Annotated in this window: 51 protein-coding genes (2 of these 51 running past the window's edge); 32 read left to right on the forward strand and 19 right to left on the reverse strand. The window is 73.0% G+C overall.

The features are described 5' to 3' along the window. Positions 1–833: the 5' end (the start) of an isoleucine--tRNA ligase gene (gene ileS / locus ACZ3KJ_RS04655; RefSeq protein ID WP_467524545.1), read on the reverse strand. The gene continues 2,299 nt to the left of window position 1, outside the view; 833 of the gene's 3,132 nt are visible here — the first part of the coding sequence; its start codon is at positions 831–833; its stop codon lies beyond the left edge, outside the window. 601 nt (positions 834–1,434) lie between these two features. Between ileS and ACZ3KJ_RS04660 the strand changes: the two genes are divergently transcribed. The 5 genes from ACZ3KJ_RS04660 (at position 1,435) to ACZ3KJ_RS04680 (ending at position 6,879) form a co-directional block, all read left to right on the forward strand. Continuing rightward, on the forward strand, positions 1,435–2,829 hold the full coding sequence (locus ACZ3KJ_RS04660) for a TraR/DksA family transcriptional regulator (RefSeq protein ID WP_467524547.1): 1,395 nt from the start codon (positions 1,435–1,437) through the stop codon (positions 2,827–2,829). Positions 2,830–2,896: 67 nt separating this feature from the next. Further along, positions 2,897–3,556, forward strand: a complete 660-nt coding sequence (lspA, locus tag ACZ3KJ_RS04665; RefSeq protein WP_467524549.1) for a signal peptidase II — start codon at positions 2,897–2,899, stop codon at positions 3,554–3,556. Positions 3,557–3,710: 154 nt separating this feature from the next. Further along, positions 3,711–4,655, forward strand: a complete 945-nt coding sequence (locus ACZ3KJ_RS04670) for an RluA family pseudouridine synthase (RefSeq protein ID WP_467524551.1) — start codon at positions 3,711–3,713, stop codon at positions 4,653–4,655. After that, positions 4,652–5,128: a GNAT family N-acetyltransferase gene (locus ACZ3KJ_RS04675; RefSeq protein WP_467524553.1), complete on the forward strand. Its 477-nt coding sequence runs from the start codon at positions 4,652–4,654 to the stop codon at positions 5,126–5,128. Before ACZ3KJ_RS04670 ends, ACZ3KJ_RS04675 begins: the two co-directional genes overlap by 4 nt. Before the next feature lie 164 nt (positions 5,129–5,292). Beyond that, positions 5,293–6,879: a Na+/H+ antiporter gene (locus tag ACZ3KJ_RS04680; protein WP_467524555.1), complete on the forward strand. Its 1,587-nt coding sequence runs from the start codon at positions 5,293–5,295 to the stop codon at positions 6,877–6,879. A 114-nt stretch (positions 6,880–6,993) separates the two neighbouring features. Here ACZ3KJ_RS04680 and ACZ3KJ_RS04685 read toward each other — a convergent pair whose 3' ends face one another. Further along, complete coding sequence (locus tag ACZ3KJ_RS04685) at positions 6,994–8,115, reverse strand: mechanosensitive ion channel family protein (protein ID WP_467524556.1); 1,122 nt, start codon at positions 8,113–8,115, stop codon at positions 6,994–6,996. Between the two features lie 122 nt (positions 8,116–8,237). Here ACZ3KJ_RS04685 and ACZ3KJ_RS04690 point away from each other — a divergent pair, with 122 nt between their 5' ends. Then, positions 8,238–8,807, forward strand: a complete 570-nt coding sequence (locus tag ACZ3KJ_RS04690; protein ID WP_467524558.1) for a dienelactone hydrolase family protein — start codon at positions 8,238–8,240, stop codon at positions 8,805–8,807. A gap of 7 nt (positions 8,808–8,814) precedes the next feature. Here ACZ3KJ_RS04690 and ACZ3KJ_RS04695 read toward each other — a convergent pair whose 3' ends face one another. From ACZ3KJ_RS04695 to ACZ3KJ_RS04710, 4 genes are all read right to left on the reverse strand, one after another. Continuing rightward, positions 8,815–10,494 carry an alkaline phosphatase D family protein gene (locus ACZ3KJ_RS04695; protein WP_467524560.1) on the reverse strand — a complete coding sequence of 560 codons (1,680 nt, stop codon included), beginning with the start codon at positions 10,492–10,494 and terminating at the stop codon, positions 8,815–8,817. Positions 10,495–10,575: 81 nt separating this feature from the next. Then, entirely contained in the window at positions 10,576–11,388 is an 813-nt protein-coding gene (locus ACZ3KJ_RS04700) for a thioredoxin domain-containing protein (RefSeq protein WP_467524561.1), read from the reverse strand. 110 nt (positions 11,389–11,498) lie between these two features. Then, positions 11,499–12,191, reverse strand: coding sequence for a hypothetical protein (locus ACZ3KJ_RS04705; RefSeq protein ID WP_467524563.1), 693 nt, complete (start codon positions 12,189–12,191; stop codon positions 11,499–11,501). A gap of 68 nt (positions 12,192–12,259) precedes the next feature. Beyond that, positions 12,260–13,585: a DUF2252 domain-containing protein gene (locus ACZ3KJ_RS04710; protein WP_389511563.1), complete on the reverse strand. Its 1,326-nt coding sequence runs from the start codon at positions 13,583–13,585 to the stop codon at positions 12,260–12,262. 202 nt (positions 13,586–13,787) lie between these two features. Here ACZ3KJ_RS04710 and dnaE point away from each other — a divergent pair, with 202 nt between their 5' ends. Further along, positions 13,788–17,327 carry a DNA polymerase III subunit alpha gene (dnaE, locus tag ACZ3KJ_RS04715; protein ID WP_467524564.1) on the forward strand — a complete coding sequence of 1,180 codons (3,540 nt, stop codon included), beginning with the start codon at positions 13,788–13,790 and terminating at the stop codon, positions 17,325–17,327. Positions 17,328–17,411: 84 nt separating this feature from the next. On the opposite strand, the gene ACZ3KJ_RS04720 is transcribed toward dnaE, so the two are convergent. Next, positions 17,412–17,579, reverse strand: a complete 168-nt coding sequence (locus ACZ3KJ_RS04720; protein ID WP_389511561.1) for a hypothetical protein — start codon at positions 17,577–17,579, stop codon at positions 17,412–17,414. 224 nt (positions 17,580–17,803) lie between these two features. Between ACZ3KJ_RS04720 and ACZ3KJ_RS04725 the strand changes: the two genes are divergently transcribed. The 4 genes from ACZ3KJ_RS04725 to ACZ3KJ_RS04740 all read left to right on the forward strand — a co-directional run bounded on the left by ACZ3KJ_RS04725 (position 17,804) and on the right by ACZ3KJ_RS04740 (position 21,714). Then, positions 17,804–19,018 (forward strand): NYN domain-containing protein, encoded by a 1,215-nt coding sequence (locus ACZ3KJ_RS04725; RefSeq protein WP_467524566.1) that lies wholly within the window; start codon positions 17,804–17,806, stop codon positions 19,016–19,018. A gap of 108 nt (positions 19,019–19,126) precedes the next feature. Further along, on the forward strand, positions 19,127–20,101 hold the full coding sequence (locus ACZ3KJ_RS04730) for an ABC transporter ATP-binding protein (protein ID WP_467524812.1): 975 nt from the start codon (positions 19,127–19,129) through the stop codon (positions 20,099–20,101). A 73-nt stretch (positions 20,102–20,174) separates the two neighbouring features. Next, the gene (locus tag ACZ3KJ_RS04735; protein WP_467524567.1) at positions 20,175–20,999 is read left to right on the forward strand and encodes an ABC transporter permease; all 825 of its coding nucleotides are present in this window, start codon (positions 20,175–20,177) and stop codon (positions 20,997–20,999) included. A 34-nt stretch (positions 21,000–21,033) separates the two neighbouring features. Then, on the forward strand, positions 21,034–21,714 hold the full coding sequence (locus ACZ3KJ_RS04740) for an AAA family ATPase (RefSeq protein ID WP_467524568.1): 681 nt from the start codon (positions 21,034–21,036) through the stop codon (positions 21,712–21,714). Positions 21,715–22,574: 860 nt separating this feature from the next. Here ACZ3KJ_RS04740 and ybaK read toward each other — a convergent pair. The 4 genes from ybaK to ACZ3KJ_RS04760 form a co-directional block, all read right to left on the reverse strand. Continuing rightward, positions 22,575–23,078, reverse strand: coding sequence for a Cys-tRNA(Pro) deacylase (gene ybaK, locus ACZ3KJ_RS04745; protein ID WP_389511557.1), 504 nt, complete (start codon positions 23,076–23,078; stop codon positions 22,575–22,577). Between the two features lie 21 nt (positions 23,079–23,099). Next, positions 23,100–23,840 carry an LON peptidase substrate-binding domain-containing protein gene (locus ACZ3KJ_RS04750; RefSeq protein WP_467524570.1) on the reverse strand — a complete coding sequence of 247 codons (741 nt, stop codon included), beginning with the start codon at positions 23,838–23,840 and terminating at the stop codon, positions 23,100–23,102. 11 nt (positions 23,841–23,851) lie between these two features. Beyond that, entirely contained in the window at positions 23,852–24,889 is a 1,038-nt protein-coding gene (locus ACZ3KJ_RS04755; protein WP_467524571.1) for a hypothetical protein, read from the reverse strand. A gap of 360 nt (positions 24,890–25,249) precedes the next feature. After that, on the reverse strand, positions 25,250–26,827 hold the full coding sequence (locus ACZ3KJ_RS04760; RefSeq protein ID WP_467524573.1) for an oxidoreductase: 1,578 nt from the start codon (positions 26,825–26,827) through the stop codon (positions 25,250–25,252). Positions 26,828–27,003: 176 nt separating this feature from the next. Here ACZ3KJ_RS04760 and hisD point away from each other — a divergent pair, with 176 nt between their 5' ends. Genes hisD through hisF form a run of 8 tightly spaced genes read left to right on the forward strand, consistent with a single transcriptional unit; the run spans position 27,004 to position 32,792 of the window. Continuing rightward, positions 27,004–28,329 (forward strand): histidinol dehydrogenase, encoded by a 1,326-nt coding sequence (gene hisD, locus ACZ3KJ_RS04765; RefSeq protein ID WP_467524575.1) that lies wholly within the window; start codon positions 27,004–27,006, stop codon positions 28,327–28,329. 44 nt (positions 28,330–28,373) lie between these two features. Beyond that, complete coding sequence (locus ACZ3KJ_RS04770) at positions 28,374–29,513, forward strand: histidinol-phosphate transaminase (RefSeq protein WP_467524576.1); 1,140 nt, start codon at positions 28,374–28,376, stop codon at positions 29,511–29,513. Beyond that, on the forward strand, positions 29,510–30,103 hold the full coding sequence (hisB, locus tag ACZ3KJ_RS04775) for an imidazoleglycerol-phosphate dehydratase HisB (protein ID WP_389511552.1): 594 nt from the start codon (positions 29,510–29,512) through the stop codon (positions 30,101–30,103). The genes ACZ3KJ_RS04770 and hisB overlap by 4 nt, the downstream gene beginning before the upstream one ends. Beyond that, on the forward strand, positions 30,100–30,264 hold the full coding sequence (locus ACZ3KJ_RS04780) for a hypothetical protein (RefSeq protein WP_467524578.1): 165 nt from the start codon (positions 30,100–30,102) through the stop codon (positions 30,262–30,264). The genes hisB and ACZ3KJ_RS04780 overlap by 4 nt, the downstream gene beginning before the upstream one ends. Beyond that, the gene (gene hisH / locus ACZ3KJ_RS04785) at positions 30,261–30,905 is read left to right on the forward strand and encodes an imidazole glycerol phosphate synthase subunit HisH (RefSeq protein WP_467524580.1); all 645 of its coding nucleotides are present in this window, start codon (positions 30,261–30,263) and stop codon (positions 30,903–30,905) included. The genes ACZ3KJ_RS04780 and hisH overlap by 4 nt, the downstream gene beginning before the upstream one ends. Further along, the gene (priA, locus tag ACZ3KJ_RS04790; RefSeq protein ID WP_467524581.1) at positions 30,902–31,627 is read left to right on the forward strand and encodes a bifunctional 1-(5-phosphoribosyl)-5-((5-phosphoribosylamino)methylideneamino)imidazole-4-carboxamide isomerase/phosphoribosylanthranilate isomerase PriA; all 726 of its coding nucleotides are present in this window, start codon (positions 30,902–30,904) and stop codon (positions 31,625–31,627) included. The genes hisH and priA overlap by 4 nt, the downstream gene beginning before the upstream one ends. Further along, positions 31,624–32,040, forward strand: coding sequence for a RidA family protein (locus tag ACZ3KJ_RS04795; protein ID WP_389511548.1), 417 nt, complete (start codon positions 31,624–31,626; stop codon positions 32,038–32,040). Before priA ends, ACZ3KJ_RS04795 begins: the two co-directional genes overlap by 4 nt. After that, positions 32,037–32,792, forward strand: a complete 756-nt coding sequence (gene hisF / locus ACZ3KJ_RS04800) for an imidazole glycerol phosphate synthase subunit HisF (protein WP_467524583.1) — start codon at positions 32,037–32,039, stop codon at positions 32,790–32,792. Before ACZ3KJ_RS04795 ends, hisF begins: the two co-directional genes overlap by 4 nt. A 119-nt stretch (positions 32,793–32,911) precedes the next feature. Here hisF and ACZ3KJ_RS04805 read toward each other — a convergent pair whose 3' ends face one another. Next, on the reverse strand, positions 32,912–33,547 hold the full coding sequence (locus ACZ3KJ_RS04805) for a TIGR03085 family metal-binding protein (RefSeq protein WP_467524585.1): 636 nt from the start codon (positions 33,545–33,547) through the stop codon (positions 32,912–32,914). 83 nt (positions 33,548–33,630) lie between these two features. Between ACZ3KJ_RS04805 and hisI the strand changes: the two genes are divergently transcribed. The 11 genes from hisI (at position 33,631) to lgt (ending at position 42,697) form a co-directional block, all read left to right on the forward strand. Further along, positions 33,631–34,080, forward strand: coding sequence for a phosphoribosyl-AMP cyclohydrolase (hisI, locus tag ACZ3KJ_RS04810; protein WP_467524586.1), 450 nt, complete (start codon positions 33,631–33,633; stop codon positions 34,078–34,080). A gap of 11 nt (positions 34,081–34,091) precedes the next feature. After that, positions 34,092–35,630 carry an anthranilate synthase component I gene (locus tag ACZ3KJ_RS04815; protein ID WP_467524587.1) on the forward strand — a complete coding sequence of 513 codons (1,539 nt, stop codon included), beginning with the start codon at positions 34,092–34,094 and terminating at the stop codon, positions 35,628–35,630. A gap of 36 nt (positions 35,631–35,666) precedes the next feature. Beyond that, positions 35,667–36,317 (forward strand): TIGR02234 family membrane protein, encoded by a 651-nt coding sequence (locus ACZ3KJ_RS04820; protein WP_467524588.1) that lies wholly within the window; start codon positions 35,667–35,669, stop codon positions 36,315–36,317. Positions 36,318–36,557: 240 nt separating this feature from the next. After that, positions 36,558–36,809 (forward strand): HGxxPAAW family protein, encoded by a 252-nt coding sequence (locus ACZ3KJ_RS04825; protein WP_467524590.1) that lies wholly within the window; start codon positions 36,558–36,560, stop codon positions 36,807–36,809. Positions 36,810–36,904: 95 nt separating this feature from the next. Continuing rightward, entirely contained in the window at positions 36,905–37,351 is a 447-nt protein-coding gene (locus ACZ3KJ_RS04830) for a DUF2752 domain-containing protein (RefSeq protein WP_389511541.1), read from the forward strand. 138 nt (positions 37,352–37,489) lie between these two features. Beyond that, a complete protein-coding gene (gene trpC, locus ACZ3KJ_RS04835) occupies positions 37,490–38,299 on the forward strand; it encodes an indole-3-glycerol phosphate synthase TrpC (RefSeq protein WP_467524591.1) in 810 nt (269 codons plus the stop codon). 21 nt (positions 38,300–38,320) lie between these two features. Continuing rightward, complete coding sequence (trpM, locus tag ACZ3KJ_RS04840) at positions 38,321–38,542, forward strand: tryptophan biosynthesis modulator TrpM (RefSeq protein WP_467524593.1); 222 nt, start codon at positions 38,321–38,323, stop codon at positions 38,540–38,542. Between the two features lie 57 nt (positions 38,543–38,599). Further along, positions 38,600–39,883, forward strand: coding sequence for a tryptophan synthase subunit beta (gene trpB / locus ACZ3KJ_RS04845; protein WP_467524595.1), 1,284 nt, complete (start codon positions 38,600–38,602; stop codon positions 39,881–39,883). Further along, positions 39,880–40,698 carry a tryptophan synthase subunit alpha gene (gene trpA, locus ACZ3KJ_RS04850; protein ID WP_467524596.1) on the forward strand — a complete coding sequence of 273 codons (819 nt, stop codon included), beginning with the start codon at positions 39,880–39,882 and terminating at the stop codon, positions 40,696–40,698. Before trpB ends, trpA begins: the two co-directional genes overlap by 4 nt. A 108-nt stretch (positions 40,699–40,806) precedes the next feature. Next, on the forward strand, positions 40,807–41,583 hold the full coding sequence (locus ACZ3KJ_RS04855) for a DsbA family protein (RefSeq protein ID WP_467524598.1): 777 nt from the start codon (positions 40,807–40,809) through the stop codon (positions 41,581–41,583). Between the two features lie 82 nt (positions 41,584–41,665). After that, entirely contained in the window at positions 41,666–42,697 is a 1,032-nt protein-coding gene (lgt, locus tag ACZ3KJ_RS04860; RefSeq protein ID WP_467524600.1) for a prolipoprotein diacylglyceryl transferase, read from the forward strand. Positions 42,698–42,835: 138 nt separating this feature from the next. Here the strand turns inward: lgt and ACZ3KJ_RS04865 are convergent, their stop codons facing one another. The 7 genes from ACZ3KJ_RS04865 to ACZ3KJ_RS04895 form a co-directional block, all read right to left on the reverse strand. After that, positions 42,836–43,645 carry an HpcH/HpaI aldolase/citrate lyase family protein gene (locus tag ACZ3KJ_RS04865; protein WP_467524602.1) on the reverse strand — a complete coding sequence of 270 codons (810 nt, stop codon included), beginning with the start codon at positions 43,643–43,645 and terminating at the stop codon, positions 42,836–42,838. Continuing rightward, complete coding sequence (locus tag ACZ3KJ_RS04870) at positions 43,642–44,865, reverse strand: CaiB/BaiF CoA transferase family protein (RefSeq protein WP_467524604.1); 1,224 nt, start codon at positions 44,863–44,865, stop codon at positions 43,642–43,644. Before ACZ3KJ_RS04870 ends, ACZ3KJ_RS04865 begins: the two co-directional genes overlap by 4 nt. Further along, on the reverse strand, positions 44,862–45,755 hold the full coding sequence (gene rbsK, locus ACZ3KJ_RS04875) for a ribokinase (protein WP_467524606.1): 894 nt from the start codon (positions 45,753–45,755) through the stop codon (positions 44,862–44,864). The genes ACZ3KJ_RS04870 and rbsK overlap by 4 nt, the downstream gene beginning before the upstream one ends. After that, positions 45,752–47,116 carry an ADP-ribosylglycohydrolase family protein gene (locus tag ACZ3KJ_RS04880; protein ID WP_467524608.1) on the reverse strand — a complete coding sequence of 455 codons (1,365 nt, stop codon included), beginning with the start codon at positions 47,114–47,116 and terminating at the stop codon, positions 45,752–45,754. Before ACZ3KJ_RS04880 ends, rbsK begins: the two co-directional genes overlap by 4 nt. Next, positions 47,104–48,288: an ADP-ribosylglycohydrolase family protein gene (locus tag ACZ3KJ_RS04885; RefSeq protein WP_467524610.1), complete on the reverse strand. Its 1,185-nt coding sequence runs from the start codon at positions 48,286–48,288 to the stop codon at positions 47,104–47,106. The genes ACZ3KJ_RS04880 and ACZ3KJ_RS04885 overlap by 13 nt, the downstream gene beginning before the upstream one ends. 8 nt (positions 48,289–48,296) lie before the next feature. After that, the gene (locus ACZ3KJ_RS04890; protein WP_467524814.1) at positions 48,297–49,559 is read right to left on the reverse strand and encodes an ADP-ribosylglycohydrolase family protein; all 1,263 of its coding nucleotides are present in this window, start codon (positions 49,557–49,559) and stop codon (positions 48,297–48,299) included. A gap of 488 nt (positions 49,560–50,047) precedes the next feature. Then, entirely contained in the window at positions 50,048–51,136 is a 1,089-nt protein-coding gene (locus ACZ3KJ_RS04895) for an ADP-ribosylglycohydrolase family protein (RefSeq protein ID WP_467524612.1), read from the reverse strand. Positions 51,137–51,405: 269 nt separating this feature from the next. Between ACZ3KJ_RS04895 and ACZ3KJ_RS04900 the strand changes: the two genes are divergently transcribed. Both ACZ3KJ_RS04900 and gltB read left to right on the forward strand, forming a co-directional pair. Then, positions 51,406–52,137, forward strand: a complete 732-nt coding sequence (locus ACZ3KJ_RS04900) for a VIT1/CCC1 transporter family protein (RefSeq protein ID WP_467524614.1) — start codon at positions 51,406–51,408, stop codon at positions 52,135–52,137. A gap of 379 nt (positions 52,138–52,516) precedes the next feature. Next, positions 52,517–56,970, forward strand: partial view of a glutamate synthase large subunit gene (gene gltB, locus ACZ3KJ_RS04905; RefSeq protein WP_467524616.1) — the 5' portion only. 148 nt of this gene lie beyond the right edge of the window; 4,454 of the gene's 4,602 nt are visible here — the first part of the coding sequence; the start codon lies at positions 52,517–52,519; its stop codon lies off the right edge, out of view.

Consider the following 56,970-nt stretch of genomic DNA (forward strand, 5'->3'; position numbering starts at 1 on the left):
CCGGTGGTCTCCCAGCCCTCGCCGAGCGCCTTGGCGACGAGCGGCTCGGCGACGACGAGCCGCTCCTCGCCGTCGGTGGCGACGACGTAGGTGACCTCGGGGTGGGCGGCGACGGCCGTGTTGGAGACGAGCGTCCAGGGGGTCGTCGTCCACACCAGGAGCGCGGCCCGGCCGGCGAGCGGACCGGAGGTGAGCGGGAAGCGGACGTACACGGACGGGTCGACGACCGTCTCGTAGCCCTGGGCCAGCTCGTGGTCGGAGAGGCCGGTGCCGCAGCGCGGGCACCAGGGGGCGACCCGGTGGTCCTGGACCAGCAGGCCCTTGGCGAAGATCTCCTTCAGCGACCACCAGACCGAGTCCACGTACTCCGGGTCCATGGTCCGGTAGGCGTCGTCGAGGTCGACCCAGTAGCCCATGCGGGTCGTCAGCTCGGTGAAGGCGTCGGTGTGGCGGGTCACGGACTCGCGGCACTTGGCGTTGAACTCGGCGATGCCGTACGCCTCGATGTCCTGCTTGCCGCTGAAGCCGAGCTCCTTCTCGACCGCCAGCTCCACCGGCAGGCCGTGGCAGTCCCAGCCCGCCTTGCGGGCCACGTGGTAGCCGCGCATGGTGCGGAAGCGGGGGAAGACGTCCTTGAAGACGCGCGCCTCGATGTGGTGGGCGCCCGGCATGCCGTTGGCGGTGGGCGGGCCCTCGTAGAACACCCACTCGGGGCGGCCCTCGGACTGCTCCAGGCTCTTGGCAAAGATCTTCTGCTCGCGCCAGAAGTCGAGCACCGCGTGCTCGAGGGCGGGCAGGTCGACCTGGGCGGGCACCTGGCGGTACGTCGTCATCGATCTTCCTCCGGCGGACTTTCTGCCTTCCGTCGGAGGGACGAGAGCGTTCTTTCCTGTCTACGCCGTCTGCGGCGCGCTCCCGCGGTACCACCCTCCTTGGCCCTCCGGTGCGCCGTACGCTCCGGTGAGCCCCCTCATTGGGGTCGCGATGCCGGGTCTACTCGCCTCTGCCTCTCGGCCGGGGCTTTCTTCCGGCGGCTCCGGGGTGATCTTCACGTCGCGCTCGCCCCCGGGCTTCCACCGTCCCCGGGTCGCTCTGGGCTGCGTACGCCGCTACTCGTCCCCATCCACGCTTCTCGCTCCGCCCAGTGTACGGCGCCGCGACGACAGCGGCCGACCGGTTTTCGGGGTGGACGGGCGCGGGGCGCGGGCGGATCAGGGGTGACCCGAACGGTGAGGTGCGCGGGCCCCGGGTTCCGGGACGGCCGGCTCGGCGGATTACCCGCCGGGGAGCTGGGCACAACGGTTGCAGGCTTGCCGCGCGGCGTGCGCGAGGCGGGCGAATCGGGCGGTGTGCCCCGTTGCCGCGGGACCCAAGTCGATTTATCGTCCCAGCACGATTTGCGCGCAAAGCACAATATGTGAAGGGGCCGCGGCCATGGTGGCGAAGAAGACCGCCGTACAGCAGTCGGCGTCCGGCAGGCCCACGGGTGCCCCTGGCGGTGCGGCGAGGCGTGTCGGCCAGAGCCCCGGCGAGGACCTCGGCAAGGACGGCAAGGAGATCGCCGGCAAGGACGCCGGCAAGGCGGTGGGGGCGGCTGTCGGCGAGGGGGCTCCGAAGTCGGGGATTGGCCGGGCGCCGGTGGGGAAGAAGTCGGTCGCCGAGGAGGGGGAGGGGAAGAGGGCGCCGGCCAGGAAGACCACCGCCAGGAGGACGGCCGGTGGGAAGGCCGCCACGCCGAAGGAGTCCGGAACGCGGGCGTCCGGCAAGCAGACGCCCGGCAAGCAGACGCCCGGCGGGCAGGCGCCCGGCGGGCGGGGCGCGGCTGCTTCGGAGAAGGCGGCGGGGCGTGCGGAGAAGAAGGTGCCCGCCAAGAAGGTGTCCGCCAAGAAGGCGCCTGGGAGGAAGGCGTCCTCCAGGAAGGAAGCCGTGAGGACGGCACCCGCCGGGCACGCGGCGGTCGAGGACACCGCGGAGGTGGAGAACACCGCAGCGCCGGAGGAGACCGCCGGACCGACCAGGAAGGCGGCCGGACCGGTGAGGAAGGCCGCCGGCCGGACCGGCAAGGCGGCCGGTCCGGGCGGGAGGACGGTCGCGGGGGCGGGCGGCCGGGAGGAGGCGGGCGCCGGGAGGAGGACGGGGGCGAGGAAGGCCGTGGCCCCGGAGGAGGCCGCGGTGGCGGAGAGCGTCGGCAGCGAGGTGACCGCCGGTTCGGAGGGGGCCGGCGGCAAGGGCGGTGCGGTGGCCGGAGAGTCCTCGGAGGGCGGGGGCACGGCCGGGAAGCGCACCGCCGGGAAGAGCACGGCCAAGAAGGTGGGCGCGGCCTCGGCCGCGGAGCAGACGGGAGCCACGACGGTGGTTGCGAAGAAGACTCCTGGCACGGCCACGGCGGCGAAGTCGGCCGTTCCCAAGGCGCGGTTCGCCGCCGCGGAGCCGGGCGAGCTGGCGGTGCGCCCCGGTGAGGAACCCTGGACCCCGGAGGAGGCCGACGAGGCCCGCACCGAGCTTCAGTCCGAGAAGGAACGGCTGCGCAGGGAGCTCGCCGCGTCCGAGGCGGCCCTGGCGGGTCTGATGCGCGACTCGGGGGACGGCGCCGGAGACGACCAGGCGGACACCGGGACCAAGAACATCACGCGGGAGCACGAACTGGCCCTCGCCGCCAACGCGCGCGAGATGCTGATCCAGACGGAACACGCCCTGGAGCGGCTGGACGCCGGCACCTACGGCCTGTGCGAGAACTGCGGCAACCCCATCGGCAAGGCGCGCATGCAGGCCTTCCCCCGGGCCACGCTGTGCGTCGAGTGCAAGCAGAAGCAGGAGCGCCGGTACTGATCACCCGGCCGCCGGGGGGTGTGCCGTACCCTCGTCCTCAGTCAGGTACCTAGGTTGAGGGACTCACGTGGCAGAGGCGGAGCGCATCATCGGTACGCCGGACACCCCCGAGGCGGCGGGAGCCGCGCCGGAGCCGTCCGACGGGACCGCCGGGAAGGCGGCGCCGGACGGTTCGTCCGCAGCGCACGAGCCGGCGGCGGGAGCCGAGGACGGGGCCGACGACGGAGCCGGGCGGCCGCGCGGCAAGCGCCGGGTCGCCGTGCTCTTCGCGGTCGCCGCGTTCGCGTACGCCCTCGACCTGGTCAGCAAGATGATCGTGGTCGAGAAGCTGGAGCACCAGCCGCCGATCGAGATCGTCGGCGACTGGCTGAGGTTCGAGGCGATCCGCAACGCGGGCGCCGCCTTCGGTTTCGGCGAGGCCTTCACGGTGATCTTCACGGTCATCGCGGCGGCGGTGATCGTGGTGATCGCCCGCCTCGCGCGCAAGCTGCGCAGCCTGCCCTGGGCGATCGCGCTCGGTCTGCTGCTCGGTGGCGCGCTCGGCAACCTCACCGACCGGATCTTCCGCTCGCCGGGCGTCTTCGAGGGCGCGGTGGTCGACTTCATCGCGCCGAAGCACTTCGCGGTCTTCAACCTCGCCGACTCGGCCATCGTGTGCGGCGGCATCCTGATCGTGCTGCTGTCGTTCAAGGGACTCGACCCGGACGGCACCGTCCACCGGGACTGACTCCGCGAGCGAGGACCGGGCCCGGGGGGCCCGGTGTCCCCGGTGCCGGGGCCCGCGGGCGGAGGGCCTGCGGGCGGTGGACCCGCGAGCGGTGGTCCACGGTCGTCCACAGGCTCCGTACGGGCCTGTCGCACCCGTCCGGCATACTCGACGGGTGAGCACCCTTCCCGAGATCCGTACCCTGCCCGTGCCCGACGGCCTGGAGGGCGAGCGCGTCGACGCCGCCATCTCCCGCATGTTCGGCTTCTCCCGCACCAAGGCGGCCGAACTCGCCGCCGCGGGGAAGGTCGCGGTCGACGGCTCGGTCGTCGGGAAGTCCGAGCGGGTGCGCGGCGGCGCCTGGCTCGAGGTCGAGATGCCGCAGGCGCCCGCACCGGTGCAGGTGGTGGCCGAACCGGTCGAGGGCATGGAGATCGTCCACGACGACGACGACGTGGTCGTCATCGTCAAGCCGGTCGGGGTGGCCGCCCACCCGTCGCCCGGCTGGACCGGTCCGACCGTCATCGGCGGTCTCGCCGCCGCCGGCTACCGCATCTCCACCTCCGGCGCCGCCGAGCGCCAGGGCATCGTGCACCGGCTCGACGTGGGCACCTCCGGCCTGATGGTGGTCGCCAAGTCCGAGTACGCGTACACGTCGCTGAAGCGCCAGTTCAAGGAGCGCACCGTCGACAAGCGCTACCACACGCTCGTCCAGGGCCACCCCGACCCGACCAGCGGCACCATCGACGCCCCCATCGGACGGCACCCGCAGCACGACTACAAGTGGGCGGTCACCGCCGACGGCAAGCCGTCCGTCACCCACTACGACCTCATCGAGGCGTTCCGCGCGGCCTCGCTCCTCGACGTCAAGCTGGAGACCGGCCGCACGCACCAGATCCGCGTCCACATGTCCGCCCACCGCCACCCCTGCGTCGGCGACCTGACGTACGGCGCCGACCCGACGCTCGCCAAGCGGCTGCGCCTGACCCGGCAGTGGCTGCACGCGGTGCGGCTGGGCTTCGAGCACCCCGGCGACGGCCGGTGGGCCGAGTTCGCCTGCGACTACCCGGACGACTTGCAGAACGCCCTGGACCAGGTCCGTGAGGAGACCTACGGATGAGCACGCGCGCGTACGGGGTGCGTGTCGTGGAGGACCTCGCCGACCGCGAGGCCTGCTTCGCGCTCCGCAAGGAGGTCTTCGTCGGCGAGCAGGGAGTCCCCGAGGACATCGAGTACGACGCCTACGACGCCGGCGCGGTGCACGTGCTGGCGGTCCGCGAGGACGGCGTACCCCTGGGCACCGGGCGGCTGCTGTACGGCGGGGCGGCCGCGGCGAAGACCGGCGGCGATCCCTCGGTCGGGTCGCTGGGCAGGCTCGCCGTCGCGAAGGAGGCGCGCGGGCTGGGCGTCGGGGCCGCGCTCGTGCGCGCCCTGGAGGAGGCGGCACGCGCGCGGGGGCTGGCCGCCGTCGACCTGCACGCGCAGACCCACGCGCTGGGCTTCTACGAACGGCTGGGATACGCGGCCTACGGGCCGGAGTTCCCGGACGCCGGCATTCCGCACCGGGCGATGCGGCGGGCGCTGCGGCCGTAGGGCCCGGCGGCGGACACCCGCCCGCCCGGCGACAGGACGCGGCGCACGGGCGCCGCACGGGGGCCGCGGTACCGTGCCCCCGGTGCCGAACGGGCAGGTGACGGGCGTGGCGTGGCAGGCTGGAAGACAGCCCTGTGACGTCGCGACCCCCCGGAGCACTGACCGTGGATCAGTTGGCCCTGCTGTTCGTCCTGTTGCTCGGGGCCGTGGTGAGCGTCCCGCTCGGGGACCGGTGGGGACTGCCCGCACCGGTCCTGATGACGCTGCTGGGGATCGTGCTCGCGCTCGCGGACTTCGTGCCCGACGTCGACGTCCCGCCCGACCTGATCCTGCCGCTGCTGCTGCCGCCCCTGCTGTACGCGGCGGTCCGGCGGACCTCCTGGCGGCAGTTCGCGGCCAACAAACGGCCGATCTTCCTGCTGGCCGTGGCGCTGGTGTTCGTCACGACGATGTGCGTGGCCGCCGTCGCCCACTCGATCGTGCCGGGGCTGCCGATCGCCGCGGCCGTCGCGCTCGGGGCGCTCGTCGCGCCGCCCGACCCGGTCGCCGCCACCGCCGTGGCCGGGCAGCTCGGGCTGCCCCGCAGGCTGGTGTCCATCCTGGAGGGCGAGGGGCTGTTCAACGACGTCACGGCCATCGTCCTGTACCACGTGGCGATCACCGCCGCCGTGAGCGGCACCTTCTCGCCGTGGCGGGCCGGGCTGGACCTGGTGCTGTCCGCGGTGGTGGCGGTGGCGGTCGGACTCGCGCTCGGGTGGGGCGCCAACAAACTCATGGACCTGCTCGGGGACGCGACGCTCCAGATCGGGCTGACGCTGCTGGTGCCGTACGCGTCGTACGTGCTGGCGGAGGAGTTCCACGGGTCCGGGGTGCTCGCCGTGCTCACCACCGCGCTGTTCCTCGCCGAGTACGCCACCGATCCCGACGACGTGATGACCCGGCTCGCCGGGCACACCTTCTGGGACATCGTCGACACGCTGGTCACCGGCGTCGCGTTCGGGCTGATCGGGCTGGAGCTGCACAACGCCGTGCGGACCGCGTCCGGACGGTGGGGGGAGATGCTCGGCTGGGCGGGCGCGGTGGTCGGGGTCGTGGTGCTGGTACGGCTGCTGTGGCTGCTGCCGGCCACCTGGCTCACCCAGCGCCTGCACCGCCGGCGGGACCGCGACGAGGAGATCCCGATGAGCTGGCGGGAGACCGTCGTCATGTGGTGGGCGGGGATGCGCGGGGTGGCCTCGGTGGCGCTGGCGCTCGCCGTCCCGTTGCAGACCGAGGCGGGGGAGGCCTTCCCCGACCGGGACGAGATCGTGTTCATCGCGTTCGGGGTGATCATGGGCACGCTGGTGTTGCAGGGGCTGACCCTGCCGTGGCTGGTGAAACGGCTCGGGGTGCGGGCGGACACCGACCGGGAGAAGGAGTTCGAGAGGGAACTGGCCGTGCGGGCGGCACGGGCGGCCAAGCGCAGGCTGAAGGAGATCGAGGCCGAGGAGGAACTGCCGGAGGAGCTGTCCGAGCAGATGGTGCGGCGCGCCTTCGACATCGGCCTGCGGATCAGCCCGGACCTGGGGGAGGACGAGCGGCGGGAGGCGCACCAGCAGCGGGCGCGCCGGCTGAAACGGGTACGGCGCATCCAGGGGGAGATGCTGAGCGCCGCGCGGCACGAGGTGGTGGCGGCGCGGAGCGAGCCGGGCGCGGACCCGGAGATCGTGGACCGGGTGCTGCGCCACCTCGACGTGCGCAGTCTGCGGTGAGGGGGCGTCTGCGGTGAGGGGCGGGGGCGGCCTCCCGGTGCCCACCTCCCCACCCGCCCGTTCCGGAACTTCCGGAGGAGCGGGCGGGCGGGGCGGGCAGGGAGGCCGCGCCGGTCAGCGGTCCACGCGCGGCGACTCGTGGACCCGGCGCTGGCGTGGTGCGGTCGCGCCGTCGGGGAACGCCAGCCCGTTCGTACGGCCCGGCGGCAGCGTCGCGTCCGCGGTGTTGACGCGGGGCAGCGCGTAGGGGTGCTCCTCGCACAGCCAGCGGATCATCCGCTCCCGGACGGTGACCCGCACCGTCCAGACGTCGTCGGCGTCCTTGGCCGTCACCAGGGCCCTGACCTGCAAGGTGTTCGGGGTGGTGTCCGTGACGTCGAGGCCGTAGGCGCGGCCGTCCCAGGCCGGGCACTCGCGCAGCACGTCCCGCAGCTTCTCCCGCATGGCGTCCAGCGGGGCCGAGTGGTCGACGTGCCAGTACACGGTGCCGGTCATCTGGGGAGTGCCCCGCGACCAGTTCTCGAACGGCTTGGACGTGAAGTACGAGACGGGCATCGTGATCCGGCGCTCGTCCCAGGTCCGCACGGTCAGGAAGGTCAGGGTGATCTCCTCGACCGTGCCCCACTCCCCGTCGACGACGACCGTGTCGCCGATGCGCACCATGTCGCCGAAGGCGATCTGGAATCCGGCGAACATGTTGCTCAGCGTCGACTGGGCGGCGACACCGGCGACGATGCCGACGATGCCGGCGGAGGCCAGCAGCGAGGCGCCCGCGGCGCGGAACGCCGGGAACGTCAGCAGCATCGCCGCCACCGCCACCACGCCGACGACCGCCGAGACGACCCGCATGATCAGCGACACCTGGGTGCGGACGCGCCGTACCCGGGCCGCGTCGCGGTGGACGCGCGCGTAACGGCTGTACGACGTCTCCACGACCGCGGCGGACATACGGATCGCCAGCCACGCGGCGGCCCCGATCAGGACCAGGGTGAGCGTCCGGCCGACCGCGACCCGGTGCTCCTGGAGCAGCTCGGCCTCGTCGTAGGACCCTCTCAACAGCGCGGCGCACAGCACGAGCTGGTACGGGATGCGGCCCCGGCGCAGCAGCCCCCACAGGGGCGTCTCGGGATGGCGTCGGTCGGCCTTGGACAGCAGCAGGTCGGTGGCCCAGCCGATGAACAGCGTCACCAGGACCGAACCGCCGACCACGATCAGTGGGCGGAGCAGGTTCTCCATGCCTTCGAACGTAACCGGCAGGGCGGGGTCGTGAACATGCGGTTCGTGTGAAGAGGCCCACGGACCGTGTGACGGCACGCGGCCCGTGCGGTGCTGTCGGTGCCGGCTGGCACCATGGCCTCATGAACATCATGCTCTTCCATTCGACCTATGGACTGCGTCCCGCGGTGCGGGCGGCGGCGGACCGGCTGCGCGCCGCCGGCCACGAGGTGTGGACGCCGGACCTCTTCGCGGGCCGCACGTTCGACACGGTCGAGAAGGGCATGGCCCACAAGGAGGAGACCGGCAAGGACGAGCTGCTGCGGAGAGCCGTCCTGGCCGCGGCGCCCTACTCGGAGCGGGGGCTGGTCTACGCCGGATTCTCGCTGGGCGCGTCGGTCGCCCAGACCCTCGCCCTCGGTGACGACAAGGCCCGCGGACTGCTCCTCCTGCACGGCACGTCCGACCTCGCGCCGAACGTCTCGGTGGACGAGCTGCCGGTCCAGCTGCACGTGGCCGAACCGGACCCGTTCGAGACGGACGACTGGCTGAGCGCCTGGTACCTCCAGATGCGCAGAGCGGGCGCCGACGTGGAGGTCTACCGGTACGCCGGGGCCGGCCACCTGTACACCGACCCCGGCCTGCCCGACTACGACGAGGAGGCGGCCGAGGCCACCTGGCGGGTGGCCCTCGGCTTCCTCGACAGCCTGTAGCCGGCGGCTACACCGGGTCGTACGTCCGCTCGACCTGCTGCGTGCCGCTGAGGGTGCGGTAGGAGCGGGCCCAGGACGAGCCGGCGTCCGCCCGCGTGCGGCCGGCGACCACGTAGTAGTCCATCTGGGCGCGCTCGGCGGTGACGTCCAGGACGCCGTAGCCGTGCCGGTCGGTGTCGACCCAGTGGACGTGGCGGTTGGCGGCCTCGATGACCGGCGCGGCGATCGCGGAGACGGTGCCCTCGGGGACGTCCACCAGGTCGTCGAGGTTGTCGGAGGTCACCGAGGTGACGACGAACTCGGTGGCGGCCGACGCGGACAGCGGGTAGGTCCCGGCGTCCACGGGCACGTCGTTGGCCCACGCCATGTGGATGTCGCCGGTCAGGAAGACGGTGTTGCGGACGGCGTTCGCGCGCAGGTGGGCGAGGAGCTCCCGGCGGTCGTCGGTGTAGCCGTCCCACTGGTCGGTGTTGAGGGCCAGGCCCTCCCGGGGCAGGCCGAGCAGCTCGGCGAGCGGCGCGAGCAGGTCCGCGGAGAGCGAGCCGACGGCGAACGGCGAGATCATCACCGAGTTGCCGACCAGCCGCCAGGTGGTGTCGGAGGCCGCCAGCCCGGCCTTGAGCCAGTCCAGTTGGGCGCGGCCGGTGAGCGTGCGGTCCGGGTCGTCGACGCCGCCGTCGCCGGCGGAGACCTGCTGGGAGCGGAAGGAGCGCAGGTCCAGCAGGGACAGGTCGGCGAGCCTGCCGAAGCGCAGGCGGCGGTAGGTGGTGCCCGCCAGCGCCGGGCGGACCGGCATCCACTCGAAGTAGGCCTGCTTGGCGGCCGCCTGACGGGCCGCCCAGGTGCCCTCGGTGCCCTCGGTGTGGTTCTCGGCGCCGCCCGACCAGGCGTCGTCGGCGATCTCGTGGTCGTCCCAGATCGCCACGACGGGGGCCGTGGCGTGCAGGGCCTGGAGGTCCGGGTCGGTCTTGTACCTGCCGTGCCGGATCCGGTAGTCGGCGAGGGTGAGGATCTCGTGCGCCGGCGCGTGCTGCCGTACGACCGTGCCGCGCGTGCCGTACTCGCCGGTGCCGTACTCGTAGATGTAGTCGCCGAGGTGCAGCCAGGCGTCGAGGTCGCCGCGGGCGGCGAGGTGGCGGTAGGGGGAGAAGTAGCCGGCCTCCCAGTTGGCGCAGGAGACCACGCCGAAGCGGAGACCCGCCACGGACGCGTCCGCCGCCGGCGCGGTGCGGGTGCGCGCCACCGGGGAGTCGGTCCCGCCGGCCGAGAAGCGGAACCAGTAGTCGGTGGCCGGTTCCAGGCCGCGTACGTCGGCCTTGACGGTGTGGTCGGAGGCGGCGGTCGCGGTGACGGAGCCCTTCGCCACGACGGTGGTCAGCGCCTTGTCCCGGGCGACGAGCCACTCGACCTCGGTGTCCGGGCCGAGCCCGGAGCCGGGTATCGCCTCCGCGGTGGGCGTCACCCGCGTCCACAGCAGGACGCCGTCGGGCAGCGGGTCGCCGGAGGCGAGGCCGTGCAGGAAGACGGGGGCCTCGGCGGCGCGGGCCGGCGGCGCGGCGGCGAACGGGGCGGCCAGGGCCGCGCCGGCGGCGGCGGCCTTGACGACCGAACGGCGGCGCGGCGCGGGCGGGCCGGCGCGTCCGGGCAGTGCCTCGGGGCCCTCTGTCGATCTGTGTCGTCTGGTCACGGGCGATGAGATTACTGACCAGTACGACGGAAGAGCGGGCGAACCGGCAAGAGTTCGCCCGCTCTTCGGCCGCGCGTCGGATCAGGCCTTGAGGGCCGCCTCGATCGCGGTGTTGAAGTCGGCCACCGTCATCGGCGCGTTCTGGCCGTCGGAGCCGGTCAGCGTCTTGCCGTCCATCTTCAGCGTGGGAGTGCCCGACACGCCGCTGTCGTCGAACGTCGCGGACATCTCCAGGGCCCACTTGTCGTAGGTGCCGTTCTTCACGGCGTTCTGGAACTTGGTGTTGCCCTTCAGCGCGGAGACCGTGTTCGCCACCTTGATCAGGTAGCTGTCGTCCTTGAACTTGTCGTCGGTCTCCTCGGGGTGGTACTTCGCCGAGTACAGCGCGGTCTTGTACTCCAGGAACGCCTCGGGGCTGACGTTCAGCGCGGCGCCCAGGGCGCTCAGCGCGTTCTTGGAGCCCTCGCCGGTCAGGCTGTTGTCGAGGAAGGTGGCCCCGACGTACTGGATCTTGTACTTGCCGGCGTCGTAGTCCGACTTCACCGTCGCGCCGACGGTCTGCTCGAACTGGGCGCAGATCGGGCAGCGCGGGTCCTCGTACATCGTGAGCGTCTTCTCGGCGGTGCTCTTGCCGATGACGACCGTGGTGCCGTTCTTGCCGCTGGTGTTGGCCGGCTTGACCAGCTTGTCGTTCTTGGCCTCTTCCCAGTAGGTGGGCTTGTTGGCCTGGACGACGGCGTAACCTATGCCGCCGGCGATCGCCAGCACGCCGACGACCGAGCAGGCCACGACGATCTGCCGCTTGACCTTGGCCCGCTTGGCCTGGCGCTCGCGTTCGAGGCGCAGCCGCTCGCGGGCCGCCGTCTTCGCCGCCTGGGTGTTCCGCTTGCTCATGTGGGTGTTCTCCCTGTGGGACGCGCACGGGAGGTGCGCGGGAAACGTGTGAGGGGACTGTCGTGCTCGGCTGCCGCGGCCGCGGGCGTGGCGGCGGGCAGCGGGGTCGTTCAGACGAACGCGACCGAGCGCGGCGGTCCGCGCCGTCCCAGGGAGTGCACGAGGATCCGGGCGCGGGAGGTGGCCGTACGGGGCGTGGGCCGCGGCAGACGGCGGGCCGCCGGGGCACGCCGTACGGTCACGGCGGAGACGGCCAGCAGCAGCGGACGGAACGTGGTGGCCGCCGCCGCCTCCAGCAGCCGGCCCAGCGCCCGCTCGCCCCGGCGCAGCCAGGCGGCCGCGCTCAGGCCGATGGCGATGTGCGCGGCGAGCAGCAGCCAGGCGGTGGCGGGGTCGGCGTGCGCGAGCACCCCGACCAGCCGGTCCGGGTCGGTGCCGGTGACCTGCGCCAGCGGGGTCCCGACCCCGGTGCCGTCACCGCACAGCACGTCCCAGCCGACCGACGCCAGCGGCCCGGCGACCGGGCCGCCCGCACGGCCGTAGCAGACGTGCTGCCCGGTGGTGAAGACGGTGTCGGCGGCCAGTTCCAGCGGGACCAGCAGGCCGGCGATCCGCCCGAAGCCGCGCTCGCGGCCCGCGAGGGCGTACGCGAGCACGAACACGGCGGCCGCGACGGCGGCCACCGTGTTGAGCGGCAGCGGGGCTCGGGACAGCAGGACGTGCGACGCGGTGCTGAGCGTCACGACGAAGGCCGTGAACAGCGCCGCGCGTACGGCTCTGAGTCGGGTCCCGGATATGTCCATGGCGGAGGAGAGTGTGTCACGCGCTCCTGTAAGGGACCGCTAAAGGGTCCCTGTGAGAGCCCTTTCCGTCACAGACCCGGAATCCGGCCGTTGCGGAACAGGTCGACGAAGATCTGGTGGTCCGCGCGGGCACGTGCGCCGTAGGAGTGCGCGAAGTCCACCAGCAGGGGCGCGAAGCCGTCCTCGTCGGCGGCGATGGCCGCGTCGATGGCCCGCTCGGTGGAGAACGGCACCAGGGACTCGCCGGAGGTGTCGTCGGCCGCCGCGTGCATCGCGGCCGTGGCCCGGCCCAGGTCGGCGACGACCGCCGCGATCTCCTCGGGGTCGTCGATGTCGCCCCAGTCCAGGTCGACGGCGTACGGCGAGACCTCGGCGACCAGCTGGCCCGCGCCGTCCAGCTCGGTCCAGCCCAGCCACGGGTCGGCGTGCGCCTGGAGGGCGCGCTGGGAGATCACCGTGCGGTGGCCCTCGTGCCGGAAGTAGTCGCGGATCGCCGGATCGGTGACGTGCCGGGAGACGGCCGGGGTCTGGGCCTGCTTGATGTAGATCACCACGTCGTTCTCCAGGGCGTCGCTGTGGCCCTCCAGGAGGATGTTGTACGACGGCAGGCCGGCCGAGCCGATGCCGATGCCGCGGCGCCCGACGACGTCCTTCACCCGGTAGGAGTCCGGGCGGGCCAGCGATGTCTCCGGCAGCGTCTCCAGGTAGCCGTCGAAGGCGGCCAGGACCTTGTAGCGCGTGGCCGCGTCCAGCTCGATGGAGCCGCCCCCGGGCGCGAAGCGGCGCTCGAAGTCGCGGATCTCGGTCATGGAGTCCAGCAGCCCGAAGCGGGTCAGGGAGCGGGCGTCGCGCAGGGCGTCCAGCAGCGGGCCCTGGGCGGTGTCCAGGGTGAACGGCGGCACCTCGTCGTCCTTGGCGCCGGTGGCCAGCGCGCGGATCCGCTCGCGGTACGCGCCCGCGTACACCTCCACCAGGTCGGTGATCTGGTCGTCGCCGAGCGCCTTGGCGTACCCGATGAGGGCGATCGAGGCGGCGAAGCGCTTCAGGTCCCAGGTGAAGGGGCCGACGTACGCCTCGTCGAAGTCGTTGACGTTGAAGATCAGGCGGCCGGTGGCGTCCATGTAGGTGCCGAAGTTCTCCGCGTGCAGGTCGCCGTGGATCCACACGCGCGAGGTGCGCTCGTCGAGGTACGGTCCGCCCCTCTTCTCCTCGTCGAGGTCGTGGTAGAACAGCGCCGCCGTACCCCGGTAGAACGCGAACGCCGAGGCCGCCATCTTCCGGAACTTCACGCGGAACGCGGCCGGGTCGGCGGCCAGGAGCGCGCCGAAGGCGGTGTCGAAGACGGCGAGGATCTCCTCGCCGCGAGGCTCGTCGTTGAGCTGCGGGACCGACATCGCGGGGTGCCTCCTGGTGCATGACATGTACGACAGCGTTTCTGTCGTATCCAACGGGCCGGGGTGTGTGAAAGTGCCCACGGCCCTCGCTGAAGGTACGCGGGGGAACCCTCGGGGTGTCAGTGGCGAGGCATAGACTTCGACGCTGACCCCCGGACTGTCCGCCGGTCCGTCGTCGTCTGTTTCCCTGGGAGGCCCCGCCGTGTCGAAGCCGCCGTTCACGCACCTGCACGTCCACACCCAGTACTCGCTGCTGGACGGTGCCGCGCGGCTGAAGGACATGTTCAACGCGTGCAACGAGATGGGCATGACCCACATCGCCATGTCCGACCACGGCAACCTCCACGGGGCGTACGACTTCTTCCACTCCGCGAAGAAGGCCGGCGTCACCCCGATCATCGGCATCGAGGCGTACGTCGCGCCCGAGTCGCGGCGGAACAAGCGCAAGATCCAGTGGGGCCAGCCGCACCAGAAGCGGGACGACGTCTCCGGTTCGGGCGGCTACACCCACAAGACGATCTGGGCGGCGAACGCCACCGGTCTGCACAACCTCTTCCGGCTCTCCTCCGACGCCTACGCCGAGGGCTGGCTCCAGAAGTGGCCCCGGATGGACAAGGAGACCATCTCCCAGTGGTCCGAGGGGCTCATCGCCTCCACCGGCTGCCCCTCCGGCGAGCTCCAGACCCGGCTGCGGCTCGGCCAGTACGACGAGGCCCTGAAGGCGGCCGCCGACTACCAGGACATCTTCGGCAAGGACCGCTACTTCCTGGAGCTGATGGACCACGGCATCGAGATCGAGCACCGGGTCCGCGACGGTCTGCTGGAGATCGGCAAGAAGCTCGGCATCCCGCCGCTGGTGACCAACGACTCGCACTACACCTACGCGCACGAGGCGACCGCCCACGACGCGCTGCTGTGCATCCAGACCGGCAAGAACCTCTCCGACCCCGACCGCTTCAAGTTCGACGGCACCGGCTACTACCTGAAGTCCACGGACGAGATGTACGCCATCGACTCCTCGGACGCCTGGCAGGAGGGCTGCCGCAACACCCTCCTGGTGGCCGAGCAGATCGACACCACCGGCATGTTCGAGGCGAAGAACCTCATGCCGAAGTTCGACATCCCCGAGGGCTACACCGAGGTCACCTGGTTCAAGGAGGAGGTCCGCCGGGGCATGGAGCGCCGCTTCCCGGGCGGCATCCCCGAGGACCGGCAGAAGCAGGTCGAGTACGAGATGGACGTCATCATCCAGATGGGGTTCCCGGGGTACTTCCTCGTCGTCGCCGACTTCATCATGTGGGCCAAGAACAACGGCATCGCGGTCGGCCCCGGCCGGGGCTCCGCGGCCGGCTCGATCGTCGCCTACGCCATGGGCATCACCGACCTCGACCCGATCCCGCACGGCCTGATCTTCGAGCGGTTCCTCAACCCCGAGCGCGTCTCCATGCCCGACGTCGACATCGACTTCGACGAGCGCAGGCGCGTCGAGGTGATCAGGTACGTGACGGAGAAGTACGGCGCCGACAAGGTCGCCATGATCGGCACCTACGGCAAGATCAAGGCCAAGAACGCGATCAAGGACTCCGCGCGCGTGCTGGGCTACCCGTACGCGATGGGCGACCGCATCACCAAGGCCATGCCCGCCGACGTCCTCGGCAAGGGCATCGACCTCAACGGCATCACGGACCCGTCCCACCCCCGCTACTCGGAGGCGGGCGAGGTCCGGGCGATGTACGAGAACGAACCGGACGTGAAGAAGGTCATCGACACCGCCAAGGGCGTCGAGGGCCTGGTCCGGCAGATGGGTGTGCACGCCGCCGGTGTGATCATGTCCAGCGAGACCATCACCGAGCACGTGCCCGTGTGGGTGAGGCACACCGACGGCGTGACCATCACCCAGTGGGACTATCCGAGCTGTGAGTCGCTCGGCCTGCTGAAGATGGACTTCCTCGGCCTGCGCAACCTCACGATCATGGACGACGCCGTCAAGATGGTGAAGTCCAACAAGGGCATCGACATCGATCTGCTGAGCCTGCCGCTCGACGATCCGACGACCTTCGAACTGCTCCAGCGCGGCGACACCCTCGGCGTCTTCCAGTTCGACGGCGGTCCCATGCGCTCGCTGCTGCGCCTGATGAAGCCCGACAACTTCGAGGACATCTCCGCCGTCTCCGCGCTCTACCGTCCCGGCCCGATGGGCATGGACTCGCACACCAACTACGCGCTCCGCAAGAACAAGCTCCAGGAGATCACCCCGATCCACAAGGAGCTGGAGGAACCCCTCGAAGAGGTCCTGGCCGTCACCTACGGCCTGATCGTCTACCAGGAGCAGGTGCAGAAGGCCGCCCAGATCATCGCCGGCTACTCGCTCGGCGAGGCCGACATCCTCCGCCGCGTGATGGGCAAGAAGAAGCCCGACGAACTGGCGAAGAACTTCACCATCTTCCAGGCCGGCGCCAAGAAGAACGGCTACAGCGACGAAGCGATCCAGGCCCTGTGGGACGTGCTGGTGCCGTTCGCCGGCTACGCCTTCAACAAGGCGCACTCGGCCGCGTACGGCCTGGTCTCGTACTGGACCGCGTACCTCAAGGCGAACCACCCCGCCGAGTACATGGCCGCGCTGCTCACCTCGGTCAAGGACGACAAGGACAAGTCGGCCGTCTACCTCAACGAGTGCCGCCGCATGGGCATCAAGGTGCTCCCGCCGAACGTCAACGAGTCGGTGCACAACTTCGCCGCGCAGGGCGACGACGTGATCCTCTTCGGCCTCGAAGCCGTGCGCAACGTCGGCACCAACGTGGTCGAGTCGATCATCAAGAGCCGCAAGGCCAAGGGCAAGTACGCCTCCTTCCCCGACTACCTCGACAAGGTGGAGGCGGTCGCCTGCAACAAGCGCACCACGGAGTCGCTGATCAAGGCGGGGGCGTTCGACACCCTGGGGCACACCCGCAAGGGGCTCACCGCGCACTTCGAGCCGATGATCGACAACGTGGTGGCCGTCAAGCGCAAGGAGGCCGAGGGCCAGTTCGACCTCTTCGGCGGCATGGGCGAGGAGGAGAGCAGCGAGCCCGGCTTCGGCCTCGACGTCGAGTTCACCACCGAGGAGTGGGAGAAGACGTACCTCCTCGCGCAGGAGCGCGAGATGCTCGGCCTGTACGTCTCCGACCACCCGCTGTTCGGCCTGGAGCACGTGCTGTCCGACAAGGCCGACGCGGGCATCGCCCAGCTCACCGGGGGCGAGCACGCCGACGGCGCGGTCGTCACCATCGGCGGCATCATCTCCGGCCTCCAGCGCAAGATGACCAAGCAGGGCAACGCCTGGGCGATCGCCACCGTCGAGGACCTCGCCGGCTCCATCGAGTGCATGTTCTTCCCGGCGACCTACCAGCTGGTGTCCACCCAACTCGTCGAGGACGCCGTGGTGTTCGTCAAGGGCCGCCTCGACAAGCGCGAGGACGTGCCGCGCCTCGTCGCGATGGAGCTGATGGTCCCGGACCTGTCCACCGCGGGCACCAACGCGCCGGTGATCCTCACCATCCCGGCCGTCAAGGTCACCCCGCCGATGGTCAGCCGCCTCGGCGAGATCCTCACCCACCACAAGGGCGACAGCGAGGTCCGGATCAAGCTCCAGGGCCCGACCAGGACGACCGTGCTGCGCCTGGACCGCCACCGGGTCAAGCCCGACCCGGCACTCTTCGGTGACCTGAAGGTGCTGCTCGGCCCGTCCTGCCTGGCGGGCTGAGCGGACGACACGCGCGAGGGGCGCACCCGGAACCGGGTGCGCCCCTCGGTATCTGCAAGGGCCGCAAAGCCCGTCACCCGGACGCTAGTTGTGACCGAAGCGCTTGCCGCGCCCCTTGCCGTGGGTGACGTCACCGGAGGTCACCTGGGTGGTGCGCTGCTCGTCCTGCGGCTCCAGCGTGGTCTGCTGGGTGCTCTGGCCGGTGCGCTCGGGCTGCGGCTGCTTACGGTCACGGTTCTTGTTCTTGGCCATGGGGATCTGCCTCCTGTTGGGGGTCTAGGGGCCAGGGCCGGATTCAGATTCACATAGGCCGACTTGCCGCGCATGTCGGATAATTACCGTCTGTGACAGGGGTGGTCGGGGTGAACGACGCCGAAACGCCACGCCGAAGATCGAGTTCGGACCGTTAACCTCCGCGCCGTCGGGCAGACTCGAAGCAGGCCCTGAGCAAACCTCCCAGGAAGAGGGTGAGTCGTGTGGACCGCTGCATCGTCCTGGTGGACGCCGGGTATCTGCTGGGGGCCGCCGCGAGTCTCCTCGCCGGAGAGCCGTCGCGGTCCCGGATCACCGTCGACCACGCCGCCCTCGTCCAGGGACTGCGCGAACAGGCCGAGTCCGAGACGCAACGGCCGCTGCTGCGCATCTACTGGTTCGACGGCGCCCCCGACCGCGTCCCCCAGCCCGAGCACCGCAGGCTGCGCGTGATGCCCCGGGTGACCGTCCGGCTGGGCGCCCTGACCCGCAGCGACGGCCGCTGGGCGCAGAAGGGCGTCGACGCCGCCATGCACGCCGAACTGACCGAGCTGGCCCGCAACCGCGCCTGCTCCGACGTCGTCCTCGTCACCGGCGACGGCGATCTGCTGCCCGGCATGATGGCCGCCAAGGAGCACGGCGTCGCCGTCCACCTGTGGGCCGTCCAGGCCGCCGACGGCGACTACAACCAGTCCGAGGACCTCGTCGCCGAGGCCGACGAACGGCGCGTCCTGGACCGGACGTGGATCACCAAGGCCGTCCGCGCCAAGGACCTCGGCGGGATCTGCGCGCCGCCGCCCGTGCCCCGCCCCGAGATCGCCGCGATCCTCTCCGCGCCGCTGCCCGACTCCGGGCTCGGCCACACCGACGGCCGGCCGTCCGAGGAGAGCGACCACGCACCCGCGGCCCCCGCCGACGCACCGCGGGAACGCGTCCCCGCCCCCAAGGGCGTCCCCACCCCGAAGGACCTCGCCGCGCTGCGCGCCCCCGGCCCGCAGGCCGTCCAGCACCCCACGACCGCCACCCTGCGCTGGTCCTCCGACAAGGGCTGGGTCGACCGGCCCGGCGTCGCCGCCGAACCCTCCGAGGCCGCCACGATGCCCACCCTCGCCCAGCTCACCACCGCCGAGCAGCGGTGGGCCGACCGGGAGGAGGACATCACCACCGTCGGCGGCGACCCGTACGAGGTGGGGCAGGTCTTCGCCCGGCGGTGGACGGAGCGGCTCGGCGACCAGAGCCACCTCCAGAAGCTCTCCGGGATGTATCCGCGCATCCCCCACCGCATCGACGGCGAGCTGCTGCGGTACGCGGCCCGCTTCGGCCTGCTCGCCCACAAGGACGACCAGATCGACGAGCACGACCGCTACGCCATCCGGGCGGGTTTCTGGCGGGAGGTCGACGTGCGCACGGGTGCCGAGCACGCGCCCGCCGGGGACTGAACGGGGCACTCGGGACGCCCCCCGACGCGAGCGGCGGCCGCCGACCCCTTAGTCTCGTCCTTTGTGAGTACGCGCGCGGCACCGGCAGTCCGGCCCAGGGGCGAGGTCGTGTGTGCCGTGCGCGGCCTGACCAAGACCTACCCGGCGGTACGGGCCCGGCGCGGCACCCCCGCCACCCCCGAGGTACGCGCCACCGACGACGTACGGCTGGAGGTCCGGCGCGGGGAGATCTTCGGGCTGCTCGGGCCGAACGGGGCCGGCAAGTCCACCCTGGTCCGGCAGGTGACCGGGCTGATGCGGCCCGACACGGGCAGTGTGGAGATCCTCGGGCACGACATCGTGCGCCACCCCGAGCGGGCCGCGCGCATCCTCGCCTACCTCGGCCAGGAGTCCACCGCCCTCGACGAGCTCACCGTCTCCCTCGCCGCCGAGACCACCGCACGTCTGCGCGGCCTCGACGTACGGCAGGCGCGCCGGGAGCGGGACGCGGTGCTCGACGAGCTCGGGCTGACCCCGATCGCCGGGCGGCCGCTGCGCAAGCTCTCCGGCGGGCAGCGGCGGCTCGCCTGCTTCGCGACCGCCCTGGTGGGGGAACGGCCGCTGCTGGTGCTGGACGAGCCGACCACGGGCATGGACCCCGTCGCCCGGCGGGCCGTGTGGTCCGCCGTGGACCGGCGGCGCGCCGAGCGCGGCACGACCGTCCTGCTCGTCACCCACAACGTCATCGAGGCCGAGACCGTGCTCGACCGGGTCGCCGTCATCGACCGGGGCCGGGTCATCGCCTGCGACACGCCCGCCGGGCTCAAGGAACAGGTCGCGGGCGAGGTACGGGTGGAGCTGGTGTGGCGGGAGCGGGCACCGCTGGACGTGCCCGAGGTCGCCGCGCTGCGGGAGCGCGCCGTGGAGTCCGGGCGGCGCTGGACGCTGCGGCTGGCCCCCGAGGAGGCCCGCGCGGTCGTCGCCACCGTCACCGGCGGCGCCGCCTTCGCCGCGCTCGACGACTTCACCCTGGCGACGCCGAGCCTGGAGGACGTCTATCTGGCGCTGGGCGGCGCCGCGGGACAGGGACTGGTGAGGGCGTGAGCGCGACGGCCACCGCATCCGTACCGAACAGGACGACTGACGGAGTGAACTCCGAGAGGGAGAGCAACGCGACGTGAGTGTCGTACCCGCAGAGGTTCTGCCGGGCGGCGTCCGGGCCGTGGACGAGCCGCCGGTCCGGGAGGCGGCCGAGCTCGGGCCGCGTGCCCGGCTGTGGCCGTCGCTGGTCGCCGTGTACCGGGCGCAGCTGTCCCGCGCGCGCGTGGCACGCATCCCGCTGCTGTTCGTCGCGACGTTCCAGTCGGTCGGCATCCTGATCATGATGCGGGGGGTCGTGGACGGCGGGCGCGAGGCGGAGGCCGTGGTGGCCGGCTCGGCGGTCCTCGTCGTCGCCTTCGTCGCGCTGAACCTGCTCGCGCAGTACTTCGGGCAGCTCCGGGCGAGCGGGGGGCTGGACCACTACGCGACGCTTCCCGTGCCGCCCGCGGCCGTGGTGCTGGGCGCGGCCGGCGCGTACGCCTCCTTCACCGTGCCGGGGACGCTGGTGACGGCCGTCTTCGGGTGCGTGCTGTTCGGTCTGCCGCTGACCCACCTGTGGGTGCTCGCGGCGGTGATCCCGCTGGCGGGCGCCGCGCTGTCCGGGCTCGGCGCGGCCTTCGGGCTGCTCGCGCCCCGTCCGGAGCTGGCCACCGTGCTGGGGCAGCTGGGCATGTCGGCGGCGCTGCTCCTCGGCGTGCTGCCGCCCGACCGGATGCCGGAGCCGGTGCGCTTCACCCGTGACCTGCTGCCGTCGACGTACGGCGTCGAGGCCTTCGCGCGGACCTTCCGGCCGAGCCCCGACTGGGCGTTCGTCCTCGGCGACCTCGCGGTCTGCGCGGGTGTCGGCGTCGTCTCGCTGGCCGTCGCCACCTGGGCCTACCGCCGGGCCGCCGTCCGGTGACGCGCCGCCGGGGCGGGCCTGGCACGATGTCAGGGTGACCGCACCGCTGACCCCGCCGCCGCCCCCGCACGAACCCTCCCCGCACCAGGCCTGGCCGCCGGCGCCGGGCGGCCACCCGGGTGCGGCCGGGCCGCCCGCCGCGTACGGCCAGGACGGGCCCGGGATGAGGACCGAGGTGCGGGAAGCCGCCCTGGTCACCGCGCTGGTCACGCTCGCCGGCGTGCTGCTCGGCCTGCTGTGGGTGTGGCTCGCGCCGCGGGTGCCGCTGGTGGGGGACGTGGTGGACGGCGACTGGGTCGTCTACCTCAAGGACAGCGAGGGCGAGCAGGCCATCGGCGTGGACGGCACGTTCACGCTGCTGGCGCTGGCCTGCGGCGCCGTGAGCGCGCTGGCCGTGTTCGCGTGGCGGCGGCGCGGCGGCGTGCCGCTGGTGGTGGGGCTGGCCCTGGGCGGTCTGCTCGGCTCGCTCCTGGCCTGGCGCCTGGGCGTCTGGCTGGGCCCCGCCGACGACGTCCTCGCCCAGGCGAAGGAGGCGGGCAAGGGCGTGACGTTCTCGGCCCCCCTCGAACTGGGCGCGAAGAGCGCGCTCCTGACCTGGTCGGTCGCCGCACTGCTGGTCCACCTCGGCCTCCTGGCCCTGTTCGGCCCGCGCGACCCGGAGCCCTGCGCCGGCCAGGGACCGTACCCGAAGCCGCACCAGGGACCGCCCGCGTAAGGGCTGGACGCCGACCGGGCGCCCAGGGGGGACCTTCGGCGGCGGGACGCGCTGCGCGGACGCGCGCTGTGCGGACGCCCCGGAGGACGCCGGCCGGCCGGGGCGTCCGGCCGCCCGCGTGGCCGGGACGCCCGGCGGCGCGGCTGCCCGGGCGGACGCCTGGGGTACGCGTGCCCGGTCGGAGGCCTGGGGTACGCCGTGCCCGGTCGGAGGCCTGGGTGGAGGACCGGCCGGCGGTACGGCGGGCCGTCGTGGCCGCCGCGGCGGGTCATCATGGGTGGGCTCGGTAGCGGCCGACAGCCGCTGTCGGTCAGCCGAGTCGCGACCCGGGCCGAGACCGCTCGGCCGGCCTGTCCGGCAGGACGTCTTCCGGTGCCCGTCCGGAAGGGACGGCCCCGTCCGGCGGTGTCGCGGGGCGTGAACTGCGCCGCCTCGGCGTCGGCGACCGCGCGACGGCCGAACTGCTGCGGCTGGGTCGGCTCGGCCCACTGCTCGTCCTCGACGACCTGCGCGGCGGCCGCTGCCGCGGTGCACGGGCGGGCCCGGCGCCACGTCGGCGGCCACCGCCCGGCAGCCGTGCCTCGCCGGGCCCGTGCCGACGCCGTGCCGAGCCGGGCCCGTGCCGACGCCGTGCCGAGCCGGGCCCGTGCCGACGCCGTGCCGAGCCGGGCCCGTGCCGACGCCGAGCCTGTGCCGTGCCGGCGGCCGCGTCCAGCACGGGCAGCCCGCCCGACGTGCCGAGCCCGCTCGGACAGCGCGTTGCGGGCGTTTCGCAGAGCCGGGCCCGTGCCAGGGCTGCCGGGCCCGTGCCAGGGCCGGGCGGGTCCAGGGCCAGGACCGGGGGCGGGCGTCGGTGGGGGTCAGGGGCGGCCGACGGGGGCCAGGATCGCTGTGGTGAGGGTGGCCAGGTCGGTGGGGGACAGTTCGACCTCCAGGCCGCGCCGGCCCGCCGAGACGCAGATGGTGGCGTGCGCGCTCGCGGAGTCGTCGAGGACCGTGGGGAGCTTCTTGCGCTGGCCCAGCGGTGAGATGCCGCCGCGGACGTAGCCGGTGGTGCGTTCCGCGAGGGTCGGGTCGGCCATGGCCGCCCGCTTGCCGCCGACCGCCGACGCGAGGGCCTTCAGGTCCAGGGAACCGGCGACCGGCACCACCGCCACGGTCAGGGTGCCGTCGACGTCCGCGACGAGGGTCTTGAACACCCGGTCGGGGGAGACGCCCATCGCCTCGGCCGCCTCCTCGCCGTAGGAGGGGTGGCTCGGGTCGTGGTCGTAGGCGTGGACCGTGAAGTCCACGCCCGCGGCCGTCAGGGCCACCGTGGCGGGCGTGCCGCCGGACTGCTGCTGCTTCTTCGACTTCTTCGCCATGCGGGCCTTCTGGTGGTGACGTCAGTTGAGACTGGTGGGCCCGCGCGTGAGGTCGGCCGCGGGCAGCGAGGGCAGGCTACGGAGGATGGCCGTCTCCGTGCGCAGGAGTTTCAGCTCGTCGCGCAGCCGGGAGGCGGTGTCCGGGGCCTGGAGCAGCCGTTGCTTGGCCGGCGTGTCCAGCATCATCGCGGCCGCCACCAGGTACGAGACCACCGATGGCTCGTCGGGGAGGTCCGCCCCCGTCGACAGCGACCGCTCCCGCGCGCCCGCCAGCCGTTTCTGGTACTTGCGGAAAGCCCGCAGCACCCCCTCCGCGAGCGCGCCCGCCCCGTCGCCGGGCTCCTCCGGGAGCTCCTCCAGCTCCGCCGTCAGATACGGCCCGGAGGCGTCCACCGACAGCAGCCGCACCCGGGTCGTGCCGGTCGCCAGCACCTCGAAGGTGCCGTCGGACCGCTCGCGGATCGTCGCCGCGTCGGCGACGCACCCGAACCCGTGGAACGCCTTGGCCGGGTCGTCGCCGAAGCCGGCCGCCGGCCCCCGCCGGGGCAGTGCCGTGGGATCGGGCATGCCCGGTGCGCTGGGCGCCACCTCATGGCCGTCGCGGATCGCCACGACGGCGAACCGGCGGGGTTCCTCCTCGGGGGACTTGAGCAGATCGCGCATCAGGGCGCGATAACGCTCCTCGAAGACGCTGAGCGGGAGCACGAGCCCCGGGAACAGCACCGTGTTCAGGGGGAAGAGCGGCAGCCGGACGGTGGTCACGGCGCAGAAGCCTAGTGGTCCCCGGGGCGGGCCGGTTCCCCGTGCCCGTTCCGTGGATGCCCCAGGGCCTGCCAGGGCACCCCCGAGCACACGCCCTCGCGCACCGCCAGGAAGTGCCCCAGCGGGTCGTCGGACAGCCGTCCCCAGGGGAAGGACGTGGCGTACGGGCCGATCAGCCGCAGCTGGGCGAGGGCGTCGTCGCGCCGGTCGAGACGGACCAGGACGTACGTCAGCAGGTTGCGGATCTCCGCCGGCCAGGGGTCGGCGGCCGGGAAGCGGGCGGAGAGGTCGACGGCCCGGTCGGCGGCCGCCTCCAGGCGCTCGCGCGGCACCTGGGGCCCGCAGCCGTCGGTGAGGTAGGCGAAGGCGGCCCGCGCCGGCAGCGCCTGCACCAGGGAGCCCGCGGGCGCGTCCTGCGCGGCGCGGTCGGCGAAGTCGAAGCACTCGCGGTGGGAGCCGTGCCAGGACTCGGCCAGATAGCGCTTGGCGGCGACATGGCAGCCGTAGTGGTGCGGGGCGCGGCGCACCGCGGCCGCCCACAGTTCCTCGAAGTACTTGTGCCCGGCGTTCGCCCCGCGCGCGTGGTCCAGGGCGATCCGCCACGGCACGGGGTCGCCGATGTCGCTCTGCGCGGCCGCCGTGATCAGCGGGCTGACCTCGCGCAGCAGCTCCGCCCGGGCGGGCGAGCGCCAGGCGCGGTCCACCGCGAGCTGGGCGGCGACCAGCAGCACGTCCGGGTCGCGCGGGGCGGCGGCGCGCCACAGCTCGAACCACTCGGGGCGGGCGTCGGCGAAGGCGGCCAGGCGGGTGGCGTACCGGTCGCGGTACTCCCACTCGGCCCGCTCGCGGGTGCCGGCGAGCAGGGCGGCGGCGGCCCGGTACCCGCCCCGAGCGGCCTCGACCAGCGCGGGTCCGAGCCGGTCGTCGGGCACGTCGAGGAGCACCTCGTCGTCGGCCGGGAGCCCCGCGACGGGGTGGGGGGCGGCGGACCGCGCCGGCCGGGACGCGGCCGTCCGGGAGGCGCGGTGGAAGGGGGGCAGCAGAGCCATGGTTTCGCCATTGAAAAGCCGCTGGTGGGCAGAGCGCCAGGGGGTAAGGCGAACCTGTGGAAAGTTGTGCGTCCCCAGGTCAAGGACAGGTAAAAGGTAACTGTTCGGCAACTGTTCACCGGCCGGTGTTCCCCGCCGTCCACCGGCCGTGGCTCCGCTACCTGCGGCATCAGCCGGAAGCCGGAAGCCGGAGGCCGGAGGCCGGAGGCCGGAGGCCGGGAGCCGGGAGCCGGGAGCCGGGAGCCGGGAGCCGGGAGCCGGGAGCCGGGAGCCGCGATCCGGGAGCGGGAAGCCGCACGCCGCAACCCGGAAGCTGCAATCCGCAAGCCAGAAGAGCGCCCCCGTCACCGGTCCCCCCGGTCACCCCCGCCGCAGCATCCGCGTCGCCCCCGCCGCCACCGTCGTCGCCAGCGTCCAGCCCAGCAGGATCATCGCCGCCTGCACCCACTGCCAGCCGCCGTACAGCCGCCACTGGCCGGCCTGCCCCAGGTCGATGACGGGCAGCAGCAGGTCGAGGGCGAAGAGCGCCGGGTTCCAGGGCGGGTGCCCCTCGCGGTTGACCGGGGGATGGTCGGCGTGCGCGAAGGCCAGCGAACCCGCCGCCCACAGCACCGCCATCCACACCGCCGCCCGGCCGGGCCGGTACCCGTAGGCCACCGTCCAGTCCTGCGCGTACCCCCAGAGCTTCGCGGCCGGCGGCAGGGTCTCGCGGCGGCGGCGCTGCTTGGCGAGCAGCACCTCGCGGGCGTCCTCGTCCTCCCCGCCCGTCCGCAGCACCGCCGCCAGCCGCTCGTACGGCTCCGGGTTGTACTCGGCGGTCGCGGCGGCCACCCACTCCAGCCGCTCCGCCAGCGGGAACGGGCCCTGCGGCACCACGTTCTCGTAGCCGAAGCCGCCCATGTGCAGGTTGCCGGGCCCCGGCCAGGCGCTCGCCCGGTCCACCAGGTTGACCACCCGCGCACCCGACAGCACCACCTTGCCGCGCCGCGGCCCCTCCCCGAGGAAGCGCAGCTCGGGGGTCTGCACCCGGCGCAGCGACAGCTCCTGCTCGTCGGTGAGGTCGAACCGGGCCCGCTCCAGGTCGACGGCGTCCCCGAACCGCCCGTCGTCCAGCCGGATCCCGCCCCGGCACTCGAAGCGCTGGACGCGTGTCCCGCGCGCGGGTGTCGTGCCGCTCAGCGCGTGGCCGCCGATGCCCGCGGGGGTGAGGTACAGGGAGCGCTCGACGGTCAGCTGGGGCGCGTTGAGCGCGAACCGGGTGTACGGGTTGACCAGCCGCGCCCCGCGCAGGCTCAGCGACACGCCGATCTTGGCGCTGCGCAGCCGCAGCTCGCCGTGCGATTCGAGCAGCTCGGCCTGGAGGTCCTGGCCGACGGTCAGGCCGTCGGCGGAGACCGAGCGGCCGGTGCGGTCGCGGTAGACGATCGCCTGGTTCAGCATCAGGTCCGTGCCGATGTGCGCGTCGGTGAGCCGGACGCCGTTGTGGAAGCGGCAGCGGGGCAGGTGCAGGTCGCCCTCCGTCTGGAGCCGGGCCGCCTCCAGCCGCGGGACCGAGCAGTCCACCATGCGCAGGGTCGTCACCCGCGCCTCCGGCAGCAGCACGTCCTGCTCGAACCGGCAGCGCTTCATCTCGACGTACGGCACCACCGTGCCGCCCGCCACGTCGAGCGTGCCGCTGATCTGCACGCCGACCAGCTTCAGGGAGGAGACCCGGCCCGCGAGCGCGGGCGGTCCGTCCAGCAGCAGCCAGGCCACGATCCGCGCCCGCACGGTCCGCGCCGCGCCCCAGGGATGCCCGCCGTGCGGGTCGTCGACGACCGTGTCCCCGCTGCTCAGGTCGTACACGCTGCCGTTGCGGAAGGCCTGCCACATGCCGGCCTCGGCGGCGGTCAGATCCTCCGGCACGTCCCCGGTGCGGACGCCGGCCCCCTCGGTCACGCTGTTCCGTCCCTCCTGCCGCCCGTCGGCTCACGGGTTTCGCACGACCGTTCATGCCCGCTGGGTGACGTCACGAACGCTAACCGTGAAGGGGATCTTCCGAATCCGGCCACGATGTGTATCAGCCACTGATACGCGCGACCGACCTCCGATGCCGGTCTGAGAGAATTGACGACGTGATCTCCCGAATCGATCTGCGCGGCGACGCCCTCCCCGAGGGACCCGCCCTGCGCGACCTGCTGCCCCGAGCCGACTTCGACGTCTCGGCCGCCCTCGAGAAGGTGCGTCCGATCTGCGAGGCCGTGCATCATCGGGGCGACGCGGCGCTGATCGACTTCGCGGAGAAGTTCGACGGCGTCCGCCTCGACCAGGTCCGGGTCCCCGCCGAGGCCCTCACCCGCGCCCTGGAGGAACTCGACCCGGCCGTGCGCGCCGCCCTCGAGGAGTCCATCCGCCGCGCCCGCCTCGTCCACCGCGCGCAGCGCCGTACCACCCACACGACCCAGGTCGTGCCCGGTGGCTCGGTCACCGAGAAGTGGGTGCCCGTCGAGCGGGTCGGCCTGTACGCGCCGGGCGGCCGGTCGGTCTACCCGTCCTCCGTCGTCATGAACGTCGTGCCCGCGCAGGAGGCCGGCGTCGGGTCCATCGCCCTCGCCTCCCCGGCGCAGGCCGACTTCGGGGGCCTCCCGCACCCGACGATCCTCGCCGCCTGCGCCCTGCTCGGCGTCGACGAGGTCTACGCGGCCGGCGGCGCCACCGCCGTCGCGATGTTCGCGTACGGCACCGAGTCCTGCCCGCCCGCCGACATGGTCACCGGGCCCGGCAACATCTGGGTCGCCGCCGCCAAGCGCTACTTCACCGGCAAGATCGGCATCGACGCCGAGGCCGGCCCCACCGAGATCGCGGTCCTCGCGGACTCCACGGCCGACCCGGTGCACGTCGCCTCCGACCTGATCAGCCAGGCCGAGCACGACCCGCTGGCCGCCGCCGTCCTGGTCACCGACTCCGCCGAGCTCGCGGACGCGGTCGAGAAGGAGCTGGAGCCGCAGGTCGCGGCCACCAGGCACATCGACGACCGGATCGTGCCGGCCCTCAAGGGCAAGCAGTCCGCGATCGTGCTCGTCGACGGCGTCGACGAGGGCCTGCGCGTGGTCGACGCCTACGGCGCCGAGCACCTGGAGATCCAGACGGCCGACGCCGCGGCCGTGGCCGACCGGGTGAAGAACGCGGGCGCGATCTTCATCGGCCCCTGGGCGCCGGTGTCGCTGGGCGACTACGCGGCCGGGTCCAACCACGTCCTGCCCACCGGCGGCTGCGCCTGCCACTCCTCCGGCCTGTCCGTCCAGTCCTTCCTGCGCGGCATCCACATCGTGGACTACACGCGGGAGGCGCTGGCCGAGGTCGCGCACCACGTGGTGACCCTGGCGGAGGCGGAGGACCTGCCCGCGCACGGCGCGGCGATCAAGGCACGGTTCGGGTGGAAGGTACCGACGAGCAAGTGAGCTTCGGAAACGACGAGCAAGTGAGCGCCGGAAGCGACGGGCAAGTGAGCTTCGGAATCGACGATCTGCCCGTACGGGACGAGCTGCGCGGCAAGTCCCCCTACGGCGCGCCCCAGCTGGACGTCCCCGTACGGCTGAACACCAACGAGAACCCCTACCCGCTGCCCGAGCCGCTGGTCGAGCGGATCGCGGAGCGGGTGCGCGAGGCGGCCCGCAACCTCAACCGCTACCCGGACCGGGACGCGGTGGAGCTGCGCACCCAGCTCGCCCGCTACCTGACGGACACGTCCGGCCACCAGGTCGGCCTGGACAATGTCTGGGCGGCCAACGGCTCCAACGAGGTCATCCAGCAGCTGTTGCAGACCTTCGGCGGACCGGGCCGCACGGCCATCGGCTTCGAGCCCTCCTACTCGATGCACGGGCTCATCGCCCGCGGCACCGGCACCGGATGGATCTCCGGACCGCGCCACGAGGACTTCACCATCGACCTCGCGGCGGCCGAGAAGGCGCTCGCGGAGCACCGCCCGGACGTCGTCTTCATCACCACCCCCAACAACCCCACCGGCACCGCCGTCCCCGGCGAGACCGTCGTCGCGCTGTACGAGGCGGCCCAGGCCGCCAAGCCGTCGATGGTGATCGTGGACGAGGCGTACATCGAGTTCAGCCACGGCGACTCGCTGCTGCCGCTGCTCGAAGGTCGGCCGAATCTCGTCGTCTCGCGGACGATGTCGAAGGCCTTCGGCGCGGCCGGCCTGCGCCTCGGCTATCTCGCCGCGCACCCGGCCGTGGTGGACGCCGTCCAGCTGGTCCGGCTGCCGTACCACCTGTCGGCCGTCACCCAGGCGACCGCGCTGGCCGCCCTGGAGCACACCGACACGCTGCTGAAGTACGTCGAGCAGCTGAAGGCCGAGCGCGACCGGCTGGTCGCCGAACTGCTCGCGCTCGGCTACGAGGTGACCGCCTCGGACGCCAACTTCGTGCAGTTCGGCCGGTTCGCCGACGCGCACGCCGTCTGGCGGAAGATCCTCGACCGGGGCGTGCTGGTCCGGGACAACGGCGTGCCCGGGTGGCTGCGGGTCACCGCCGGAACCCCCGAAGAGAACGACGCGTTCCTCGACGCGGTCCGTGAACTGACGAGCTTTGTGGGGACCACCCCCACACCCCCGAAGGAGCAGAGCGCATGAACCGCGTGGGACGCGTGGAGCGAGTGACCAAGGAGACCTCGGTCCTCGTCGAGATCGACCTCGACGGCACCGGCAAGGTCGACGTGGCGACCGGGGTCGGCTTCTACGACCACATGCTCGACCAGCTCGGCCGGCACGGCCTGTTCGACCTCACCGTGAAGACCGAGGGCGACCTGCACATCGACTCGCACCACACCATCGAGGACACCGCCCTCGCCCTGGGCGCCGCCTTCAAGCAGGCCCTCGGCGACAAGGTGGGCATCTACCGCTTCGGCAACTGCACGGTCCCGCTGGACGAGTCCCTCGCCCAGGTCACCGTCGACCTCTCCGGCCGCCCGTACCTCGTGCACACCGAGCCCGAGAACATGGCGCCGATGATCGGCGAGTACGACACCACGATGACCCGGCACATCCTGGAGTCCTTCGTCGCCCAGGCCCAGATCGCGCTGCACGTGCACGTGCCCTACGGGCGCAACGCGCACCACATCGTGGAGTGCCAGTTCAAGGCGCTGGCCCGGGCCCTGCGCTACGCCTCGGAGCGCGACCCGCGCGCGGCGGGCATCCTGCCCTCCACGAAGGGCGCCCTGTGAACGGTCTGTCGACCATCCTGATCGTCGTCGGCCTCTTCCTGGCCGGCGGCATCATCTCCTTCGTCAAGCAGGAGATGCCCAAGAGCCTGATCGTGCTGCTCTCGATCGCCGCCGCGATGTGTCTCGTGGCGGGCGTCATGCGGCTGGAGGTGTGGAATTGAGCGCCGTGAACAAGAAGGTCGTCGTCTTCGACTACGGCTTCGGCAACGTCCGCTCCGCCGAGCGCGCCCTCGCGCGGACCGGCGCCGAGGTCGAGATCACCCGTGACTTCGACCAGGCCATGAACGCCGACGGCCTGCTGGTGCCGGGCGTCGGCGCCTTCGCCGCCTGCATGAAGGGCCTGCGCGGCGCGCGCGGCGACTGGATCATCGACCGGCGGCTGTCCGGCGGCCGCCCGGTGATGGGCATCTGCGTCGGCATGCAGATCCTCTTCGCGCGCGGCATCGAGCACGGCGTGGAGACCGAGGGCCTCGACGAGTGGCCCGGCGCGGTCGAGCCGCTCCAGGCCGAGATCGTCCCGCACATGGGCTGGAACACCGTGGAGGCCCCGGCCGACACCGAGCTGTTCGCCGGCCTGGACGCGGACGCGCGCTTCTACTTCGTGCACTCCTACGCCGTCCACGACTGGTCCCTGGAGTCGCACAACCCGGCGATCCGGGCCCCCAAGGTGACCTGGTCGACGCACGGCAAGCCGTTCGTGGCCGCCGTGGAGAACGGCGCCCTGTGGGCCACGCAGTTCCACCCCGAGAAGTCCGGCGACGCCGGAGCCCAGCTCCTCACCAACTGGATCGGAACCCTGTGAGCAAGCTCGAACTCCTCCCCGCCGTCGACGTCCGCGACGGCCAGGCCGTCCGCCTCGTGCACGGCGAGTCCGGCACCGAGACCTCCTACGGCTCCCCGCTGGAGGCCGCCCTCGCCTGGCAGCGGTCCGGCGCCGAATGGCTGCACCTGGTCGACCTGGACGCCGCCTTCGGCACCGGCGACAACCGGCAGCTGATCGCCGAGGTCGCCGGGGCGATGGACATCAAGGTCGAACTGTCCGGCGGCATCCGCGACGACGACACCCTCGCCGCGGCCCTGGCCACCGGCTGCACCCGGGTCAACCTCGGCACGGCCGCCCTGGAGACCCCGGAGTGGGTCGCCAAGGTCATCGCCGAGCACGGCGACAAGATCGCCGTCGGCCTCGACGTGCGCGGCACCACCCTGCGCGGCCGCGGCTGGACCCGCGACGGCGGCGACCTCTACGAGACGCTGGAGCGCCTCAACAAGGAGGGCTGCGCCCGCTACGTGGTGACCGACATCGCCAAGGACGGCACCCTCCAGGGCCCCAACCTGGAGCTGCTGCGCACCGTCTGCGCGGCGACCGACCGCCCGGTCGTGGCCTCCGGCGGCGTGTCGTCCCTCGACGACCTGCGCGCCATCGCCGAGCTGGTGCCCCTCGGTGTCGAGGGCTCCATCGTCGGGAAGGCGCTGTACGCGAAGGCGTTCACCCTGGAAGAGGCCCTGGAGGCTGTGTCGTCATGACGTCCGAAGCCGTGCGGCGCGTGCAGAGCGGAAATCCCTGGGAAGAGACTTTCGGTTTCGCACGCGCCGTCGCGGCGGGCGACCGTGTGCTGGTGGCGGGCACGACGGCCTTCCGGGGCGAGGTGCTGTACGGGGAGGGCGACCCGTACGAACAGGCCAGGGTGGCCTTCACCGGCGCGCTCGAGGCGATCGCCGAGTTCGGTCTGGGGCCCGGGTCCGTGATCAGGACCCGGATGCATCTGGCGCATTCGCGGGACGTCGATGCGGTGGGCCGGGCCCACAAGGAGTTCTTCGACGCCGTACGCCCGGCCGCGACCCTGCTGGTCGTGGAGGGGTTCATCGATCCGCGCGTCCTGGTCTCGGTGGAACTCGAAGCTTATAGAGGACATTCAGAAGGAGCCGCGCAGTCATGAGCCTGGCAGTCCGAGTCATCCCCTGCCTGGACGTGGACAACGGCCGGGTCGTCAAGGGCGTCAACTTCCAGAACCTGCGGGACGCGGGCGACCCCGTCGAGATGGCCAAGGTGTACGACGCCGAGGGCGCCGACGAACTGACGTTCCTGGACATCACCGCCTCGTCGGGCAACCGCGAGACCACCTACGACGTGGTCCGCCGCACCGCCGAACAGGTGTTCATCCCGCTCACCGTCGGTGGCGGGGTGCGCACCCCCGAGGACGTCGACAAGCTGCTGCGGGCCGGCGCCGACAAGGTGGGCGTCAACACGGCCGCCATCGCCCGCCCGGAACTGATCAAGGAGATCGCCGAGCGGTTCGGCAGCCAGGTGCTGGTGCTCTCGGTGGACGCACGGCGCACGGAGTCGGGATCCTTCGAGGTGACCACCCACGGCGGCCGGCGCGGCACCGGCATCGACGCCGTCGAATGGGCGCACCGGGCGGCCGAACTGGGCGCCGGCGAGATCCTGCTCAACTCGATGGACGCCGACGGCACCAAGGACGGCTACGACCTGGAGATGATCAGCGCCGTCCGCAAGCACGTGACGGTCCCGGTGATCGCCTCCGGCGGCGCCGGCCGGCTCGCGGACTTCCCGCCGGCCGTCGAGGCGGGCGCGGACGCCGTCCTGGCCGCCTCCGTCTTCCACTTCGGGGACCTGCGGATCGGCGAGGTCAAGCAGACGCTGCGGGAGGCGGGCCGCCCGGTGCGGTGACGCCCCGCCGGCGCCACGAGGACCCGAGCCGGGCCCCGGTCACCCGGTGACCGGCTCCGTCGTCCGTCCGCCCCACGCGCGGGAGACGCGTACGTCCCCGCACCGGCCGCCCGGCCCCCTCAGATCCCGAGCTGCTTGCCGCTGCTCAGCTTCTCGACGGCGTCCGCGTCGCCGGCCAGGTCCACCTGGGCGGCGCTCTGCCGGCCGTACAGGAGCAGCAGCAGCTCGGACGGCTCGCCCGTCGCGGTCACCACCGGCGTGCCGCGGTTGGCGACCGCCGTACGCCCGTCCGGGCGACGCAGGACCAGACCGGTCGGCGTGCTGCGGCCCATCAGCCGGGCCGTGCGCTCCAGCCGGGACCACAGGGCGTCCTGGAAGACCGGATCCAGCTCGCGGGCCGTCCACCCCGGCTGGGCACGGCGGACGTCCTCGGTGTGGACGTAGAACTCGACCGTGTTCGACACCTCGTCGATCTGCTTGAGCTGGAACGGCGAGAAGCGCGGCGGGCCGGTACGGATCAGCTGGATCAGCTCCTCGTACGGCTTGGCGGCGAACTCCTCCATCGCCCTGTCCAGCCGGGACGCGAGCTGCTTGATCAGCAGGCCCCCGGCGGCGTCCGGCCGGCGCTCGCGCACCACCACGTGCGCGGCGAGGTCACGGGTCCGCCAGCCCTCGCAGAGGGTCGGGGCATAGGGACCCAGCGCCTCCAAGAGGTCGGCGAGCAGAAGCCGTTCACGCTTGGCGAAAGTCGACATGCGGTCAGCCTACGACCGCGTAGGAGGTCCGGACAGTGGACACGGCCCGGGCGCTGCCGGTGCCGCGCGGCACAATGGCACACATGACCAGCACGCCCCAGCCCAGCGCTCTCGCCCCGGAGATCGCCGCGCGTCTCAAGCGCAGCCCCGACGGGCTCGTCCCCGCCATCGCCCAGCAGTACGACACCGGTGAGGTGCTCATGCTCGGCTGGATGGACGACGAGGCGCTGCACCGCACCCTGACGACCGGCCGCTGCACCTACTGGTCGCGCAGCCGCGGCGAGTACTGGGTCAAGGGCGACACCTCCGGCCACTTCCAGTGGGTCAGGTCCGTCGCCCTCGACTGCGACGCCGACACCGTGCTGGTCAAGGTCGACCAGGTCGGCGCCGCCTGCCACACCGGAGCCCGCACCTGCTTCGACGCCGACGTACTGCTCGGCGAAGGCGAAGGCGAACGCGAAGGCGAACGCGAAGGCCGGGACCAGGGCCGGGGCGACGCCGCCGGTTCCGGCGCACCCGCCTCGGATCAGTAAGGTCAGCCGCCATGGACCTCGAGACGTTCCGCAAGCTGGCCGGCGACCGCCGTGTCATCCCCGTCACCCGCAAGCTGCTCGCCGACGGCGACACCCCGGTCGCGCTCTACCGCAAGCTCGCCGCCGAGCGCCCCGGCACCTTCCTGCTGGAGTCCGCGGAGAACGGCCGCACCTGGTCCCGCTACTCCTTCGTGGGCGTCCGCAGCGCGGCCACCCTCACCGCCCGCGACGGCCGGGCCCACTGGCTCGGCGCCCCGCCCGTCGGCGTCCCCACGGACGGCGATCCCCTCGCCGCCCTGCGCGCCACCCTCGAGGCCCTGCACACCCCCCACCAGGAGGGCCTGCCGCCCTTCACCGGCGGCATGGTCGGCTACCTCGGCTACGACATCGTGCGCCGCCTGGAGAAGATCGGCCCCGGAGACCGGGACGACCTGCGGCTGCCCGAGCTCACCATGCTCCTCACCAGCGACCTCGCCGTCATGGACCACTGGGAGGGCTCCGTCCTGCTGATCGCCAACGCGATCAACCACAACGACCTCGACACCGGCGTCGACGAGGCGTACGCGGACGCGGTCGCCCGCCTCGACGCCATGGAGGCCGACCTCGGCCGCGCGGTCGTCCAGCCCCCCGCCGTCCTGCCGCCCTCCGAACTGCCCGAGTACACCGCCCTGTGGGGCGGCCCCGACTACCAGGAGGCCGTCGAGGACATCAAGGAGCGCATCCGCGCGGGCGAGGCCTTCCAGGTGGTCCCCTCCCAGCGGTTCGAGACACCGTGCTCGGCGAGCGCCCTGGACGTCTACCGGGTCCTCAGGGCCACCAACCCCTCCCCGTACATGTACCTCTTCCGCTTCGACGGCTTCGACGTCGTCGGCTCCTCCCCGGAGGCCCTGGTCAAGGTCGAGGACGGGCGGGCCATGGTGCACCCCATCGCCGGGACCCGGCACCGCGGGGCGACCCCGCGGGAGGACCAGGCCCTCGCCGACGAACTGCTCGCCGACCCCAAGGAGCGCGCCGAGCACCTCATGCTCGTCGACCTCGGCCGCAACGACCTCGGACGGGTCTGCGAACCCGGCTCGGTCGAGGTCGTCGACTTCATGTCCATCGAGCGGTACTCCCACGTCATGCACATCGTCTCCACGGTGACCGGCCGGGTCGCACCGGGCCGCACCGCCTTCGACGTCCTCACCGCCTGCTTCCCCGCGGGCACCCTCTCCGGTGCCCCGAAGCCGCGCGCCATGCAGATCATCGACGAGCTGGAGCCGTCCCGGCGCGGCCTCTACGGCGGCTGCGTGGGCTACCTGGACTTCGCCGGCGACTCCGACACCGCCATCGCCATCCGCACCGCCCTGCTGCGCGACGGCACCGCCTACGTCCAGGCCGGCGCGGGCGTCGTCGCCGACTCCGACCCGGCCGCCGAGGACCAGGAGTGCCGCAACAAGGCGGCGGCGGTCCTGCGCGCGGTGCACACCGCCAACCGGCTGGGACGGCAGGGCGCTTCGGGGACGCCGGCGGGCGGGACGTCCCAGGGCGATGGGGCGCGCGTCACGTGAACCCCGGGTGACGGTTCGCCCGGGGTTCAGGCGATAGTGGAGTACGTGACTGCTGTACCTCACCCCCGTGCCCAAGCCGCCGCCCCCGCCCGGTCCGGCCGCCGGAGCCTCGCCCTCGCCCTGCTGTGCGGTGCGCTGGGCGCGGCCGTGGCCCTGCTCTCCACCCGGCAGCGCTGGTCGGCGGGCACGGCGACGGTGGCCGGCGGCGCCTTCCCCCTGACCGCCAAGGGCAGCGACGTCACCGGCGTCCCCGCGGCGCTCGCCATAGTGGGCCTCGCCGCGCTCGTCGCCGTCTTCGCCGTCCGCAGGGCCGGCCGCCTCGCCGTCTCCGGCCTGCTGGCGCTCTCCGGCGCGGGCATCGTCGCCGCCGCCGTGCTCGGCGCCTCCGACAGCTCCGCGCTCGACGAGAAGGCGGCCCAGGCCTCCGGCGACACCTCCGCCACCGTCGCCTCGCTCACCCACACCGCCTGGCCGTACGCCGCGGCCGCGGGCGGCGTCCTGATCCTCCTGGCCGGCCTGCTCGCCCTGCGCTACGGCCGGCTGTGGCCCGCCATGTCCGGCCGGTACGAGCGCGGCGGCGCCCCCCGCCCCCGGCGCACGGCCCGGCCCGTCGACCCCGACCGGCCCGAGGAGATGTGGAAGGCACTGGACCGGGGCGAGGACCCCACGGGCACGGACCCGGCCTGACCGGCCCGACCCTCCGCCGGCCGGTCCCGCTCCCGGTGGGCTGCACAAGACGGTGGGCTGCGCCGGACGGTGGGCTGCACCGGACGGTGTGGTGCATCGGACGGTGTGGTGAATCAGACGCCCCCGGGACACCACCCCCGGGCACGGCCCGCCCCCCACGTACGGGACAATGGACCACGAGCCTCCGGCTCGCGCACGTACACCACGTACGCAACACAGACAGCAACGAGGAGCAAAGTCATGGCGGGCAGCAGCCACGGACACACCCCGGCCGCCTGGACCGGTGTCATCATCGCCTTCATCGGTTTCTGCGTCGCGGGCGCGTTCATGGTCATGGCCGAGCCGCTCGGCTTCTGGGCCGGCATGGTGATCGTGCTGCTCGGCGGTGTCGTCGGTGGTGTGATGCGCACCATGGGCCTGGGCCAGCCGAAGCAGGCGCAGTCGGCGCACCGGGTGACGGCCACGCGCGAGCCGGCGACCGCCGAGGGCTGAGCCCGCCGTACGACCACGCCCGTGGGGCGGCCGGCGCACCGAGCGAGGTGCGCACCGGCCGCCCCACGCGCGCGTGCGGCCCCGGGCGGGGCACAATGCGAGACGTGCACCCCGACCGCCAGAGCGTGACACCGCCCGCCCCGGGGACCGTCCTGGGACGGCTCGCCGTGCCCGCCGGCCTCCTCGCGGCCGTCGCCGGGGCCTTCGCGTACGTCGGAGCCGTCGACCCCAACGAGCCCGGCCACTACCCGGTCTGCCCGCTGCTGAGCGTCACGGGCCTGTACTGCCCCGGCTGCGGCGGTCTGCGCAGCGCGCACGCCTTCGCGCACGGCGACCTGGTGACCGCCCTGCACGCCAACGCGCCGGCCGTCGCCGCCTACGTGGCCTTCGCCGTGCTGTGGACCGTCTGGGTGGTCCGCGCGGCCCGCGGACGCCCGCCGCGCCTCGACCCGCGGCCGGTGCACCTGTGGTCGCTGGGCGCGTTGCTGCTGGTCTTCACGGTGGTCCGGAACCTGCCGTTCGGCGGCTGGCTGCACCCGTGACCACCGGGCGCCGCGTCCACGAGGTGGGACCGGCGTCAACCGGATGCGAGGCCTTCGCCCTCCTCCGGATACCATCGCAGTGACCACGGTTTCCACTGGTCGCCGCAACTGCCAACCGTCTGGAAGGGGGCCGCTCGCGTGAGTGTGCTCGACGAGATCATCGACGGAGTCCGTGCCGACCTCGCGGAGCGGCAGGCGCGGGTGAGCCTCGACGAGCTCAAGGAGCGCGCGGCGAAGGCCCGCCCCGCCAAGGACGGTGTCGCCGCGCTGAAGGGCGACGGCGTCAAGGTGATCTGCGAGGTCAAGCGCTCCAGCCCCTCCAAGGGCGCGCTGGCCGCGATCGCCGACCCGGCCGGGCTGGCCGCGGACTACGAGGCGGGCGGCGCGGCCGTCATCTCCGTCCTCACCGAACAGCGCCGCTTCGGCGGCTCCCTCGCCGACCTCGAGGCGGTCCGCGCGCGCGTGGACATCCCCGTCCTGCGCAAGGACTTCATCGTCACCTCGTACCAGCTGTGGGAGGCCCGCGCCTACGGCGCCGACCTCGCGCTGCTGATCGTGGCGGCCCTGGAGCAGCCCGCCCTCGAGTCGCTGATCGAGCGCGCCGTCTCCATCGGCCTCACCCCGCTCGTCGAGGTCCACGACGAGGACGAGGTCGAGCGGGCGGTGGACGCCGGCGCGAAGATCATCGGCGTCAACGCGCGCAACCTGAAGACCCTGGAGGTCGACCGGGGCACGTTCGAGCGCGTCGCCCCCGAGATCCCGGACCACATCGTCAAGGTCGCCGAGTCCGGCGTGCGCGGCCCGCACGACCTCATCGCCTACGCCAACGCCGGCGCCGACGCGGTCCTGGTCGGCGAGTCCCTCGTCACCGGCCGCGACCCGAAGACCGCGGTCGCCGACCTGGTCGCGGCGGGGGAGCACCCCGCGCTCCGGCACGGCCGCGGCTGATCTCCCGCTAGGCTTGGCCCGATGACTCCGACGCCCCCCGCCCCGGCCACGGACCGGTACGCCCGCCTCGCGCGCGGCTGCCGCCCCCGTGGCTGCCGCGCGCCCGCGCGGCGGGTGCACGGCCGGCGGGTCCGCTACGTCATCGGGGACGAACCCGGGCAGGTCAACGGGCGGCGATGGCAGCGCCCCGTAAGGGGCGCGGGGAACTGCGCGATCGACCACGGACGGCCTGCGGCCGTCTGACGAGCCCCGCCCCCACGGCGAAGGTGTCATTTTCCGCACTCACCGTGAGGTTTCCGCATGCCCAGCGAGTTCTTCATCCCCGACCCCGAGGGTCAGGTCCCCGACCCCGAAGGCTACTTCGGCGCCTTCGGCGGCAAGTTCATCCCGGAGGCCCTCGTCGCCGCCGTGGACGAGGTCGCCGTCGAGTACGACAAGGCGAAGCACGACCCCGAGTTCGCCCGCGAGCTCGACGACCTGCTGGTGCACTACACCGGCCGGCCCAGCTCCCTCACCGAGGTGCCCCGGTTCGCCGAGCACGCCGGCGGCGCCCGGGTCTTCCTCAAGCGCGAGGACCTCAACCACACCGGCTCCCACAAGATCAACAACGTGCTCGGCCAGGCGCTGCTCACCCGGCGCATGGGCAAGACGCGCGTGATCGCGGAGACCGGAGCCGGCCAGCACGGCGTCGCCACCGCCACCGCCTGCGCCCTCTTCGGGCTCGAGTGCACCATCTACATGGGCGAGATCGACACGCAGCGCCAGGCGCTGAACGTGGCCCGCATGCGCATGCTCGGCGCCGAGGTCGTCGCGGTGAAGTCCGGCAGCCGCACGCTCAAGGACGCCATCAACGAGGCCTTCCGCGACTGGGTCGCCAACGTCGACCGCACCCACTACCTGTTCGGCACCGTCGCCGGCCCGCACCCGTTCCCGGCCATGGTCCGCGACTTCCACCGCGTGATCGGCGTCGAGGCCCGCCGCCAGATCCTGGAGCGCGCCGGACGCCTGCCCGACGCGGCCGTCGCCTGCGTCGGCGGCGGCTCCAACGCCATCGGCCTCTTCCACGCCTTCATCCCCGACACCGGCGTACGCCTCATCGGCTGCGAACCGGCCGGGCACGGCGTCGAGACCGGCGAGCACGCGGCGACCCTCACCGCCGGCGAGCCCGGCATCCTGCACGGCTCCCGCTCCTACGTCCTCCAGGACGACGAGGGCCAGATCACCGAGCCGTACTCCATCTCCGCCGGTCTGGACTACCCGGGCATCGGCCCGGAGCACTCCTACCTGAAGGACTCCGGCCGCGGCGAGTACCGCGCCGTCACCGACGACGCGGCCATGCAGGCCCTGCGCCTGCTGTCGCGCACCGAGGGCATCATCCCGGCCATCGAGAGCGCCCACGCGCTGGCCGGCGCCCTGGAGGTCGGCCGGGAGCTGGGCGAGGACGGCCTGATCGTGGTCAACCTGTCCGGCCGCGGCGACAAGGACATGGACACGGCCGCCCGCTACTTCGGCCTGTACGACACCGACGCCGAGGTCGCCGAGGACGCCACCGGCACCGCCGAGATCGAGGGGGACGCCAAGTGAGCGGCACCATCCACCTGCTGTCCGACACCCTCGCCGCCGCCAGGGCCGAGGGCCGCTCCGCCCTCATCGCCTACCTCCCGGCCGGGTTCCCGACCGTCGACGGCGGCATCGAGGCGATCAAGGCCGTCCTGGACGGCGGCGCCGACATCGTCGAGGTGGGGCTGCCGCACAGCGACCCCGTCCTCGACGGCCCGGTCATCCAGACCGCCGACGACATCGCCCTGCGCGGCGGAGTGCGGATCGCCGACGTCATGCGCACGGTCCGCGAGGCCCACCGGGCCACCGGGAAGCCGGTGCTCGTGATGACGTACTGGAACCCCATCGACCGCTACGGCGTCGAGCGCTTCACCGCCGAGCTGGCCGAGGCGGGCGGCGCGGGCTGCATCCTGCCCGACCTGCCCGTGCAGGAGTCGGCGCTGTGGAGGGAACACGCCGACAAGCACGACCTCGCGACGGTCTTCGTCGTGGCCCCCAGCAGCAAGGACGAGCGGCTCGCGCAGATCACCGCGGCGGGCAGCGGCTTCGTCTACGCCGCCTCGCTGATGGGTGTCACCGGTACCCGCGAGTCCGTCGGAGCGCAGGCCCAGGACCTGGTCGGACGCACCCGCGCCACCGGCACCGAGCTGCCGGTCTGCGTCGGCCTCGGCGTCTCCAACGCCGAGCAGGCGGCCGAGGTCGCCGGCTTCGCCGACGGCGTGATCGTCGGTTCCGCCTTCGTCAAGCGGATGCTGGACGCGCCGGACCACGCGGCCGGCCTGGACGCCGTCCGCGCGCTCGCGGGCGACCTCGCCAAGGGCGTGCGCGGGCAGGCGTAGCCGACGGCCGCCGGGGCGGTCATCTCCGTACGCACCGTACGGCTCACCCGAACGGGTGGACATGGGACCGGGGAGGCGCGGTGCGCCTCCCCGGTTCGTTCTGGGGGTGTGAGCGAGAAGAATCGTGAAGGGAAGCGCACCGCCAGGGAGCGGCTGGCGGTCGAGCGCGAGAAGCAGAAGGTCGCGGACCGGCGGCGCCGGACGCTGATCGTCGCCGCGAGCGTCGTGTGCGTGCTGGGCCTGGCGGCGGTCATCGGCGTCCTCGCGGCGAACGCCGGCAAGGACGACGGCAGCGACAGCGCGGGCCCGGTCGTCGCGCCCTCCGGCGCGCAGGGCGAGGACGCCCTCGCCATCCCGGTCGGCAAGGACGGCGCCGGCTCGACGCTCACGGTCTGGGAGGACTTCCGCTGCCCGGCCTGCAAGTCCTTCGAGGACAGATACCGCTCGACGATCCACGAGCTGACCGACGCCGGGAAGCTGAAGGTGGAGTACCACCTGGCCACCCTCATCGACGGCAACATGGGCGGCACCGGCTCGCGCAACGCGGCCAACGCCGCGGCCTGCGCCCAGGACGCCGGCAAGTTCCCCGCGTACCACGACGTTCTCTACCAGAACCAGCCCGCCGAGACCGACGACGCCTTCGCGAAGAACAGCAGACTCATCGCCCTGGCCGGCAAGGTCGACGGCCTCGACACCCCCGCCTTCCGCACCTGCGTGGAGAAGGGAACCCACAACAGCTGGGTCGCCAAGTCCAACGAGGCCTTCCAGAAGGGCGGTTTCACCGGCACGCCGTCCGTGATGCTCAACGGCAAGAACATCTACCAGGACCAGACGATGACACCGGAGAAGTTCCGGCAGACGGTGGAGGAGGCAGACCAGGGGTGAGCCCGTCTCCCCGGCCCGTTATGGAGCCGTAGCCGGGCTGCCCGTCGTGGGCCCGGCGCGGCAGGGTAGCGTCGACCTTGCCATGGAACTTGCCTACATTCCGAGCCCGTCGCGCGGGGTGCTGTACCTCGGCCCCGTCCCGCTGCGCGGCTACGCGTTCTGCATCATCATCGGCGTCTTCGTCGCGGTCTGGCTCGGCAACAAACGCTGGATCGCCCGGGGCGGGCGGGCCGGCACGGTGGCCGACATCGCCGTCTGGGCCGTGCCCTTCGGCCTGCTCGGCGGCCGCCTCTACCACGTCATCACGGACTACGAGCTGTACTTCAGCGAGGGCCGTGACTGGGTGGACGCCTTCAAGGTCTGGGAGGGCGGACTCGGCATCTGGGGTGCGATCGCGCTCGGCGCGCTGGGCGCGTGGATCGGCTGCCGCCGCCGCGGCATCCCGATGCCCGCGTACGCGGACGCCGTCGCCCCCGGCATCGCCCTCGCCCAGGCGATCGGCCGCTGGGGGAACTGGTTCAACCAGGAGCTGTACGGCAAGTCGACCGACCTCCCCTGGGCGCTGCACATCACGTCCGCCGCGGACGGCCGGGTGCCGGGCTACTACCACCCGACCTTCCTGTACGAGTCGCTGTGGTGCATCGGTGTCGCGCTGCTGGTGATCTGGGCCGACCGCCGCTTCCGGCTGGGCCATGGCCGGGCGTTCGCCCTGTACGTCGCCGCGTACTGCGCGGGGCGCTTCTGGACCGAGTACCTCCGTGTCGACGACGCCCACCACATCCTGGGCCTGCGGCTGAACAACTGGACCGCAGTGGTCGTGTTCCTGCTCGCCGTGGTGTACATCGTGGTGTCGGCGAAGAAGCGGCCGGGCCGCGAAGCGGTCGTGGAGCCGGAGGCCGTGTCCGCCGACGGCGAGTCCCCGGCCGACGCCGAGGACGGCTCGAAGGCCGACGCGGAGGTCGACGGCTCGAAGGGCGACGGCGACACCGGCACCGTGAAGGCCGGGGCCGAGGCCGGCGAGGACCCGCGGGACGGTACCGGGCCGGACAGCGAGGGCGACGGCGTGAAGGACGCGGCCGAGTCCGCGTCGGAGGCGGCGGGCAGGAAGAGCTGACGCACCCGCCGCGCCGAACACCGCCGGCCGACGACGGCCGCCGGTGCCCGCACGACGGCCAGGGCGCCCGGGAGACCTTCCCGGGCGCCCTCGCCGTGTTGCGGATCGTACGGCGGTGCTGTGTGTGCGGGCCGGAGACTAGATCCGGCGGGCCAGCGACAGCGTCCGCCGGGCCGTCGCCACCACCGCCGCGTCGATGAAGCGGCCGTCCGGCAGGGCCTGGGCGCCCTGTTGGTGTGCCGCCGCCTTGACGATCGTCTCCGCCTCCTCGATCTCCCGCTGGGTGGGCAGGTAGGCCCGTTCGATGAGCGGGAGCTGACGGGGGTGGATGGCGGCGCGGCCCAGGAAGCCGAGGGTGCGGCCGTGGGCGCAGGTGGCCGCCAGACCCTCCAGGTCGCGGGTGTCGGGGTGCACCGACTGCGCGGGCGGTGCCAGGCCCGCCGCCCGCGCGGCGACGATCACCCGGGAACGGGACCAGTCCAGGCCCGCGTCCTCCCGGATGCCCAGGTCGGCGCGGAGATCCGCCTCGCCCAGGGAGACACCGCGCAGGGCCGGGTGCGCGGCGGCGATGGCGTAGGCGCGCTCGACGCCCAGGGCCGTCTCCAGCAGGGCGTGGAACGGGCCCGGGGTGCGCTCGGCGATACCGGTGATCTGGGCGGGCGAGGTCACCTTCGGCAGACGCAGCCCGCAGACGCCGGGCAGGGCCGCCACGGCCCGCAGGTCGGCGGCGGCCCAGGGACCGTCCAGGGCGTTGATCCGGACGTGCACCGGCACCGGGGGCCGTTCGGACAGGAGTTCGGCGGTGGCCGTGCGGGCGTACTCCTTGCGGTCGGGGGCGACCGCGTCCTCCAGGTCGATCACGACGACGTCCGCCCCGCAGACCAGGGCCTTGGCGACGATGTGCGGGCGGTCGCCGGGGGCGTACAGCCAGGTCAGCGGATGGATCACAGGGCGCCCTCCGCGCGCAGGGCGGACAGGTCGGCGGCGGTCAGCCCGAGTTCGGTGAGGACCGCCTCGGTGTCCGCGCCGTGCGGCCGGCCCGCCCAGCGGATCGCGCCGGGCGTCGAGGAGAGACGGAAGAGGACGTTCTGCATGCGGATCGGGCCCAGTTCGGGATCGTCGACGGTGGTGACCGTGTCGAGGGCCTGGTACTGAGGGTCCGTCATCACGTCGCGCACGTCCTGCACCGGGGCGACCGCCGCCTCCGCCTTCTCGAAGGCGGCGAGGACGTCGGTGCGGGTGTTCGCGGCGATCCACCGGCCGACCGCCTCGTCGAGGACGTCCGCGTGGGCGGCCCGGCCCGCGCCCGTCGTGAACCACGGCTCGTCGATCAGGTCGGGGCGGCCGACCAGCCGCATGACGCGCTCCGCCACCGACTGGGCGGACGTCGACACGGCGACCCACCGGCCGTCCGCCGTGCGGTAGGTGTTGCGCGGGGCGTTGTTGGCGGACCGGTTGCCGGTGCGTTCCTGCACGTAGCCCAGTTGGTCGTACCAGAGGGGCTGGGGGCCGAGGACCGTCAGGATGGGTTCGATGATCGCCATGTCGACGACCTGGCCCTCACCCGTGCGGTCGCGGGCGGCGAGGGCCGTCATCACCGCGTACGCCGTGGCCAGGCCCGCGATGGAGTCGGCGAGGCCGAAGGGCGGGAGGGTCGGGGGCGCGTCGGGTTCGCCGGTGATCGCGGCGAAGCCGCTCATCGCCTCGGCGAGGGTGCCGAAGCCGGGGCGGTGGGCGTAGGGGCCGAACTGGCCGAAGCCGGTGACGCGGGTGAGGACCAGACGGGGGTTGACCGCGGACAGTTCCTCCCAGCCGAGGTCCCACTTCTCCAGGGTGCCGGGGCGGAAGTTCTCGATGATCACGTCGGCGGTGGCGGCGAGGCGCAGGAGGGTGGCGCGCCCGCCGGGCCGGGAGAGGTTCAGGGTGACGGTCCGCTTGTTGCGAGCGAGGATCTTCCACCACAGGCCGACGCCGTCCTTGGACGGGCCGTGGCCGCGGGACGGGTCGGGCCGCTCCGGGTGCTCGATCTTGACGACCTCCGCGCCGAAGTCGCCGAGCATGGTGGCGGCCAGGGGGCCGGCGAAGAGGGTGGCCAGGTCGAGGACGCGCAGTCCGTGCAGGGGCGCGGTGCCGGTGCCGGTGCCGGAGCCGGTGCAGGTGCCGGTCATGACGCGTACTGCCGGTCGATCTCGGAGCGGTAGGGCATCGACGCCGACGCGCCCGCCCGCTGGACCGACAGCGCGGCCGCCGCGGCCGCCCAGGCCAGGGCCTCGGGTACGGGACGCTCCTCGCCGAGGGCCACGGCGAGGGCGCCGGCGAAGGTGTCGCCCGCGCCCGTGGAGTCCACGGCGGTGACGTGCGGTGCGGGGACGGTCAGCGGCTCGGTGCCGCGGGCCGCGTACAGGCTGCCCGCCGCGCCCAGGGTGACGACGACCTCGGGGACGCTGTCGAGGAGGGCGAGGGCGGCCTCGTGCGGATCGGTGCGGCCGGTGAGCGCGGCGGCCTCGTGCTCGTTGGGCACCAACAGGTCGGTGGCGTCGAGGAGTTCGGCGGGCAACGGCTGGGCGGGGGCGGGGGTGAGGAGGGTGCGGACGCCATGGGCGCGGGCCGCGCGGGCGCCCGCCACGACCGCCGCGAGGGGGATCTCCAACTGGAGCAGCAGCGTGTCGGCGGAGGCGATGAGACCCTCGTCGCCGGGGACGAGGTGGTCGACGGTGCCGTTCGCGCCGGGGACGACGACGATCGCGTTGCCGCCCTCGTCGTCCACGACGATGTGGGCGGTGCCGGAGGGGCCCTCCACCGTGCGCAGGTGGTCGGTGTTCACGCCGGAGTGTTCGAGGGCGGAGCGCAGCCGGCTGCCGAAGGCGTCGTTGCCGACGGCGCCGATCATCGAGACGGTGGCGCCGGCGTGGGCCGCGGCGACCGCCTGGTTGGCGCCCTTGCCGCCGGGGATCGTGCGGAACTGCCGTCCCGTCACGGTCTCCCCGCGCTGCGGGGCCTTCTCGACGTAGGCGACGAGATCCATGTTCGTGCTGCCGAGCACGACGATGTCGGTCATGGGCGGGATGCCTCCCGGTGGGTCAGGTGGGCGAGGGTGTCGAAACCGGTGCCGTCGAAGTCGGCGACGGAGGTGGCCAGACGGTTCTTCAGGGGGGCCGTCCAGTGGTCGGGGAGCGCGGCGGGCGCGCCGGCCAGGAGCGCGGCGACGCCGCCGGCGAAGGCGCCGTTGGAGTCGGTGTCCCAGCCTCCCGACACGGCACGGCGGACGGATCCGGTGAAGTCGCCGCCGGCGTGGGTGAGGGCGGCGGCGACGAGCGCCGTGTTGGGGATCGCGTGCACCCAGTGGTGGGTCGCCGCGTGGGTGGCGTGGAGTTCGTCCACGACCGTGTCGAAGTCCTGGTGCGCGTGGGCCAGCCGGACGGCGTGGGTGACCGCCCGGGCCAGGCGGGAGCGGGGCGGGACGACGGCGAGGCCGGTGCGCAGACAGGCGTGCACGTCGTGGGTGCCGCCGGCCGCGGTCGCGATGACGGCCGCCGCGAACATGGCCGCGTAGACGCCGTTGGCCGTGTGGGTGAGGGTGGCGTCGCGGTGGGCCTGGGCCGCGGCGGCGGCCGGGTCGCCGGGGTTGGTCCAGCCGTGGACGTCGGCCCGGATGAGAGCGCCGATCCACTCCCGGAACGGGTTGCGCCGGCGTGCGGTGAGCGGGGGTTCGACGCCGGCGAGGAGGTTGCGGTAGGCGAGGCGTTCGGCGGTGAAGGTGCGGCCGGCGGGGAGTTCGTCGAGCCAGACCCGGGCCACGTCGGTGGTGGTGAAGTGCCTGCCGTGGCGTTGCAGCACGAGGAGGTTGAGGAGGGGGTAGTTGAGGTCGTCGTCCTCGGGCATGCCGTCGATGTTCTCGGCGAGGGAGGTGCCCGCCGACCGGCGGTTCCAGGGGTGTGCCGCGAGGACGTCCGGGGGGACCCCCCGAGCGGTGAAGTAGTCGGTGAGCGGCCAGTTCCCGGCGGCCCGGGCGAGGGCGCGGATGCCGTCGAGGGGGAGTTTCTCCACCGGCTTGCCGAGGAGGCAGCCGACGGCCCGGCCCAGCCAGGCCGCCTCCAGGGCGGCCACGGGGACGGTGCGGCGGGCGCCGGGCGCCTGCGGCCACTCGGGGCAGAGCGACCGGATGCGCTCCAGGTCCGTCGGCTCCTCCTCCGCCAGGCGGCTGGGCAGGTCGGCCAGTTCGTCGAGCAGGTCCTCGGCCAGCAGACGCAGGTAGGGGGAGGCCCGGCGGGGGGAGGCACCCGCCCGCAGAGGCGCCTCCCGGCCGCCCGCCGCCGCCCAGCGGGCCGCGATCGCCGACGGTTCGCGGCCGTCCTGGACGGCCTGCCGCAGTTCGTGGCCGACGAGGTCCTCCGGCTGGACCCAGGTCAGTCGGAGCATCCCCGTCCCCCGATCGCGGTGAACGCCCGCTCGTGGGCCCGACGGCGCCCGAGGTCCTTGCCGAAGATCTCCCGGGCCACCTCGGTGAGGGTCCTCGCCGGTTCCCACAGGTCCAGGCGGCTGGCCTCCGCCACCCGCTTCGACCAGTCGTCGGGGACGGGGGAGCCGAGGGCGCCGGCCAGCGCGCCGGCCATCGTCGCGATCGAGTCGCAGTCCCGGCCGTAGTTCACCGCGCCCAGCACGGCGTGCCGGTAGTCGCCGCCGGCGACCAGCACCATCCCCAGGGCGACGGGGAGTTCCTCGATCGCGTGCAGCCGGGACGGGCGGCGGGCGGCCAGGGACGGGGCCCGGTAGTCGGGGCCCACCGTGTCGTAGGGGGCCACGGCCTGGCGCAGCGGTGTCAGGGCCGACTCGAAGTCCCCGTGGCGGGCGGCCACTTCGCACACCTTCTCGATCGCCGTGCGCGTGCCGTCCTTGGCCAGGGACAGACACGCCGTCACCACCGAGTCCGCCGTCGCCCCGGGCGCGCAGGCCGCCGCCACCGCCGCCGCGAAGACACCCGCCGCCTCCCGGCCGTACGACGACTGGTGGGCGCCCGCCACGTCGATCGCCTCCGCGTAGGCGGCCCGCGGGTGGGCCGCGTTGACCAGGCCGACCGGCGCCATGTACATCGCCGCACCGCAGTTGACGATGTTGCCGACGCCCGCCTCGCGGGGGTCGACATGGCCGTAGTGGAGCCGTGTCACCAGCCACTTCTCGGCCAGGAAGACGCGGTGCACGGGGAGTGCCTCGGCCTCCAGCTCGGGGATCCAGCGGGGGTTCGTGATGAGGTCGGGCACCAGGTGCTCGGCGAGCGCGTAGGCGTCCAGGTGGTCGCGGACCGTGGCGTAGACCCTGATCAGCGCGTGCGTCAGCAAGGTGTCGTCGGTGACGTGGCCGTCGCCCTTGTGGTACGGGGCGAGGGGGCGGGCGGTGCGCCAGTCGTCGCCGTTCCAGGGGCCGACGATGCCGTGGACGCGGCCGCCGTGGCGCTGGACGATCTGGTCGGGGGAGTAGCCCTCGACGGGGCCGCCGAGGGCGTCGCCGACGGCCGCGCCGACCAGGGCGGCCGTGACACGGGCCTCCAGGGACTCCCCCGGGTTTTGGTGACGTTCTTCTGTTTTGGGTGTCATGCCCCGAATCATCCTCCGGGTGGGGCCGGTTGCGCGGCTTCCAGGAGCCCGGCGAGTTCCACGAGGTCGGTGCCGGTGAGGCGGGGCAGGGCGCAGCCGGAGAGGGTGCGGCAGGCGTCGCGCCAGGTGGCGGGGATCGCCGCGCCGCCGCCCAGCGCGCCGGTCAGGGCGCCCGCGAGGGCGGGCGCGGAGTCCGCCACCCGGGACAGACACGCCGCCGCCGGTACGGCCTCGGCGATACGGCCGCCCGAGGCCAGGGCGAGGGCGAGGGCCACGGGCACGGTCTCGGCGGCGGCGATGCCGTAGCTGTAGACGTGGTCGACGATCTGGTGTTCCAGGAGGGGGACCAGCGCGAAGGCGCTCTCGGCGGTGTGGGCGAGTGCCACGGCGTGGCGGGCGTTGCGGCCGATCTCCGTCCCTTCGGGGAGCTCGGCGAGCGCCGCCGCCACACAGGTGGGGGCGTCCGCGCCGGCCAGGGCGAGCGAGAGGGCCGCCGCCATCGCCCGTGCGCCGTGCACGCCGTCGCCGTCCTGGGTGTAGCGGGCGTCGAACTCGGCGAGTTCCGCGGCGCGTCCGGGGTCGCCGGGGTGGGCCACGGCGAGCACACAGGCGCGGACGCAGGCCGCGTCGTCGAAGTAGTGCGGGTTGTCGTGGCCGGTGGCGGGCGGGCGCAGACCGGTGGCGAGGTTGCCGAGGCCGGCCCGCACGGAGATGCGGGCGCGCAGGGGGAGGACGGCCGACTCGACCTCGGGCGCGCGGTCGGCCGCCGCGGCGACCTCGCCGGCGATCGCGTTCCAGGTGAGGTCGATGGCGGCGCGGATCCGGCGTTCGCGGCTCAGGTCGCCGAGGACGCTGTCGTCGCCGGCGAGCAGCAGGGCCTCCGCCGCGAACGCCGCCCACTCCGCGTCGTCGGAGGGGCCGAGGCGGAGGGGTTCGGGAGGCTGGTTGAGGGCGATGGGGACGGGGAGGGTGGTGGTCGCGTTCTGTTCGGCGAAGGTGTCCAGTTCGCGGGTGAGGCGGCGGGTCCAGTCCGGCATACGGGCGGCCCGGTGGCGGGCGGCGGGCCATCCGGCGGCGTCGCCCGCGGCGAGGCCGAGCAGGAGGCCCTCGGTACGGGATGCCTGCCGGCGGCGGGGGCGGCCGGGGGCGGCCTCGGCTTCGCCGTCGGCCGGACGGTGTCTCCCACCCGCACCACCCGTGCGGCTCTCGTCGCCGGGTGCGGGTGGCCCCGGTGGGGGCTCCTCGCCGCCGGCGGCCGCGGGTCCGCCCAGCTGCGCCGTTGTGGGCTGTGCCGTGGTGGGCTGTGCCGTGGTGGCCGGGGGCGGCGTGGCCGGCGGCGCCGTGATCGTGATCGTCGGGCCGTCCGGCTTCGCGGTGACCGTGAGGCCGTCCGGCTTCGCCGGCGGGGGAGGGGCTGCCGGGGGCGGATCCGCCGGGCCTGCCGGGGCCGTGGCGACGGTCGGGTCCGCCGGGGCTGTGAAGGCAGTCGGGTCGGTCGAGTCGGCCGGGACGGTGGTGGCCGTCGGGTCCGCCGGGATCCTAGTGGCCGTCGGGTATGTCGAGTCGGCCGGGGCCGTCGGGCCCGTCGGTTCCGTCAGAGCCGTGATGGCCGTCGGGTCCGTGATGGCCGTTGCGTCCGTGAGGGTCGTCTGGTCCGTGATGGCCGTCGGGTCCGTGTCCGTCGTGGGGGGTGGGTCCGTGGTGATCAGGGCGTCGGTCGTGCCTGCCGTCATGCCCTCCTCCCACGGGCCCGGTGGCCTCATGAGCGCACCTCCGCCGGGTGGCGTGCGGGGGCGGTGGCCCGGGCCGGGGGCTCCCCGGGCGCGCGGCCGCCCGTCCCCCAGCGTCCGGCCTCCACTGGCGTCAGGAGTTCCGCCACGTCCAGGACGTGGTGTCCGGCCATGGAGGGCAGGCAGCTGCCGCGTGCCGGGCCGATGGCGGCCGCCCAGTCGGCCGGGACGGCCGGCTCGCCCCGGGTCGCGCCGGCCAGGGCGCCGGCCACCGCCGCCGTGGTGTCGGCGTCGCGGCCCATGTTCACGGCTGTGAGGACGGCCTGGGTGAAGTCGCCGTCGGCCGACGCATACGCGCCGAAGGCGAGCGCCACGGCCTCGGGGGCCAGATCGGTCCACGGGTAGCCGCCGATGACGACCGCCGAGCGGACGGCGCGTTCACCGCGGTGGGCCACGGCGACCGCGCGGCGCAGGGAGCGGGCCGTCCAGGAGTCGTCGGGGACGACGGCGAGCGCGGCGGCCACGACCGCGACCGTCGGTGCGCCCGCCATCGCCGCGGCCACGCCCGCCGCGACGGCCTGGCCGCCGTAGATGCCCTCGCCGTCGTGGCTGACCGAGCCGTCGATCGCGACCAGGCGGGCCGCTTCGGCGGGCCGGCCCGCGGCGAAGACGCCGAAGGGGGCCGCGCGCATGGCGAGGCCGTCGCTCCAGGCGTGCCGGTGCTGGGCGGAGATGGGGGCGGCCAGTCCCCGGCGGAGGTTCTCCAGCGTGCCGCGTTCGCTGAAGCCCGCGCCGCGGAAGGGGCCCTCGTCGCGGTCGGCGATCCACTCGTGCCAGGCCGCTTCCACATGGGCGGGGGTGAGCGCCGAGCCGTGGCGGGCCAGCAGCAGGCCGGAGAAGATCGCGTACTCGGTGTCGTCCGTACCGGCCGGCTTGTCCTCGACGTACCCGGTGATGCGGCCCCAGCGGGCGCGGATCTCGGACGGCTTCAGGTTCTCGGCCGGCGCTCCGAGGGCGTCTCCGACGGCGAGGCCGAGCAGTGCGCCGCGGGCCCGTTCGCGGAGTTCGGCGGCGTCCCCCGGCGCCGGGATCGTGGGGATGCGGGCGGTCGATGCCATACGGGGCCTTCCCTCAGGGGGTTCCGCACGGGCGCGGAGCCCTTTGCGGATGTGTCCCACCGTCGGCGGTTGACCTGAGCCTGAGAGGCCCCCATGTCACCCGGTCGACATTTGTGCATGGCCTTGATCGGATGAGCGATTCCTGACAAAACCGCAGGTTAGCGCAGCCTTTCCTTCCTGGCGGAGGAGGAATGGCGAGCGTACTCTGGGCGTTGTAAAAAAGTGGATTCAGTCCAAACTTAGCCTCACCTTAGTTCTGGGGGACGAACATGGCCGTCATCGACACCGAGGCCACGCTGCACGTGGCGCACCGCGACAACCACACGCACCGGGACGTGAACGGCGGCTGGCTGCGCCCCGCCGTCTTCGGCGCCATGGACGGGCTGGTCTCCAACCTCGCCCTGATGACCGGTGTCGCGGGCGGGTCCGCCGGTCAGCAGGCCATCGTGCTGAGCGGTCTCGCCGGTCTCGCCGCCGGCGCCTTCTCCATGGCCGCCGGCGAGTACACCTCCGTCGCCTCCCAGCGTGAGCTCGTCGAGGCCGAGCTGGACGTCGAGCGGCGCGAGCTGAGGAAGCACCCCAAGGACGAGGAGGCCGAGCTGGCCGCGCTCTACGAGGCGCGGGGCGTCGAGCCGCACCTCGCCCGGCAGGTCGCCCACCAGCTGTCGCGCGATCCCGAGCAGGCGCTGGAGATCCACGCCCGCGAGGAGCTGGGCATCGACCCCGGCGACCTGCCCTCGCCGCTGGTCGCCGCCGTGTCCAGCTTCGGCTCCTTCGCGCTCGGCGCCCTGCTGCCCGTCCTGCCCTATCTGCTGGGGGCCACGGCCCTGTGGCCCGCCGTGCTGCTCGCGCTGCTGGGGCTCTTCCTGTGCGGTGCCGTGGTGGCCAGGGTGACCGCGCGGACCTGGTGGTACAGCGGACTGCGGCAGCTCGCCCTGGGAGGCGCGGCGGCCGGTGTGACGTACGCCCTGGGCAGCTGGTTCGGAACGGCCGTAGGATAGGGCGACCGGTACTTATGCGATGGGCCGCATAAATACCCGTTACTCCTGGGTTTCGGCCGCTTGGCCACCGGGCATGAGCCGTAAGCGCTGTGGGCAATGACGCCTGTGGCGCACTCGCGGGGTGAACGACCATGCTCACTCCGCCTCCCCGGGCCGTCGGACACCGATCTGACCGATCTCGTCCGGTTCGGACCCCCCATTTCAAGCCGCCTCGCGCGGCACCCGTCGCGACCCCGCGACGTCCGCATGATGGGACGGAATATCCCGTTCCCGAGAACCGTTCCATCATGTAACCTGCACGAAATTTTGCAGCCACGCAGAGGGCCAACGTCGTCCCTCGGCACTATGCATATGCCACTTGACGACGACGGGAGAGCCGATGCGTACGCCGCGCCAGCCGTCCCAGCACTCCACGAATGGCCAGAACTGGTCCTTCATGGATGCTCGCCCTGCTGCGCAGGGTATGTACGACCCCCGCAACGAGCACGACGCGTGCGGCGTGGGCTTCGTGGCCACCCTCACCGGCGAGGCGAGCCACACGCTGGTGGAGCAGGCGCTCACGGTACTGCGCAACCTCGAGCACCGCGGCGCCACCGGCTCCGAGCCGGACTCCGGCGACGGCGCGGGCATCCTCACCCAGGTCCCCGACGCCTTCTTCCGCGAGGTGGCCGGATTCGAGCTGCCCGAGGCCGGTGCCTACGCCGTCGGTATCGCCTTCCTCCCCGAGGACGGCACGGACGCGGCCGTCTCGCGGATCGAGACGATCGCCGCCGAAGAGGGCCTGACCGTCCTCGGCTGGCGCGAGGTCCCGGTCGCCCCCGAGCTCCTCGGCGCCACCGCGCGCTCGACGATGCCCGCCTTCCGCGAGATCTTCGTCGCCGACGGTTCCAGCAAGGACATCGCCCTCGACCGCAAGGCGTTCGTGCTGCGCAAGCGCGCCGAGCGCGAGGCCGGCGTCTACTTCCCGTCGCTGTCCGCGCGGACCATCGTCTACAAGGGCATGCTGACCACCGGCCAGCTGGAGCCGTTCTTCCCCGACCTGTCCGACCGCCGCTTCGCCTCGGCCGTCGCCCTGGTCCACTCGCGCTTCTCCACCAACACCTTCCCGAGCTGGCCGCTCGCCCACCCCTACCGCTTCGTCGCGCACAACGGTGAGATCAACACCGTCAAGGGCAACCGCAACTGGATGCGCGCCCGCGAGTCCCAGCTCGTCTCCGAGCTGTTCGCCTCGGACGACAAGACCATCGAGCGCATCTTCCCGGTGTGTACGCCGGACGCCTCCGACTCGGCGTCCTTCGACGAGGTGCTCGAGCTGCTCCACCTCGGTGGCCGCTCGCTGCCGCACTCCGTGCTGATGATGATCCCGGAGGCGTGGGAGAACCACGACTCCATGGACCCGGCCCGGCGCGCCTTCTACCAGTTCCACTCCACGATGATGGAGCCCTGGGACGGCCCCGCCTGCGTCACCTTCACCGACGGCACCCAGGTCGGCGCCGTCCTCGACCGCAACGGTCTGCGCCCCGGCCGCTACTGGGTCACCGACGACGGCCTCGTCGTCCTCGGCTCCGAGGTCGGCGTCCTCGACATCGACCCCGCCAAGGTCGTCCGCAAGGGCCGCCTCCAGCCCGGCAAGATGTTCCTCGTCGACACCGCCGAGCACCGCATCATCGAGGACGACGAGATCAAGGCGCAGCTCGCCGCCGAGGCGCCCTACGCCGAGTGGCTCGAGGCCGGCGAGATCGAGCTGGGCGACCTGCCCGAGCGCGAGCACATCGTCCACACCCACGCCTCGGTCACCCGCCGCCAGCAGACCTTCGGCTACACCGAGGAAGAGCTCCGCGTCCTCCTCGCGCCGATGGCCAAGGCCGCCGCCGAGCCGATCGGCTCGATGGGCACCGACTCGCCGATCGCCGCGCTCTCCGCCCGCCCGCGGCTGCTCTTCGACTACTTCACCCAGCTGTTCGCACAGGTCACCAACCCGCCGCTGGACGCCATCCGCGAGGAGCTGGTCACCTCCCTGCGCTCCTCGCTGGGCCCGCAGGGCAATCTGCTGGAGCCGAGCGCGGCCTCCTGCCGCTCCGTCGTGCTGCCCTTCCCGGTCATCGACAACGACGAGCTGGCCAAGCTCATCCACATCAACGCCGACGGCGACATGCCCGGCTTCAAGGCCGCGACCCTCTCCGGCCTGTACCGCGTGCACGGCGGCGGCGACGCCCTCGCCGCGCGCATCGAGGAGATCTGCGCCGAGGCCGACGCCGCCATCGACAACGGCGCCCGCCTGATCGTCCTGTCGGACCGCCACTCCGACGCCGAGCACGCGCCGATCCCGTCGCTGCTGCTCACCGCGGCCGTCCACCACCACCTCATCCGCACCAAGCAGCGCACCCAGGTGGGCCTGCTGGTCGAGGCCGGCGACGTCCGCGAGGTCCACCACGTCGCCCTGCTCATCGGCTTCGGCGCCGCCGCCGTCAACCCGTACCTGGCGATGGAGTCCGTCGAGGACCTGCTGCGCGCCGGCACCTTCCTCAACGGCCTGGAGCCCGAGAAGGCGATCCGCAACCTGATCTACGCCCTCGGCAAGGGCGTCCTGAAGGTCATGTCCAAGATGGGCATCTCGACCGTCGCCTCCTACCGCGGCGCCCAGGTCTTCGAGGCCGTCGGCCTCGACGACGCCTTCGTGGAGAAGTACTTCAACGGCACCGCCACCAAGATCGGCGGCGTCGGCATCGACGTCATCGCCCAGGAGGTCGCCGCCCGCCACGCCAAGGCGTACCCGGCGTCCGGCATCGCGCCGGCCCACCGCGCCCTGGAGATCGGCGGCGAGTACCAGTGGCGCCGCGAGGGCGAGCCGCACCTGTTCGACCCCGAGACGGTCTTCCGCCTCCAGCACTCCACGCGCACCGGCCGCTACGACATCTTCAAGAAGTACACCGACCGGGTGAACGAGCAGTCCGAGCGCCTGATGACGCTGCGCGGCCTGTTCGGCTTCAAGGCCGGGGACCGGCAGCCGATCCCCCTCGACGAGGTCGAGCCGGTCAGCGAGATCGTCAAGCGCTTCTCCACCGGCGCCATGTCGTACGGCTCCATCTCCAAGGAGGCGCACGAGACCCTCGCCATCGCCATGAACCAGCTGGGCGGCAAGTCCAACACCGGTGAGGGCGGCGAGGACCCGGAGCGCCTGTACGACCCGGCGCGCCGGTCCAGCATCAAGCAGGTCGCCTCCGGCCGCTTCGGCGTCACCTCCGAGTACCTGGTCAACGCGGACGACATCCAGATCAAGATGGCCCAGGGCGCCAAGCCCGGCGAGGGCGGCCAGCTGCCCGGCCACAAGGTCTACCCGTGGGTCGCCAAGACCCGGCACTCGACCCCGGGCGTCGGCCTGATCTCCCCGCCGCCGCACCACGACATCTACTCCATCGAGGACCTCGCCCAGCTGATCCACGACCTGAAGAACGCCAACCCGAAGGCGCGCATTCACGTCAAGCTGGTCTCCGAGGTCGGCGTCGGCACGGTCGCCGCCGGTGTGTCCAAGGCCCACGCGGACGTCGTGCTCATCTCCGGCCACGACGGCGGCACCGGCGCCTCGCCCCTGACGAGCCTGAAGCACGCGGGCGGCCCCTGGGAGCTCGGCCTCGCCGAGACCCAGCAGACCCTGCTGCTCAACGGCCTGCGCGACCGCATCGTCGTCCAGACCGACGGCCAGCTGAAGACCGGCCGCGACGTCGTCATCGCGGCGCTGCTCGGCGCCGAGGAGTTCGGTTTCGCGACCGCCCCCCTCGTCGTCTCCGGCTGCGTCATGATGCGCGTCTGCCACCTGGACACCTGCCCGGTCGGCATCGCCACCCAGAACCCGACGCTGCGCGACCGGTTCTCCGGCAAGGCCGAGTACGTGGTGAACTTCTTCGAGTTCATCGCGCAGGAGGTCCGCGAGCTCCTCGCCGAGCTGGGCTTCTGCTCGATCGAGGAGGCCGTCGGCCACGCCGAGATCCTCGACGTCGAGCGCGCCGTCGACCACTGGAAGGCCCAGGGCCTCAACCTGGAGCCGCTGTTCCACGTCCCGGCACTGCCCGAGGGCGCGGTGCGCCACCAGATCGTCGAGCAGGACCACGGCCTGGAGAAGGCGCTCGACAACGAGCTGATCAAGCTCGCCGCCGACGCGCTGGCCGCCGACTCGGCGACCGACGCCCAGCCGGTGCGCGCCCAGGTCTCCATCCGCAACATCAACCGCACGGTCGGCACCATGCTCGGCCACGAGGTGACGAAGAAGTTCGGTGGCGCGGGCCTGCCCGAGGACACCATCGACATCACCTTCACCGGCTCGGCCGGCCAGTCCTTCGGCGCCTTCCTCCCGCGCGGTGTCACGCTGCGCCTGGAGGGCGACGCCAACGACTACGTCGGCAAGGGCCTCTCCGGCGGCCGGGTGATCGTCCGTCCCGACCGGGGCGCCGACCACCTCGCCGAGTACTCCACGATCGCGGGCAACACCATCGCCTACGGCGCGACCGGCGGCGAGCTGTTCCTGCGCGGCCGCACCGGCGAGCGGTTCTGCGTCCGCAACTCCGGCGCGACCGTCGTCTCCGAGGGCGTGGGCGACCACGGCTGCGAGTACATGACCGGCGGTCACGCGGTGGTCCTCGGCGAGACGGGCCGCAACTTCGCGGCCGGCATGTCCGGCGGCGTCGCCTACGTGATCGACCTCAACCGCGACAACGTCAACGTCGGCAACCTCGACGCGGTCGAGGCCCTCGACGACACCGACAAGCAGTGGCTGCACGACGTGGTGCGCCGCCACGCCGAGGAGACCGGTTCGACGGTCGCGGAGAAGCTCCTCGT

This window comes from Streptomyces sp. NPDC003248 (assembly GCF_055563235.1).

What these genes read in the sequence shown, in the direction of transcription:
- ACZ3KJ_RS04660 (WP_467524547.1), top strand. Translation starts at nt 1,435, where the DNA reads ATGGTGGCGAAGAAGACCGCCGTACAGCAGTCGGCGTCCGGCAGGCCC.
- ACZ3KJ_RS04675 (WP_467524553.1), top strand. Translation starts at nt 4,652, where the DNA reads ATGAGCACGCGCGCGTACGGGGTGCGTGTCGTGGAGGACCTCGCCGAC.
- ACZ3KJ_RS04685 (WP_467524556.1), bottom strand. Translation starts at nt 8,115, where the DNA reads ATGGAGAACCTGCTCCGCCCACTGATCGTGGTCGGCGGTTCGGTCCTG.
- ACZ3KJ_RS04690 (WP_467524558.1), top strand. Translation starts at nt 8,238, where the DNA reads ATGAACATCATGCTCTTCCATTCGACCTATGGACTGCGTCCCGCGGTG.
- ACZ3KJ_RS04700 (WP_467524561.1), bottom strand. Translation starts at nt 11,388, where the DNA reads ATGAGCAAGCGGAACACCCAGGCGGCGAAGACGGCGGCCCGCGAGCGG.
- ACZ3KJ_RS04705 (WP_467524563.1), bottom strand. Translation starts at nt 12,191, where the DNA reads ATGGACATATCCGGGACCCGACTCAGAGCCGTACGCGCGGCGCTGTTC.
- ACZ3KJ_RS04710 (WP_389511563.1), bottom strand. Translation starts at nt 13,585, where the DNA reads ATGTCGGTCCCGCAGCTCAACGACGAGCCTCGCGGCGAGGAGATCCTC.
- ACZ3KJ_RS04720 (WP_389511561.1), bottom strand. Translation starts at nt 17,579, where the DNA reads ATGGCCAAGAACAAGAACCGTGACCGTAAGCAGCCGCAGCCCGAGCGC.
- ybaK (WP_389511557.1), bottom strand. Translation starts at nt 23,078, where the DNA reads ATGGCGAAGAAGTCGAAGAAGCAGCAGCAGTCCGGCGGCACGCCCGCC.
- ACZ3KJ_RS04755 (WP_467524571.1), bottom strand. Translation starts at nt 24,889, where the DNA reads ATGGCTCTGCTGCCCCCCTTCCACCGCGCCTCCCGGACGGCCGCGTCC.
- hisB (WP_389511552.1), top strand. Translation starts at nt 29,510, where the DNA reads ATGAACCGCGTGGGACGCGTGGAGCGAGTGACCAAGGAGACCTCGGTC.
- ACZ3KJ_RS04795 (WP_389511548.1), top strand. Translation starts at nt 31,624, where the DNA reads ATGACGTCCGAAGCCGTGCGGCGCGTGCAGAGCGGAAATCCCTGGGAA.
- hisF (WP_467524583.1), top strand. Translation starts at nt 32,037, where the DNA reads ATGAGCCTGGCAGTCCGAGTCATCCCCTGCCTGGACGTGGACAACGGC.
- ACZ3KJ_RS04805 (WP_467524585.1), bottom strand. Translation starts at nt 33,547, where the DNA reads ATGTCGACTTTCGCCAAGCGTGAACGGCTTCTGCTCGCCGACCTCTTG.
- hisI (WP_467524586.1), top strand. Translation starts at nt 33,631, where the DNA reads ATGACCAGCACGCCCCAGCCCAGCGCTCTCGCCCCGGAGATCGCCGCG.
- ACZ3KJ_RS04815 (WP_467524587.1), top strand. Translation starts at nt 34,092, where the DNA reads ATGGACCTCGAGACGTTCCGCAAGCTGGCCGGCGACCGCCGTGTCATC.
- ACZ3KJ_RS04825 (WP_467524590.1), top strand. Translation starts at nt 36,558, where the DNA reads ATGGCGGGCAGCAGCCACGGACACACCCCGGCCGCCTGGACCGGTGTC.
- ACZ3KJ_RS04830 (WP_389511541.1), top strand. Translation starts at nt 36,905, where the DNA reads ATGCGAGACGTGCACCCCGACCGCCAGAGCGTGACACCGCCCGCCCCG.
- trpM (WP_467524593.1), top strand. Translation starts at nt 38,321, where the DNA reads ATGACTCCGACGCCCCCCGCCCCGGCCACGGACCGGTACGCCCGCCTC.
- trpB (WP_467524595.1), top strand. Translation starts at nt 38,600, where the DNA reads ATGCCCAGCGAGTTCTTCATCCCCGACCCCGAGGGTCAGGTCCCCGAC.
- lgt (WP_467524600.1), top strand. Translation starts at nt 41,666, where the DNA reads ATGGAACTTGCCTACATTCCGAGCCCGTCGCGCGGGGTGCTGTACCTC.
- ACZ3KJ_RS04870 (WP_467524604.1), bottom strand. Translation starts at nt 44,865, where the DNA reads ATGACCGGCACCTGCACCGGCTCCGGCACCGGCACCGGCACCGCGCCC.
- rbsK (WP_467524606.1), bottom strand. Translation starts at nt 45,755, where the DNA reads ATGACCGACATCGTCGTGCTCGGCAGCACGAACATGGATCTCGTCGCC.
- ACZ3KJ_RS04880 (WP_467524608.1), bottom strand. Translation starts at nt 47,116, where the DNA reads ATGCTCCGACTGACCTGGGTCCAGCCGGAGGACCTCGTCGGCCACGAA.
- ACZ3KJ_RS04885 (WP_467524610.1), bottom strand. Translation starts at nt 48,288, where the DNA reads ATGACACCCAAAACAGAAGAACGTCACCAAAACCCGGGGGAGTCCCTG.
- ACZ3KJ_RS04895 (WP_467524612.1), bottom strand. Translation starts at nt 51,136, where the DNA reads ATGGCATCGACCGCCCGCATCCCCACGATCCCGGCGCCGGGGGACGCC.
- ACZ3KJ_RS04900 (WP_467524614.1), top strand. Translation starts at nt 51,406, where the DNA reads ATGGCCGTCATCGACACCGAGGCCACGCTGCACGTGGCGCACCGCGAC.